Source organism: Bacillus sp. EB600 (assembly GCF_024494385.1).
Taxonomy (GTDB): domain Bacteria; phylum Bacillota; class Bacilli; order Bacillales; family Cytobacillaceae; genus JAEVLT01.
On the sequence record NZ_JAEVLT010000008.1, the window covers coordinates 1 to 57,671 of the forward strand.

Here is a 57,671-nt window from a genome sequence, read left to right on the forward strand (position 1 = left end):
AACGGGCGCTTCCGCTTTTCTATTTAATTAGCTCTCAGTTTATCTAGTTCTACAAGGAACTTATCATTTAATACTTTAATATAAGTACCTTTCATACCGAGCGAACGGGATTCGATTACTCCAGCACTCTCAAGCTTTCTTAAAGCATTAACAATAACGGAGCGTGTAATACCAACGCGGTCGGCAATTTTCGATGCAACTAAAAGCCCTTCTTTACCATTTAACTCCTCGAAAATATGTTCAATCGCTTCTAACTCACTGTAAGAAAGAGAGCTAATTGCCATTTGGACAACTGCTTTGCTTCTAGCTTCTTCTTCAATTTCTTCTGCTTTCTCACGGAGAATTTCCATACCAACAACAGTTGCACCATATTCAGCAAGAATGAGATCATCATCATCAAACTTGCTTTGTAATCTAGCAAGAATTAACGTGCCTAATCGTTCTCCACCACCGATAATCGGTACAATTGTGGTTAAGCCTTCAGCAAATAAATTTTTATTTTCGACTGGGAAAGCAGTATACTCACTTTCAATTGTTAAATTTGGTGAAGTCTCTTGAATATTAAATAATCCCTTGGTGTACTCTTCAGGAAACTGACGATCTTCAAACATATGTTGAAGACGTTCATTTTCAATTTGTTGATGAATCGCCACACCTAAAAGCTTTCCTCGACGGCTGACAACAAAAACGTTTGCTTCGATTGTTTCACTTAATGTCTCAGACATTTCTTTAAAATTAACCGGTTTACCAGCTGCCTTTTGTAGTAATGCATTAATTTTTCTTGATTTTGTTAATAAGTCCATTTACTTCTTCCTCCTACAGTAACTGCAACATTACTTTGTTGTTTTTTCTATCTATTAGTTTGATTATTTCTGCGTATTTAGGTGGTTAGACCACTCATGCCAACCAGGAGTCCCCTTGTTTCTACCTCTAAAGGATAAACTGGCTTAAGTCTTTATTTTTTGAAATTGCACCGAGCTTTTCGTCAACATATTGTGGCGTAATCATTACCTTCTCCATCGAAATATCCGGAGCCTCAAATGAAAGGTCTTCTAATAATTTTTCTAAAATGGTGTGAAGCCGTCTAGCACCAATATTGTCAGTGCTTTGATTCACATCAAATGCTACTTCAGCAATTCTACGTATAGCATCGTCAGAAAATTCAATTTGTATACCTTCTGTTTCCAATAATGCTTGATATTGTTTAATTAGCGCATTATCCGGTTCAACGAGAATTCTAAAGAAATCATCCACGGTAAGTTTGGTCAACTCGACGCGAATTGGAAATCGTCCTTGCAATTCGGGAATTAAATCAGATGGTTTTGCCATATGAAAAGCTCCGGCAGCGATAAACAGTACATGATCGGTTTTGACTGAACCATACTTCGTTACAACCGTTGACCCTTCAACAACCGGTAAAATATCCCTTTGTACACCTTCCCTAGAAACATCAACTGATGAACCACCGGAATTCTTACTGGCGATCTTATCAATTTCATCGATAAAAATGATTCCTGCCTGTTCAGCCCTAAATACAGCCTCTGACGTAACCTCATCCATATCGATTAATTTTTGGGCTTCTTCGTTGGTTAAAACCTTCCGTGCCTCACGGACAGTTAATTTTCGTTTTTTATGCTTTTTCGGAATAAGGCCACCAAGCACATCCTGCATATTCATTCCCATTTGCTCCATTCCCGACCCCTGGAGCATATCAAACATCGATGGTGCTTGCTCTTCTACTTCAACAGTAACAGTTTCGTCTTCCAGCTGGCCTAGCGCAAGCCTCTCTTTGACAATCTTTCTTTTTTCATTGATTGAATAATCCTCGGAACTATTTGCATCTGGTTCTGCTTGTGAATTTCCACCGCCAAACAACATTTCAAGCGGGTTTTTATAATTAGTAGCTTTCTTAGTTGTTGGAACAAGCAGCTCCACTAAGCGGCGATTTGCACTTTCTTCTGCACGTTCCTTAACGCTTGACATTTTATCCTCTTTTACTAATCGAACAGAGGTTTCAACGAGATCCCTAACCATTGATTCGACATCACGACCAACATAGCCAACCTCGGTAAATTTAGTGGCTTCCACTTTAACAAATGGAGCGCCTACTAATTTGGCCATTCTTCTGGCGATTTCAGTTTTCCCAACACCAGTGGGTCCAATCATTAATATGTTTTTGGGAATCACTTCGTCTCTCAGTTTTTCGTTCAGCAAACCACGTCTGTATCGATTCCTAAGGGCAACAGCTACCGCCTTTTTTGCGTCTTTTTGTCCGATGATATATTGGTCAAGTTTCTCGACAATTTGGCGTGGGGTTAAATTCGTTGTATTTGCCATGAATTCCCTGCTCCTTCCCGTTTATAGCTCTTCCACAATAATATTATGATTGGTAAACACACATATGTCCGCTGCTATTTCCAATGAAGCTTTCGCAATTTCTTTTGCAGACAAATTAGCCCCGGAATGCAACTTTAAAGCACGTCCTGCTGCTAAAGCATAATTTCCGCCTGAACCAATCGCTAACATGCCGTCATCAGGTTCAATCACTTCACCTGTTCCGGAAACAAGCAATATATCTTCATGGTTCATAACAATTAACATTGCTTCAAGCTTTCGTAATACTTTATCACTCCGCCACATCTGTGCGAGTTCAACAGAGGCTCGTTGAAGGTTACCATTATATTCTTCTAATTTTCCTTCAAACATTTCAAAAAGTGTAAAAGCATCGGCAACAGAACCTGCAAAACCAGCCAATACCTTTCCATTAAATATCTTTCTGACTTTCCTTGCAGTGTGTTTCATCACTACCGAGTTTCCCATCGTTACCTGGCCATCGCCTGCCATAGAACATTCTCCATTATGATGAATGGCAAATATCGTCGTTGCATGAAATTCCGACATATGAATTTCCTCCTTAACTGTCAGGCACTATTGCCCTGCGAATAGTAGCTTTGTCCACCTTCGTACTAACGGGCGCTTGAGCTTTTCAAAGTTATACCAACTAAAAAACGTTAAATACTTATTTTGTATAAATGATTAATCTAGGGCACAGCTAAAACTTTTTTCATTTATGCCCTTGGATGATGTTCCATATACGTTTTACGTAATCGTTCGTTTGTTACATGGGTATATACCTGGGTAGAAGACAAAAAAGCATGACCCAATAATTCTTGGACTGAGCGTAAGTCCGCACCATTATTTAACAAATGTGTGGCAAAAGAATGCCTCATCATATGGGGATGAATATGTCCTGTTAATGCAGATTTTTCTATCATGCTATTTAAAATTTTCCGGACTCCCCGTACTGTCAACGGACCGCCGCGATGATTGACAAACAAAACATCATGATGATCATTTGCGGAAACAAGCTTTTTTCTTCCACTGTTTATGTAAAGTTCTAAGGATTCTTTCGCGATACTGCCGAATGGGAGATAACGCTGTTTATTACCTTTTCCATGGATTAAAACAGTTGACAAAAAGAAATCCACTTCAGAAATCCGAATTTGGCAGCACTCACTTACCCGGATGCCGGTCGCATAAAGAAGCTCAAGAATGGCTTTATTGCGAATACCTAAAGGAGTCTCAGTTTCGCAGGACTGAAATAACAATTGAAGCTCACTTTCATAAAAAAACTGTGGTAACCTTTTTTCAGTTTTAGGAATGCTAACAAGCGTGAACGGGTTTGAATCAACAAGCTTTTCACGGAGCAAAAATTTATAAAAGCTTCGTAAACAAGAGATTTTTTTAGCCATTGTTTTCTTGGCAAGCTTTCTTTCATACAGCTTTGTTAAATAAAGCCTGGCGTCTAGATATTGAACGTTATTTACTTCCATAATGGCTTGCTCAGACATGAACATAAAAAAATCCTTAATCTCATGTTCATATTGCTCAATTGTATATTTTGAATAATTTCTCTCGATTTGTAAATATTCAATAAATAACTTTAATAAAACGTCCATATTTGCCATTCCTGCCACCTCGCAAAGGCTTCTAAATAGTAACACACTTACATTACCCTTGCAATAAATTTTACAAAATCTTCACAAAGTTCTGAATTGTTTCCAATGCACGATTCGCATACTGCAAATTCCGTTCCTGCTTCCCTTTTATTCTTACAGGCAATTCAGGGAACAGCCCAAAATTCGCATTCATTGGCTGAAAATGATCGGGGTTAGCAGTGGTAATATACTTCGCCATACTTCCAATTGCTGTTTCTGCTGGAAATTCAAGCGGCTGTTCACCAAAAAACAATCTGGCCGCATTCATCCCCGCAACTAACCCACTTGCTGCTGATTCCACATAGCCCTCTACCCCAGTCATTTGTCCTGCAAAAAATAAATCTTCCCGATTTCGGAATTGATAGGTTGCATTCAGCACCTTTGGAGAATTGATAAAGGTATTACGGTGCATGACACCATAGCGAACAATTTCAGCACTCTCAAGTCCGGGAATCAAATGAATAACCTCTTTTTGTGCCGGCCATTTTAAATGGGTTTGAAAACCGACAATATTAAACAGTGTTCCCGCAGCATCATCCTGACGAAGCTGCACAACAGCAAACGGCCTTTTTCCTGTCCTAGGGTCTTCGAGACCAACCGGCTTCATCGGACCAAACAGCATTGTTTTGATTCCGCGCTTTGCCATTACTTCAATCGGCATACAGCCTTCAAAAAAAACTTCCTTTTCAAATTCCTTCACAACTGCGGTTTCAGCTGAAATTAGTGCTTCATAAAAACGATTAAACTCTTCTTCTGTCATTGGGCAGTTTAAATAAGCCGCTTCACCTTTGTCATACCGTGATTTTAAATACACTTTATCCATATTTATGCTTTCTTTTTCTAAAATAGGTGCAGCTGCATCGTAAAAATATAAATAATCTTCACCGGTAAGTTCCTTCAGCTGTTTAGACAAATCAGCGCTTGTCAGCGGGCCTGTCGCAATGACTGTTGGACCGTCTGGAATTTCAGTAACCTCTTCATTTATAACAGTAACATTTTCATGATTTTTCACTGTATTCGTTACTTTGTCAGCGAATTCATGGCGGTCAACAGCGAGCGCTCCTCCTGCTGGCACGGAACAAGCATCTGCAGAAGCAATAATGACTGAGTCGAGTCTCCGCATTTCTTCTTTTAATACCCCTACAGCATTTGTTAAGGTATTCGCTCTTAATGAATTGCTGCAAACCAATTCGGCAAATTTATCTGTGTGGTGTGCAGGTGTCTGTTTCACTGGCCGCATTTCAAACAAGCGAACCTTTACGCCTCTTTTGGCAATCTGCCAAGCAGCTTCGCTTCCAGCCAAGCCTGCACCGATTACATTTATTGAAACATCTTTCATGTTTGGACCTCCTGAATCATCTTGCCGCTTTATTTTACGCTTTTATGTTATTCATGTCCATCCTGCATTATTTTAGTATACGTAATAAGACGGACAAAGTTTCAAAATTATTTTTAAAGCGGAAGCGCCCGATAAGCGACGCATGGACTGGAGCACACTGACTGAGATAAAGGAAACACGAAGCGCGTTAGCGATTCGATGTTGTAGGGAAGTGGGCGAAGTACACTAGTCGCTGGGCGCTGGCCGACGTTGCCGCCGTCCTGGCGGCAACGTCGGCACTAGCACATCCTGTGCGTCGAAGCTGGATAGTTATCAAATTTCAAATAATAAGATTAATTGTTTCTGCAGAATCCCTTTGCCACACCAAAAAGAGTGAGCGCTGCTCACCCTTTCCCCCTAGCTTTGTGATTCTTCCTTGTAGTCACATTCCACACATTGTACTTGAACACCTTTTTTTAATTTCTTCTCGACAAGAAGGCCTTCACACTTAGGACAGCTTCTTGGCAAAGGTTTATCCCAGGATAAGAAATCACACTCTGGAAATCGATTGCATCCGTAAAAGAGTCTTTTTTTCTTACTTCTTCTTTCAATAATTTGTCCCTCATGACATTTCGGACAGGTAACACCAATTTCTTTCACAATTGGTTTTGTATTCCGGCAGTCAGGGAAATTACTGCAAGCCATGAATTTTCCATAGCGCCCCATTTTAAACACCATCGGATTTCCGCATTGCTCGCAATCCTCACCAGCGGGTTCATCTTTAATTTCAACAGATTGCATTTCTTTTTCAGCGATTTCAAGTTGCTTCGCAAATTCTTGATAAAATTCATCGATAATTTTTACCCAACGGACTTTTCCTTCTTCCACATCGTCCAATCCCTGCTCCATTTTCGCAGTAAATTCAACATCGAGAATTTCAGGGAAAAACTCGAGAATTAACTCCAACATAATTTCACCAAGCTCTGTTGGGATAAATCGCTTATTATCAAGCCCAACATAACCTCTTTTTTGAATCGTATCCAATGTTGGTGCATAAGTAGATGGACGGCCAATTCCCAGTTCTTCAAGTGTTTTTACAAGCCTTGCCTCTGTATACCTTGGCGGCGGCTGAGTGAAATGCTGTTTCGGGTCCAAATCCTTTTTTGTAACTTCATCGCCTTCCTTTAAATCAGGAAGCATATTTTCTTTTTCCTTATCTTCGACTGCATCATCGGTTCCTTCCACGTAGAGCTTCATAAATCCAGGAAATTTCACCTTTGATCCTGTAGCCCGGAAAAAAACATTTCCATTCTGCAAATCTACGCCCATTGTATCCATTACGGCAGGAGCCATCTGGCTTGCTAAGAAGCGGTCCCAAATTAATTTATATAGACGGAATTGGTCCCTTGAAAGGAAATCTTTCATGCTATTTGGATTACGGTACGTACTTGAAGGACGAACCGCCTCGTGGGCATCCTGTGCGTTTACTTGCTTCTTTTCCTTACGCTGCTCTTCCTTCAAATACTCTGCACCATATTCTTCCTTAATATAAGCTGATGCTTCCGTTTGCGCTACTTCAGATATCCGTGTCGAATCTGTTCTCATGTAGGTAATTAAACCAACCGTTCCTTCTTTTCCTAGTTCAATTCCTTCATAAAGCTGCTGTGCAAGCATCATTGTTTTCTTAGCTCGAAAATTAAGCTTTCTTGCTGCCTCCTGTTGTAAGGAAGAAGTGGTAAACGGTGGTGCGGGGTTCCGTTTCCGTTCCTTTTTCGAGACAGATACAACCTTGAACTTATTTCCTTGAAGCTGCTTTAATACGTTCTGAACGTCTTCTTCTGAACGAAGCTCTTTTTTCTCCTTATTCAGACCATAGAAATATGCATTAAAACGTGATTTTCCTTTTAGGAAATCGCCTTCAATTGTCCAGTATTCTTCTGGAATAAAATCCTTGATTTCTTTCTCGCGATCAACAATCAGCCGTACAGCAACCGATTGAACCCGTCCAGCGCTTAAGCCCTTTTTTACTTTTTTCCATAAAAGCGGACTAATGTTATAACCGACGAGGCGATCAAGAATTCGCCGTGCCTGCTGTGCATCAACTAAATCCATGTTAATCGGCCGCGGATGCTTAAACGATTCTTTAATCGCATCCTTAGTGATTTCATTAAACACAACGCGGCAGTCTGAATTAACATCTACTGAAAGGCTATGGGCTAAATGCCAAGCGATTGCTTCCCCTTCACGATCCGGGTCAGCAGCCAGATAGATTTTTTTTGCTTTTTTTGCGGCAGTTTTTAATTCTTTTAAAACCGGACCTTTGCCGCGAATCGTAATATATTTAGGATCATAATTATGATCCACATCTACACCCATTTGGCTTCTGGGCAAATCCCGAACATGTCCCATGGATGCTTTTACTTTATATTTTTTCCCAAGATATCGTTCAATCGTTTTTGCTTTTGCTGGAGATTCAACGATTACAAGAAAATCTGCCATCCAATCATCCTCCTTAGAGGGATAGAAGAAATATGCAAGCCACATAAGCGAATATACCCATTCAAAGATGCAAACGCTCCTGAGAAGTTTTCTTTAATACTTATTCTAGTACTGTACCGCAGAAAATACTCTACACAAATGTCTATTCCCCAATTTATTAAAATTTATTTTCAATTCGATAAATAAACCAATTAACAGAATTATACTTTTTTAAAGAATAAAATATCCATTATTATTCAATAATTCATGAGTCTTGTCAATTATAAGCTCTAAAATCGTAATCGTTTTCAAAAATTTCCTATATCCATGACCTTTTTTTCGAACACCTGTTTTCAAAATGTATAACATTACTACGAGAATTTCAACCTTTTTTTATTAAAAATCAATAAAATTCCTCAAATTTCAGTCCAAAAGGGGCAATAGCCCCCTTTTGGACAGGTTTTACTTTCTAATTTCTTCTAGTATATCCTCTGCTTTCGTGATTAGCTTTGCCCCCTGTTGAATGAGTTCATTCGTTCCAATAGAGAAAGGACTAAAAATGCTCCCAGGCAGTGCAAACACATCCCGTCCCTCGTTTACTGCATAATTTGCCGTGATTAATGAACCGCTTTTTCGGTTTGCTTCTATTATTAATGTTCCAAATGATAGTCCACTAATAATTCGGTTGCGCACAGGAAAATGCCATCTTTCCGGTTTTGTGTCGGGTGGGTACTCTGAAAGAACGAGCTGTTTTTTCATCATCTTAAGGGCCAAGTTCATATTTTCCTTTGGATAGATATGATACAGTCCGCCAGCAATCACAGCAATCGTGCTACCATTTAAATGTAGTGCACATTCATGCGCGAGTGTATCAATCCCTTTAGCCAAACCGCTTACAATTATAATCCCTTTTTCGATTAAACGCGGGAATAGAACGCGAATGGCATTTTTCCCATATTGTGTTCCCTGGCGTGAACCAACTACAGCCAGCTTGGGTTCTTTTTCAAGAAGACCGAGATCACCCCTAGCAAACAAGGCCCATGGCGGTTGATAAATTTGCTTTAAGCTTGCTGGGTATTCTTTATCAAAAAAGGAAATAACGTGAATGTCATTTGTTTTGTATTGATGAATTTGTTCATGAATAAATTCGAAAGAAGGGTCGGATGTAGAATTTTGAAAAGAGTTTAAGGGAGGGAATTGAGAGTATTGACGAAAATCATTCGGCTCAAGGCGATTGAGAGAAGAGAGAGCTGGGTCCTTTTTTAATAACTGATAGACTGTCGTCCAGGTGACATTTGGGTAATGAAGTAATTGAATAAGCCTTTCTTTAAGATCGTCCATTCTATAGCCTCCAATTTTTTTGTTAATTTAGAGCAGAAGAAATAGCCCCTCGATTCAGGAGGGACTATCTGCTTTTTCTAAGCTGTTTATTTACTTAGTTTGTCTTACACTTTTCATATAAACCTTTTTCTTTTAATACTTCAATTAATGTTTCACCCATATGAGCTGGAGTAGGGGCTACTTTAATGCCACAATCATTCATGACACGAATTTTTTCATCTGCTGTTCCTTTACCGCCTGAAATAATGGCACCTGCATGTCCCATCCGTTTGCCTGGAGGTGCAGTACGTCCGCCAATGAAGCCAACAACAGGTTTGGTCATATTTGCTTTAACCCACTGTGCTGCCTCCTCTTCAGCTGTTCCGCCTATTTCACCAATCATGATAACAGCCAAGGTTTCAGGATCTTCATTGAACGCTTTTAGAACATCGATGAAGTTTGTTCCGTTAACAGGGTCGCCGCCAATACCTACAGCAGATGTTTGACCAACTCCTGCTTGTGTTAATTGATGAACTGCTTCGTAAGTCAACGTGCCGGAGCGGGAAACCACGCCAACATGCCCTTTTGTATGAATATAGCCTGGCATGATGCCGATCTTACATTCATCTGCTGAAATAACACCAGGGCAGTTTGGTCCGATTAGGCGTGTTTTCTTGCCTTCCATATAACGTTTTACTTTTACCATATCCAAAACCGGAATATGCTCAGTAATACAAATTGTAAGCTCTAACCCCGCATCAACTGCTTCGATGATTGCATCAGCAGCAAATGGTGCTGGTACATAAATAACCGATGCAGTAGCACCTGTAGCATTAACAGCATCTTGTACAGTATTAAAAACAGGTACACCTTCTACTTCTGAGCCAGCCTTACCAGGAGAAGTTCCCCCGACAATTTGTGTACCGTATTCAAGCATTTGCTTTGTATGAAAACGGGCTGTTCCGCCAGTAATCCCTTGAACAATAACCTTTGTATCTTTATTAATAAAAACGCTCACGTTAATTCCCCTTTCTATCCTATTTCACTAATGAAACGATTTTTTGTGCTCCGTCAGCCATGGATCCAGCAGCAATGATGTTTAAACCTGATTCATTTAGGATTTTCTTACCCAGGTCAACATTTGTTCCTTCTAAGCGAACAACAAGCGGAAGGTTAAGTCCAACCTGTTTAGCTGCTTCTACGACACCCTCAGCAATAACGTCACACTTCATGATTCCGCCGAAGATATTGACAAAGATACCTTTTACGTTCGGATCAGAAAGGATAATTTTGAATGCTTCTGTAACCTTTTCAGCAGTAGCACCGCCCCCAACATCAAGGAAGTTAGCAGGGTCACCGCTATAATGTTTAATGATATCCATCGTCGACATTGCTAGTCCTGCACCATTAACCATACATCCAATATTGCCATCAAGAGCAACATAGCTTAAATCATATTTAGATGCTTCAATTTCTTTTGGATCTTCTTCTTCAAGATCACGATATGCGACAATATCCTTTTGACGATAAAGTGCACTTGAATCAAAGTTAAGCTTGGCATCTAATGCCATTACTTTTCCATCACCTGTTACAACTAATGGGTTGATTTCAGCAATAGAGCAATCCTTTTCGATGTATGCATTATAAAGACCCATCATAAAGCTAACAGCTTGATTGATGGATTCCTTAGGAATATTAATTTTGAACGCGATCCTGCGTGCTTGATATGGCATTAATCCCAACACTGGATCAATTTCTTCTTTAAAAATTTTCTCAGGAGTATTTGCTGCTACTTCTTCGATTTCGGTTCCGCCTTCTTCAGAAGCCATTAGAACCACACGGGATGTCGAACGATCTAATACTAATCCTACGTAGTATTCTTTCTTGATATCGCAGCCTTCTTCAATTAACAAACGTTTTACTTCTTTTCCTTCTGGACCCGTTTGATGCGTAACTAATGTTTTACCTAAAATTTCACTAGCGTATGTACGGACCTCATCAAGGTTTTTAGCAACCTTAACGCCGCCAGCCTTTCCACGACCCCCAGCATGAATTTGCGCTTTTACGACACATACTTGTGTACCTAATTCCTTCGCTGCTTCTACTGCTTCTTCAACAGTGAATGCCACTTTACCATTTGGAACCGCAACCCCATATTTTCTGAGGATTTCTTTTCCTTGATACTCATGGATATTCATTACCCATCCTCCTAACAAGCTTTTCTGTAAACTCGACTGCGCTTCCATTTTATATAAAAAAACAGCGCCTTGTCCACCATTATGCAAAATTTTATATGAATCCAAATATTGAGAATACTAGAGTGCTATGTATTTTTCACCAATTTTCACCATAAATTGGCAATTTCGACAGTGGTTTTTGCGTCCACTTCGCCATTATGTTTTCCCTTTTTCTATATTTTTATCTAACTTATAGATGAACGCAAATACTTCTGCTACTGCCTGGTACAATTCTTGTGGTATCCTATCGTTGACATTTAGTTGTCCTAGTAAATTTACGAGTGCAGGATCTTCCTGAACGGGAATTTGATTTTCCTTTGCTTTTTCAATAATCATTTCAGCCGTTTTTCCTTTTCCCTTGGCGGCCACAATGGGGGCATCAGCGGAATCCGGATGATACGTTAGGGCGACAGCTTCTTTCCTGAAATTAGTATCTTCTTTTTTCATATTCGGATGTCCACCCCCTTGTAATTCCCGGCAATCTTGTCCAACGACGTTGGTTTTTTTATAAGATTTTTCAATGATTTCTCACTTGGCGGCAGTTGTATTTTTAGCATAGAAAGCTTGTAATTCAACCTTTGTAAATTTTCCTTTAAGATGGACATTTGCGGTTCAGAGGTGACGCTTAGATCTGTTGTTCCATTGAAGATCACAACCGCGATCCTTCGATTTTGGATTTGCATATCAACCAGTATTTCCCCGATATTTTTTAATTCAATAAAAAAAAGAATCCGGCAATTGTTTGGGTCGATTTTCCCGTTTTCTTTCTTGCGTCCATTCCATTGAATCGCTAATTCAGCCTTCTCTTGTCCCAACTGAATGGGGACCTGGGTATAATTTTGCTCGATTAACCCATCCGATCCATTATTCTGATTGAGTAAATACTCTGGAGCTTCATTAGAAGCCATAGAAGGCACCGCCTTACTATTTCCCTTTACAAGCTTTAGATGAACCTTTCCTTCTCCAGATTGTACCTCAAACCAGTATTGCTGATTTGCTAAGAGGGATGCTTCCAGCTTTGCCATCAACTTTTGTGATCCAATTTGGATGACTGCCATTTGGTTCGGGAGAAAGCGAACGATTTTGCCATTAATGATTTGACCCGGCCGCAGCTTGAGCGAATCAGGTCGTTGGGCAGGCTGTCCGGCCCTAACTATTGACTTAAGAAAGCTTAAAGGATCCATGTAGCGACCTCTCCCTTTCTAAACACTTACGATTAAATCCTTTATAGGCGCAAAGCTTTTACGGTGATATGGAGTAATTCCAAATGTATGAACAGCTTTGATATGCTCTTTTGTCCCATACCCCATATTTTGTTCAAATCCATATTGAGGAAAAGTTTTTGCTAAGCCCTTCATCAAGCTATCTCTAGCTACTTTCGCAACAATGGATGCCGCTGCAATGGAAATACTTTTCGCATCTCCTTTAACAATTGATTCGGAGGCGAACGGTATTTCCAGCTTCATAGCATCTATTAGAATAAAATCCGGCTTTGGGGTTAAACCTGCGATCGCCGCTTTCATTGCCTTCTTGGTTGCTTCGTAAATGTTGATTGCATCAATCTCAGGTGCTTGAATCATCGAAATACTAATTGCAAGCGCTTGACTACGAATAATTTCATTGTATTCCTCACGCTTTTTTTCAGTAAGTTTCTTTGAATCATCAATACCTGCCAGGAAAAAGTCTTCGGGAAGAATGACAGCTGCTGCGACAACTGGTCCCGCAAGCGGTCCTCTGCCAACCTCATCCATGCCTGCAATTAACTGAAACCCTTCGGCCCGGTGTTTTCTTTCATATGTACTCATTTCGTGAAATTTTTCGGTCAATATTCTTGCTTTTTCTGTTTGCTTTCTCCATTTATCGATCAGGACGTGCACCCCTTTTCGCTCATCCTTTTCAAGCGCTGATAAATACGGATCAGCTTCATCCTCAATCAATAATAAACGTTTTTCAATTTGTTCAATTGTCTCTTTTGCCAAAATTATCACCTAATTTACTATATTTATCGGTTTATATAAAAAAAATAAAGCTCCCCAAGCGGAGAGCTGTTTACAGTTGTTTCACATCCTCAGCAGGAGAAAACTGTTCAGGAGTATCAAACGTGACTGGGCCAAATTTTTCAGAGCGAATTTCCCGAACGATTAACTCTGCGGTTTTATCGTAATCAATCAGCCCTCCGCCCATGAGGCAGCCTCTAAGCCTGCCAATATGATCAAAAAGCTCTACGAGATCCTCAGGAACTTTTTCAAGCTGATACCGCTCTTTTAAGCGTTCAGGATAAGCTTTCTCTAGGAATCGCAATGAATAGACAGCAAGATCCTGTAAATTTAACAACGTGTCTTTAATAGCCCCAGTTACGGCCAATTTCATTCCAACTTCCTGATCTTCAAATTTAGGCCATAGAATTCCTGGTGTGTCCAACAACTCTAGCTCCTTACCAACTTTAATCCATTGCTGTGCTTTTGTCACTCCAGGTGTATTTCCAGTTTTGGCAATATTTTTCTTTGCAAGTCGATTGATTAGCGTGGATTTACCCACATTCGGAATCCCAACAATCATCGCCCGAATAGCTCTTGGCTTCACACCTTTCGCTTTTAACCTGTCAAACTTCTCTTGCAGCAATTGATGTGAGGCTTGGACAATGTCACGCAGTCCCTCGCCAGCCTGGGCATTAATTGCCAGTGCTTTTACACCTTTTTCAGCAAAAAAACGGATCCATTCTTTCGTCCGCTCTTTATCAGCCATGTCTGCTTTATTTAATAAAACAAGTCTTTTCTTATGCTGAATAATTTCATCGATCATCGGGTTTCTGGAAGAATAGGGGATTCTCGCATCCACCAATTCAAAAATGACATCTACAAGCTTTAATTTTTCCGTGACTTGTCTGCGAGCCTTGGCCATATGGCCTGGAAACCATTGGATCGTCAAAGCAGTCACCTCCTAAATTCTATTTCACTTTTACGAATTGTGCATCGTTTAACGGCCAGTATATAACACTTGTCTTACCAATGACTTTGCTTAATGGTATTGTTCCAATATGACGGCTGTCTTTGCTAAAGCGGCGATTATCACCCATTACAAACAATTCACCCTTTGGAACTGTTTCCCGGCCGATTTTTTCTTTAAGGGTAAACGGGTCTGTTAGAGGTCCATCTACTAATTGTTTCTTATATTCATTCAAATATGGTTCTTTATACGCTTTCCCGTTTACATATAATGTATCATTTTTATACTCAATTCGATCTCCTGGGAGGCCAATTACTCTTTTAATATAATCTTTTCCCTCTGGAGCGTGGAAAACAATGATATCAAACCGATGCGGCGTACCAATTTCATAGCTTAGTTTATTCACAATCATTCGATCCTGGTCATGCAGCGTAGGCATCATGGACAATCCATCGACTACAATAGGAGCAAATAGAAAGTAACGAATCACCGCAGCAAGTATTACAGCAATTAATAATGCCTTTGTCCATTCCCATAGTTCATTTTTCTTTTTTGCCATTCATGTTCCCACCAATCCCACAAAAAAATGTATTCCTCATTTTATTTTACATAAATATTGCCTATTAAACACGATGGGGTTCATTTTTTAATCAAACTTTAATCAAAAAATACATCAGAAAAGTATTTATGTATGAAAAAAGAGCTTGCAAAGCAAGCTCTTTTCTTTTTATGATTAGCGGATTTCCTTAATACGAGCTTTCTTACCACGTAGTTTACGTAGGTAGTAAAGTTTAGCACGGCGAACTTTACCGCGGCGAATGACTTCAAGCTTCGCAATTTTTGGTGTGTGAACAGGGAAAGTACGCTCTACGCCTACTCCGTAGGAAACTTTACGAACTGTGAAAGTTTCACTAATTCCACCACCACGACGCTTAATCACAACCCCTTCAAACAACTGAATACGCTCACGAGTACCTTCGACAACTTTTACGTGTACACGTACAGTGTCTCCAGGACGGAAAGCGGGAAGATCAGTGCGAAGTTGTTCTTTTGTGATTTCTTCGATAATTTTATGCATCGTTTTCAACTCCTTCCAACAGATGCTCTTGCAGATATTTCATTCCAAGTGCAGCGGAACATCGTTATCAAACATAAGCATTTCGGCTTAAGTCACAAGATGTATCTTACCATAAATAATGTTTTCATGCAATCATTACTCAAACTCTTTTTTTAGTTGTGCAAGCCAATCCTTTTGCTCTTTTGTTAATTCGATTTTTTCAAGCAAATCAGGTCGGCGTAAAAGGGTGCGTCTCAGCGACTCTTTTGTGCGCCATTCTTCGATTAATTTATGATTTCCCGATATAAGTGTATCCGGCACCTTCAACCCGCGGAAATCAGCTGGTCTTGTGTAATGAGGATGCTCTAACAGCCCTGTGCTAAACGAATCCAGCTGGTGTGATTCTTCCCTGCCTAATACATCCGGCAGAAGCCTTACCACACTATCAATGATCACCATTGCACCGAGCTCTCCGCCTGTAAGGACATAATCTCCGATCGAGATTTCATCTGTGACGAGATTCGTTCGTATTCTTTCATCATAGCCTTCGTAATGACCGCAAATAAAGATAAGGTGCTTTTCTTCGGCTAGCTCTTCTGCTTTTTTTTGATCATAGCGTGATCCTTGGGGGCAGAGCAGAATAATTCGTGGCTTTTCATCGCTCGCTTGTTCTGTTAACGCAGCAACCGCATCAAAAATCGGCTGAGGCTTTAATACCATGCCAGCCCCGCCACCGTAGGGATAATCATCGACGGTCTTGTGTTTGTTGTCGGCAAAATCACGAAAATTGATTACATGATAACTGACCGCTTCTTTTTCGGACGCTCGTTGTAAAATGGATTGTCCCAACACTCCCGAAAACATCTCCGGAAATAGCGTAAGAATATCAATTCTCATCATGGAAGCAAGCCTTCGAGCGGATCAATCAAAATAATTTTTTCTTTACTATCAACCTTCTTGACGACATCATCAATATAAGGGATTAATATTTCTTGCCCATCTTGTCCTTTTACTACCCATACATCATTTGCACCCGGTGTTAAGATCTCGGTGATTTTTCCAACCTCTTCGCCATCTTTTGTAAAAACAAGGCAGCCAAGAATTTCATGAAAGTAAAACTCGCCTTCTTCAAGCTTACCTAATTGGGATTCAGGCACCTTAAGGATTCCATCTCTAAACTTTTCAGCGTCATTAATATTTTCATAACCTTCAAACAGCAGTAAATCAAAATTCTTATGCTTGCGATGACTTTTAATCGTTACTTGGATCGGCGTTTCATTTTTTGGCAAGAAAAGAAACAGAACATTCCCTTTCTTATAGCGTTCATTAGGGAAATCAGTGGTCGAAATCACTCGTACCTCCCCTTTTATTCCCTGCGTATTGACGATTTTCCCGACATTGAACCATTTTTCCATAGCGGTTATCACCTCTAACGTATTTCCGTAATAATACCATCTTTAATAATGATAGCTGGCTGTCTTACCCGTTCATCCCAATTATCCCCAATATTTAGTTCAATAAGGGCTTGAACTTCTTTTTCCTTTAACTCGCTTCCTAATGGTAGCATATGTAGTTGTTCAATTTGAAACTCAAGCAGCTTTTGCTTTTCTTCGCGTTTTTGAATTTCTTTCTCAAAATGAGTTTTTAGGCCATGCATTTGAAATTTTTTTGTTTTTTCAAGACGCTTCAATTCAAAATGAAGCTGATCGCTTTCCTTTTGTAGTTGAAGCTTTCGTTCCATGTATTTATATAGCAGTTTTTGCTTGCTTGCGTCCGTTAATATTTGTTTCACCACAACTGTTTGGAGTATTTTCATCATTGCGCCTCCCTGTTAGATTCTTTGAGCTTTATCGCTTTTCTTTTGTCTATAACAAAAAGAGAGGGTTTAATCCCTCCCTTTTGTCCAGTTGTAAAAAGCTATTCACCAATTTCTAAAAAAATCTTTTTATGTTGTGATGATCCTGCTGCATAAACAACCGTTCTGATCGCCTTAGCAACGCGCCCTTGCTTTCCAATTACTTTTCCCATGTCTGTCTTGTTGACAGAAAGCTGATAGGTTACACGTTGATCCTCTTCAACCACACTCACTTGAACGTCTTCTGGAAAATCAACAAGGGGTTTTACAATTGTCTCGATTAATTCTTTCATAATCGTTAATTTACTTGCTTAATTTGGCATTATGGAATTTTTCCATGATACCTTGGCTGGAAAGAAGATTACGTACTGTATCAGATGGTTTTGCACCAGTTTGTAACCATTTAAGAACTGATTCTTCGTTGATATCCAATTTTGCCGGTTGGGATACTGGATTGTAAGTTCCAACGATTTCAATATAACGTCCATCACGAGGAGAACGAGAATCTGCTACTACAATACGATAGAAAGGAGTTTTTTTAGCTCCCATACGTTTTAAACGAATTTTAACTGCCATTTTAAATAAGCACCTCCGAATAGTTTCACACAAGATAGAATGATACCAGAAAAGTAATATGTTTGTAAAGTGTTTTTTCTTTACATATGTTTTTTCACTAAAGTAATGCTTCGAACTTTGAGAATTTGGGCGCTTACGCTTTTAAAATTTAAATGGAAATTTCATTCCACCAAAGCCGCCTTTTTTCTTACCTTTTTGCTGCATGCCTGACATTTGCTTCATCATTTTTTTCATATCATCAAACTGCTTCAGCAAGCGGTTTACCTCAGGAACCGTTCGCCCGCTCCCTTTGGCAATCCGCTTTTTACGATTGGCATTCATGATTTCAGGATGGTTTTTTTCTTCAACTGTCATCGAGCGAATAATCGCCTCAACATGGCCAATTTGTTTTTCATCCACTTGAATGTTGTTCAAGCCTTTGATTTTATTTGCTCCAGGCATCATTTTCAACAACTCATCAAGCGGTCCTAAATTTCGAACCTGTCCAAGCTGTTCCAAAAAGTCATCCAGTGTAAAGCTGGCTGTCCGCAGTTTTTGTTCAAGCTCTTTCGCTTTTTCCTCATCAACATTTGCCTGAGCTTTTTCGATTAATGTCAGCACATCACCCATGCCGAGAATTCTAGAAGCCATTCTCTCTGGATGGAATGCTTCAAGAGCATCCATTTTCTCGCCAAGACCAACAAATTTTATTGGTGTATTTGTAACGGCCCGAATGGAAAGGGCTGCACCGCCGCGAGTATCACCATCAAGCTTAGTTAAAACAACTCCGGTCAGACCTAACAGCTCATTGAAGCTTTGGGCAACGTTGACTGCATCTTGTCCGGTCATTGCATCAACAACTAGAAAAATTTCATCTGGCTTTGTCAGCTCTTTAATATCTTTAAGCTCATTCATTAACGTTTCATCAATATGAAGCCGCCCAGCTGTGTCAATGAGAACATAATCATGATGCTCTTCCTTCGCTTTCACAATTGCTTGTTTCGCAATCTCAACCGGACTTATTTGGTCACCTAGAGAGAATACAGGCAAGCTTAATTGTTTACCGAGCGTCTCCAGCTGTTTGATCGCAGCCGGACGGTATATATCCGCGGCCACAAGCATGGGATTCCGATTATGCTTTTTGCGCAGCAAATTGGCAAGTTTTCCGGTTGTTGTTGTTTTACCGGCACCCTGCAGGCCTACCATCATAATAACGGTCGGAGGCCGATTGGAGACAGCAATCTTACTTTGCTCTCCTCCCATCAATGCAGTCAATTCTTCGTTAACGATTTTGATAACCTGCTGTCCAGGGGTTAAGCTTTTTAACACCTCTTGACCGACAGCACGCTCACTGACCTTTTTAACAAAGTCTTTAACAACCTTGAAGTTAACATCAGCCTCTAAAAGCGCAAGTCGGACTTCCCTCATCATTTCTTTTACATCTGCTTCGTTGACTTTCCCTTTTCCGCGAATCTTTTGAATTGTATTTTGCAGACGGTCGGCTAAACCCTCAAATGCCATCTATGCCGCCTCCTAATCTAATTTCTCAAGCTCGGCCACCGTTTCTATGATTGCCTGCTTTGAAGGGGGATTTTCATTAAGTAATTCTTTTACATGTGTAAAAAGCTTTCCACGTTCTTGAAATTTTTGGAATAAGCCCAATTTTTCCTCATACGCCTCAAGCATTGCTTCGGTTCGCTTAATATTGTCATACACCGCCTGACGGCTTATGTCGTACTCTTCTGCAATTTCACCAAGGGAGTAATCTTCTAAGTAATAGAGAGACATATAGCTTTGCTGCTTTTGTGTTAACAACGAATAGTAAAAGTCATAGAGATAATTCATTCTCGTTGTCTTTTCTAGCATGCATATCCCTCCTTGTTAAGTGAAAAACCTTTACAAGTGTTAGTCTACACAGTCAAAGTTTATCTGTCAAGATAGCGTCTTAACAAGAATAAATTGCTGTAAACCGGGAACAAACTATTGCAAGAATAATAATCTATTAATTTGGTAGACACTGCGTCCAATTTGCTCTTTAGTTCATTACGGTCACTTATAGCCCTTCTTAGTGACCGTAATTCGTTTCTTCAGCTGGTCTCGGTCACTTATAGCCCTTCTTAGTGACCGTAATTCGTTTCTTCAGCTGGTTTCGGTCACTTATAGCCCTTCTTAGTGACCGTAATTCGTTTCTTCAGCTGGTTTCGGTCACTTATAGCCCTTCTTAGTGACCGTAATTCGTTTTTTTAACCGGTTTCGGTCACTTATAGCCCTTCTTACTTACCCACCTTGCTCTTTAAAACTAATTTCGGTAATTAATTCCTTGTGGTTTTGCCTTTAGTATTTTATTACTGCTTTCTTTGAAATACTTATTCTTCAGCTTTTTCAACCTGATCAGCAAATAATCCGTACACATATTGTTCAGCATCAAATTCCTGAAGATCATCCATTTTTTCACCAAGGCCGACAAATTTTACAGGGATGTTTAATTCATTCCGAATGGCCAGGACAATTCCGCCTTTAGCGGTTCCATCTAATTTGGAAAGGACAATTCCGCTTACATTTGTTGCCTCTTTAAAGGTTTTAGCCTGGATTAACGCATTTTGCCCTGTTGTCGCATCAAGAACGAGCAGCACCTCATGCGGTGCACCAGAAACTTCCCTTTCAATTACCCGCTTTACCTTCTCCAGCTCCTTCATCAAATTCACTTTATTCTGAAGGCGTCCCGCTGTATCACAAAGGAGGATATCTACCTGTCGTGATTTTGCCGCTTGAATAGCATCAAACATGACTGCGGCAGGATCAGATCCTTCTGCTTGCTTAATGACGTCTACTCCGACGCGCTCTCCCCAAACCTCAAGTTGTTCAATCGCACCAGCCCGGAATGTATCTCCTGCTGCTAATAGAACAGATTTTCCTTCACGCTTATATTTATGGGCCAGCTTTCCAATCGTTGTTGTTTTCCCCACCCCATTTACACCTACAAATAAGATGACCGTCATCGCATTTTCTTGGATATTTATTTCTGGTGATTGTTCACTTGCGCCATTATAAATAGCGACTAGCTTTTCGGAAATAACACTTTGTACTTCTTTTGGGTCCTGAATGTTACGTCGTTTTACTTCCATCTTTAATTCATCAATCAATTTCATAACGGTTTCAAAGCCAACATCCGCTGAAATTAAGATTTCTTCCAATTCTTCAAAGAATTCTTCGTCTACTTTTCGATATCTCGCAACAAGGTCATTCATCTTCCCAGAAAAACTATCTCGAGTTTTCGTTAACCCCTCTTTAAACTTTTCGGTTACAGCATCTGTTTGTTTTGAAATTTTTTCCTTTAATTTTTTAAAAAAGCTCATACGGTCACATCCATTTCGTTTAGATCAAGTGCCGCCCTCATTTCGATAGGTCAGCTAATTCCTTCGTATCCTCCAACCTGACTGATACAAGTTTAGAGATTCCAGATTCCTGCATTGTTATACCATACAGGACATCAGCCTCTTCCATTGTCCCCTTACGATGGGTAATAACGATAAACTGGGTTTCCTCACTATATCTTTTCAAATATTGACTAAAACGATAGACATTGGCTTCATCAAGTGCCGCTTCGACTTCATCCAGAATGCAAAAAGGTACAGGCCGAACCTTTAAAATCGAAAATAACAGAGCGATTGCGGTTAATGCCCGCTCACCTCCTGATAAAAGGCCAAGGTTTTGCAGTTTTTTACCTGGCGGCTGAGCCACTATTTCAACTCCGGTGTTTAACAGATCTTCCGGATGAGTTAATTTTAAATCCGCTCTGCCTCCTCCAAATAAGGAACGGAAAACCGGTTCAAAGTGGGAACGAATGGCAGAGAAGGTATGCTCAAACCGCTTTTTCATTTCCTCATCCATTTCATCGATTACCTTAAAGAGCGTGTCCTTTGCCTCCTGTAGGTCAGTCTTCTGCTCATTCAGGAACTCATACCTTTCCGAGACACGATCATATTCTTCAATTGCTCCGAGGTTGACGTTTCCAAGCTCTTCAATGGCTAGTTTTATTAGCTTCACCTTTTTGCGTGCTTCCTCAACTGGAATGGTAAGCGGATATTGTTCCTTTGCCCCATCAAACGATAATAAATACTCCTCGCGAAGCTGGGCAAGCCGGTTTTCAAGCTCAACATCCAAACGATTAATCTTTACTTCTTCATCCTTTAAAACCTCGACCATTCCTTTATGGCGCCGCTTTATTTCCTTGGCCTCTAGCTCAATATCTTCAAGTACGGTCTGAAGCTCAAGACGCTCCTGCCTTCTCACAGAGATTAGCTTAAGCGTTTCATCTTTATCCTGCTGTTTTTGTTTTGCTGCTGTTTCCAGCTGTTCTTCACCAGACGAACTGTTTGTCATTTCGGAAGTAAGCAGCTCGAGGTCCTCTGTATAAATAGTCAGCCTTTGGCTGCTATCCTCAAGATCACCCTCAATAATGGAAAGACGCTCTTTCGCATTCATAAACTGCTCATTCTTGGCTGCAAATTCCACTTTCAAATCATTCATTTCGGTTGTTAGCGTTTCTTTTGATGTCATGTCATTTGTTTTTTGCTGTGTCAGCGCAGCAATTAATTGATCAAGCGTAGCAATTTTCTCCTGAAAAGCAACGAGCTCTTTTTCTAAATTAGCTTTTCTTTCTGTCAAGCGGATTCGCTCTTCGGAATACTGCTCTTTTTCCATATCATACATGGCAAGACGTTCATTCACATTTTTTTCCTCAAGCTCAGCTTCGCGAAGGTCACCCTTGATTGCCTGTTCCTTTATTCTCAGCTCTTCTCCATCTTTACGCATGGCTCTAAGTCGTTGTTCCAAATTTTGGATATCCTCTTTTAACCCTTTAACCATTCCCTCTTGGTTTGCGGTTTTTGTTTCCATATCCGCTATTTTACCTTTTAATTCATCGAGTTCGACTTTTCTTGTTAACAGGGAGGATGATTTTTGTTTAGTCGCACCGCCTGTCATCGATCCGCCCGGATTCACGACATCACCATCAAGTGTAACAAAACGGCTGCGGTACTGAAGGATTTTTGCCAAGTCATTTGCGCCTTTTAAGTCCTTGGTAATGACTACATTACCAAGAAGATTATTCATAACCTCTAAATACTTTGGCTCAAACTTCACTAAACTTGCTGCGGTCCCCACATAGGCAGGATGATTTTGAAGCGAGTACAATTGCGCTGAAGACAACGTTCTTCCTTTGATGACTGTTAACGGCAGAAACGTCGCCCTGCCAAAAGAATGTTGCTTTAAATATTGAATTGCCGTGCGGGCATTTTGTTCAGTATCCACAACAATGTGCTGCAGCGAAGCTCCAAGCGCAATTTCGATTGCTGTTTCAAATTCCTTTGGAACCTGGACAAGCTCAGCAACCGCTCCTTCAATCCCCTGCAGTTTGCCGCGCGCCTTTAAGATTTCTTTTACTCCTTGAAAGAATCCCGAGTAATCTTCCTCCATTTCCTCAAGCATTTCTTTCCGCGATTTTGCCTGCTGGAGAAATTGGTAGGCCTGGTACAAGGTTTTTTCTTGCTTTTGGTAATTATTTTTCAAGGCTTCAAGCTTTTGCTCCAGCTCCCGAAACAAAACGACCTGGTCACCTAAGAGCTGTTGAACATGTTCTAAGGATGTTTGGATCGACCTTTTTTTAGCTTCAGCATCTTGCCGGCTGGCGATGAATTTCCCATTTTCTACATCAAGTCTAGAAGTCTTTCGTTCCTGCTGCTCCAGTTGCTGTTCAATGTATTTTCGTTCATTTTTGGCACCAGCCTGTTCATTTAGAAGCTCAATATAGTCACTTTTTAATGCTTCAATCTTTTCTTCGATATTTTCTGTGAATAGTTGCAGTTTTTCTTTTTTTTCCTTTAATTTGGTCTGAAGATCATTCGCTTGTTTACTAAGAGTCTTTACTGACTCAGCCTGGGTGCCCCGCTGTTCGGTCAACAAAGCAACCCTCTCTGTAAACTCTTGAATGTTTTTTTCAAGCTGTCCGATGTTTTGTGCTGCGTTTTTCTTGCGCTCCTTCAGAACTTCCTTTCGTCCTTCGAGCTTTTCCAGCTCTTCACTCGCATGGAGAAGGACATTCTGCAAATCGCTGATAGACTCATCAAGTGCGCTAAGATGATCCCTTGCTTCTTCTATTTTTGCTTCCCTTGTTTGCAGATCGGTTGAAAGCTTTACTTCGTCTGTTTTATGTTCTTCGAGCTGTTCGGAAAGCCTTTCCCACTTTTGATGAAGATCTTCAATTTCAAAAACCGTTAAAGCCACTTCAATTTGTTCCAATTCTTCTTTTTTCTCTAAGTAATCCTTGGCAATCGAAGCTTGGATCTTTAATGGCTCTACTTGACTTTCTAACTCATGCAAAATATCATAAACACGGTTTAAATTTTCCTGTGTCTCCATTAATTTTACTTCTGCTTTTTTCTTCCGGTTTTTATATTTTAAAACACCAGCAGCCTCTTCGAAAATTGTTCTGCGGTCCTCTGCCTTGCTGTTTAAAATTTCTTCTACTTTCCCTTGGCTGATAATTGAAAAAGCTTCTCGACCAAGGCCAGAATCCATAAACAAATCGATAATATCCTTGAGTCTGCATGATTGTTTATTAATAAAAAACTCACTTTCGCCAGAGCGAAAGACTCTTCTAGTGACGCTTACTTCATTATAGTCAATGGCCAGTCCTTGCTCTTCATTGTCCAGAGTAAGTGTCACTTCGGCGAAATTAAGGGGCTTTCTTGAATCACTGCCGGCGAATATGATATCTTCCATTTTCGAACCTCTTAGAGACTTGGCAGACTGCTCACCCAGTACCCAGCGAATCGCATCGGTTATGTTGCTTTTTCCACTTCCATTTGGGCCAACGACTGCTGTTACCCCGCGAACAAAATCGACTCCAATCCGGTCGGCAAAGGATTTAAACCCCATAACATCTAACCGTTTTAAATACATTCTAGTTCCTCCCTAAGCTGGTCACGTTACAGGTCGATTTTTGCCTTTAATTTTGCTAATCCCATTTGGGCTGCATGCTGCTCTGCTTCTTTTTTGGATTTTCCCGTCCCTGTACCTAATTCTTCTCCATTAAGAGAAACGCGGGAAACAAATTCACGGTTATGGGCAGGACCCTTTTCTTGGAGGACGCGATATTCAATCACTCCTGTCCCATCCCTTTGTACTAACTCCTGCAATTGGCTTTTAAAATCCATCACATGAGAAAAAGCACCAGCGTTTATTTTCGGAAAGACAACTTTTTCTAGAAATTCAATGACTATTTCGAGTCCTTTATCTAAATAAAGAGCTCCAATAAACGCTTCAAAGACATCAGCAAGTAACGCTGGACGCTCTCTTCCGCCTGTTAATTCTTCCCCTTTTCCCAATAAAATGAATTTACCAAAGCTTAGTTCATTGGCAAAGTCTACAAGAGAGGGTTCACAAACAATTGCTGCTCTTAATTTCGTCAGCTCGCCTTCGCTCATTAGCGGATATTTTTTAAATAGAAATTTTGAAACAGTCAGTTCTAGTACCGCGTCTCCTAAGAATTCCAGCCTCTCATTATCTTCATGAGGCTTTCTGCGATGCTCATTCACATAGGATGAATGAGTAAAAGCTTGTTTTAATAATTTCTCATCAGTGAAAAAAAAGTCGAGTTGTTTTTGTAGGTCTTTAAATTGATTTTCTTTTGCGCGATTCATATTCATATCGATTTCCTTTCCATTTTGCGCATCAAGTCTTTACCTTTTATCTAATTTACACCATTACTAGTTTAAAAAAAATGCGTTTAAAAGGCAAAGGTAGTTTTTAAAAATCGGAGTGAAATTAGAGGTAATTAGATCATGCTTTCTTATTTTTGGCCAAATATAGAAGAAAGCCCCGTTTGAAAACGGAGCTTTACAATCAAATCCAACGATTACTTTTTGCTATTTATGTAATTAACAGCATCACCCACTGTAGTGATCTTTTCAGCATCATCGTCAGAAATTTCCATATCAAACTCATCTTCCAATTCCATTACTAGTTCAACAACATCAAGGGAATCTGCACCAAGATCATCCTTAAAGGAAGCCTCAAGTGTTATCTTTGATTCTTCCACCCCTAAACGGTCGATAATGATCTTTGTAACACGTTCTTTTACATCTGCCATGCTCGTTCACCTCCCCTCAAGCTATTATAGAGTATATCACAAAAAATTCAAATGGATATTGATGAAATAATAGTGAAACTTCCATCAGTGAGGACTTTTTTTCCAATATTTATCATTGTTTTTCTAAGCAAGCCTTAAACGGGTATCTTACTGCCCTTTAAAGCGAGGTTGCCTGACTACATAAACATGCCGCCGTTGATATGAAGGGTTTGTCCCGTCATATAGGAGCTATCTTCTGAAGCAAGAAAAGCAGCCATTTTGGCAATATCCTTCGGTTCTCCCAGGCGGGCTAATGGAATCTGTTTTAGCATTTCCGATCTTACTTCATCGGTTAATTTATCTGTCATATCGGTTGATATAAATCCTGGTGCAATCGCATTAACAGTAATATTTCGGGAAGCAAGCTCTTTTGCCGTTGTTTTGGTCAAGCCGATAATTCCAGCTTTGGCGGCAACATAGTTAGCCTGTCCTGCGTTTCCGCTCACACCTACAATCGAAGCTATATTGATAATTCGTCCATCACGCTGCTTCATCATCTGTCTTGTAACAGCTTTGGTACAAAGGAAGACACCTTTGAGATTTATATTGATAACGTCATCCCATTCTTCTTCCTTCATCCTCATTAGGAGATTATCCTTCGTAATCCCGGCATTGTTGACGAGTATATCAAGATGGCCAAAGCGGTCAACAGTTTCTTTTATCATTGTTGCTACTTCTTCAGCATTTGAAACATCACATTTAATCGCAAACGCTTCTTTTCCCATTTTTTTTATTTCATCGACTACCTCATTTGCTTTTGCTTCGCTGCCAGCATAATTTACCGCTACATTTGCACCCTGACGTGCAAGTTCAAGCGCTATCTCCCTGCCGATTCCTCTTGATGCTCCTGTGATAAGGGCTGCTTTTCCTTCTAAATTCATTGCTTCTCCTCCTTCAATGCTTCGATCACTGCGAGAGCACTCTCTTCATCGGAAACGGAATAAGTATTTGCACTGCGGCTGACTTTCTTCACTAAGCCGGAAAGAACCTTACCAGGACCAATTTCAATAAACGTATCGACACCAAGGTCAATCATTTTTGAAACAGAATCCTCCCATAAAACAGGGGAATAAAGCTGTTCAATTAATTTTTCTTTGATCACACCAGCTTCATAAATTGGTTCAGCCGTAACATTGGCAATAACAGGTATTTTTGCATTTTTCATGTCAATTTTATCGAGTTCTGCTTTTAATTGACCGGCTGCAGGCTTCATTAACGAAGAATGAAACGGGCCGCTGACAACTAAAGGCAGCACTCTTTTTGCACCTGCTTCTTTTGCTTTTACACCTGCTAACTCAACGCCTCTTGTTGTCCCGGAGATGACAATTTGGCCTGGGCAATTAAGATTGGCAAGTTGCACAGGATAACCGGACTCGGTTACAGACTCGGTTACTTCAGAAAGTCGATCGCGATCAAGTCCGAGCACAGCAGCCATTGTCCCTTCCCCATTTGGTACTGCACTTTCCATGAACTCTCCACGTTTGCGGACAAGGTAGACCCCTTCTTCAAAGGTGAGTGCGCCTGCAGCAACAAGTGCTGTATATTCCCCAAGACTGTGTCCTGCTACAAAATCAGCCTGAACACCGGACTCACGGAAAAATTCTAAGACCGCAATACTTGTGGTCAATAAAGCGGGTTGAGCATTTACGGTTAAGGTTAATTCCTCTTGCGGTCCTTCAAAAATAATTTTGCTTAGCTTAGCATTTAATTTTTCATCTGCTTTTTGAAATATCGCTTTTACATTCGGATGCATCTCAGCCAGACTTAGTCCCATTCCAACAGTTTGGGAACCCTGTCCTGGAAAGATAAATGCGGTTTTTCCCATTTCAACACCTCTTTATAATGATGATTTTGTTGATTCCTCGATTGAATTCTTAATGAGTCCGGTTACTTGTTTGTCTACCATTATTCTTGCTTGGCGAATGGCACTAAACACTGCCTGGGCATCAGAAGAGCCATGGGCTTTAATAACAGGCGCCTTTAAGCCAAACAAACCCGCACCGCCATATTCTGAATAATCCATCTTATTTTTCAGCTTATAAAGCTCCGGTTTTAAAACCGCTGCGGCCAGTTTATTTTTTAAACTGCTAGTTAGCGCGGATTTTACCATTTTAAAGACGGAAAGAGCTGTGCCCTCGATTGATTTTAACACCATATTGCCTGTAAAGCCGTCGGTAACAACCACGTCTGCAACGCCGTCAAGCAAATCCCGTGCTTCGACATTTCCAATAAAATTAAGATTGGCTGTTTTTAATAAACTAAATGCATGCTTGGTTAGATCATTTCCTTTTTTTTCTTCTGTTCCAATGTTTAAAAGCCCGACCCGGGGATTTGCAATCCCACGTACTTTTTCAGTGTAGATGGAACCCATAATTGCATACTGCAGCAAATGCTCCGGTTTTGCATCCGAATTTGCCCCTACATCTAACAGCAGGAAGCCTTCTCCGCCAATCGTTGGCAGGGTTGGCGTTAATGCGGGACGTTCAATTCCCTCAATCCGGCCAACTATAAAAAGTCCTGCAGCCATTAGGGCGCCTGTATTTCCGGCAGAAATACAGGCATCAGCCTTGCCATCTGCTACAGCTTGAGCAGCCAGAACCATTGAAGCATTTTTTTTACGGCGGACAGCACGAACAGGTTCGTCCGTTCCAAGTATAACCTCATCGGTATGGACAATCGTAATCCGATTATGATCTTTTACATGTTCCTTAATTTTTTTTTCATCCCCAAAGAGGGTGATATGTATATCAGAAAATGCTTCAACTGCTTTCATTGCACCAAGGATTATTTCCTTTGGGGCATTATCGCCGCCCATAGCATCGATTGCCAGTTTCATGTTCCTCACCCTTTTACAATGTTTTGGCGGTACATTTCAAATTCTCCTGTGAAAACAAGTTCATTGTTAACATAGCTATTTACTTCAACAAAAGTCCTGTCGTTTTCATTATCTATTTTCATTACCTTTGCTTTTGCCACAACCCGTTCGTTTATTTTAACCGAGCGCTTAAACTGAATATTTGCTTTGGCTGTTAAGGCCAGTTCATCGTTAATAACAGCCACGGCCAGTGAATTTGCCTGAGCAAAAACGTGATGTCCACGTGCAATCATATTCCGCTTAAAAACATGTTCTTGCTTTACATCAAATATTGAAATCGCATTATGATCCAAATTCATATCAATTATTTCACCGATGACTTCCTCAAGCGGCAATGAACGTACTTCATCGTCAAAGCGTTTTTCAGCCACGTTTTTAATCCGTTCACGCAATTCAGGGATGGACAACTCAAGCCGGTCAAGACGTATCGTCTGCACACTTACAGAGAATTTATCTGCCAATTCTTCATCTGTAATAAAGGGGTTTTCTTTAATTGTAGCAGTTAGTAATTTTTGCCGTTCCCGCTTATTCATCCTCATTTTCCAACACCGTCCGAGATCTTATGACTAGGTACTAATAGTAGTATAAAATTCGAGGGGGGAATTTGCAAGAAAAAAAGAAAAGCGGAAGCGCCCTTAGTCCAGCTTTTCTCCTTCCAATACTCCAGATTTTTCTAGTTCGTTTCTTAGCAATAAATACTCGTCGGATGTCCAAAATGTTTGTGAGTCAATCAGAGCGGCAGCATCCTTTCTTGCTGTTTCAAGGGCCCGGTAATCATGGACCATGTCAGCAACTTTAAATTCAGGAACGCCACTTTGTTTCTTTCCAAAAAAGTCCCCTGGCCCACGAAGCTCTAGGTCTTTTTCACTTAACACAAAGCCATCAGTGGTTTCTGTCATGATTTTCATTCTTTCCTTGCCAACCTCTGATTTCGGGTCAGCAAGCAAGATACAATAGGATTGTTCGCTGCCGCGGCCAACGCGTCCCCGCAACTGGTGGAGCTGGGAGAGGCCAAAACGTTCGGCATCATAAATGATCATGATTGTTGCATTTGGAACGTTTACACCTACTTCAATTACTGTCGTTGAAACAAGAACCTGCACGTCGTTGATAGTGAATGACTTCATAACAGCCTCTTTTTCTTCCGCATGTAAGCGTCCATGCATGAGACCTACCGTATAGCGATTTTGAAAGTAATAGGTTAAGGTGCTGTGAACATCGATCGCGTTTTGGACATCTATTTTCTCGGATTCTTCAATAAGCGGACAAATAACATAACCTTGACGCCCTTTCCGCAATTCTTTTTCCATAAATGCCAGCACCCGCTCTAGCATTTCCTGCCTGGCCCAATACGTTTCAATTGCCTTTCTGCCTGCAGGCATCTCATCAATAATCGATACATCCATTTCACCAAATACCGTGATCGCCAATGTCCTTGGGATTGGGGTAGCTGTCATAAACAAAACATCAGGATTTTCTCCTTTTTCGCGAAGAACCCGACGCTGTTCCACCCCAAAGCGGTGCTGTTCATCGGTAATCACTAACCCAAGTCTGCGAAATACTACCTCATCCTGAATCAAGGCATGCGTTCCAATTAAAACATCGATTTCTCCTTCAGCAAGCTTCAAAAGAAGTTCTTTTCGTTGTTTTCCTTTAATCGAGCTAGTCAACAATGCGCAGCGAATTCCAAACGGGGCAAATAACTGCTCCAATGACTCGGCATGCTGCTCTGCTAATATTTCTGTAGGAACCATCAGTGCACCTTGAAACCCTGCTGTTACACTTGCATAAAGCCCAATGGCTGCAACCACAGTTTTTCCCGAGCCAACGTCGCCCTGGAGCAGGCGGTTCATCCGAAACGGTGATTTTAAATCCTTAAGAATTTCATTAACAACTCGTTTTTGTGCATTTGTCAGTGGAAAAGCAAGCGAATCAATAAATTCATTCAGTTTTCTCAGTTCATAGTTTTGTGCCTGACCTTTTGAATGTTCCCGTTCAAATTTTCTTAATGCCTGTATTTTTAGCTGAAAGGAAAGAAACTCCTCATAAACGATTCTTCGTCTTGCCTGCTTAACATCCTCCTGGTTCATCGGAAAATGCATCGCTCGATATGAATCGCGGCGATTTAACAATCTGTATTTTTTTAAAAACAGATCAGGTAGTGTTTCTTCAATTAAATGTCCATACTGATGAAAAGCAAGCGTAATAAACTTGCGAAGCCCTTTCATCGTTATTTTGCCCTTTAACGCATAAACAGGTTCAAAGTCTTTCACTTTTGAATATGGACCAACGTTAAGTTCATTTCCGGTAATCGTTTGCCGGTGCTGATCCCATTTTCCGGTTACAGTAATCGTCTCGTTTATAGCCAGCTTTGATTTTAAATAGGGTTGGTTAAAAAATACTACTTGAATGAGATAACGGCCAACTAAAAGACGAACCGTTAATCTCGACTTCTTTCTTGCATAATAGACAAGAGAAGGCTCACTATGAACCTTCCCTTCAACCGTCACTTTTTCATCATGATTGACTTCTGCTAAATCGCGGAGCCGGTAATCTTCATAACGATAAGGAAAATATTCTACTAGATCTTTGACTGTAAAAATTTTCATTTCTGCAAGGGACTCGGCCGTTTCTTCGCCAATCCCCTTTAAGACCGTAACAGCTTGTGTAAGATTTTGATTCACGATTTTAACCGGGCTACCGAAGGTCTTTTCTTCCTATTACGGCCTGTCGGTGCTGCCGCCAACCCTCCCTGTGCAATATTTTTTTAAACAAGTAAAAAAGAAGGGAACTTGCCCCTTCTTATTTTACCATATTAGAATTTATCTTTTTTCATTCACCTATGAGATTTGTCCAGCTCCAGCACTTACCGGGTGCTTCCACTTTTCGGTTTTATTCGATTGAAAAGATAAATGAGTAAATCGGCTGCTTGCCGTTATGGACTTCCACTTCGATATTTTTATAATGTTCTCCTACGTACTCTGTTAAAGCGTCTACCTCGTTTTCACTTACCCCTTCACCATAAATAATGGTTAAGATCTCGGAATCTGCATCAACCATTTTATCAAGCAGATCCTCGGCAGCTTTTAGTTTATCTTTATCTTTACCAATAATTTTCCCCTCAGCTATGCCCATAAAATCATCTTTTAAAATTTCCAGCCCATCAATTTGGGTATCACGGACAGCAAACGTAATTTGGCCTGTTTTTACATTGTGTAAAGCTTGATTCATAGCTGTTTCATTATCTTTCACATCAGAATCAGGGTTAAAAGCAAGCAGCGCTGAAAGTCCTTGGGGGACTGTTTTTGACGAAATGACATATACTTCTTCTTCGCTCACTTCTTTCGCCTGTTCAGCCGCCATGAAAATATTTTTATTATTTGGTAAAATAAAGACTTTTTTCGCATTTACTTCTTTAATTGCTTTCACGATATCCTCAGTACTAGGATTCATCGTTTGACCGCCTTCAATAACCCTAGTAGCCCCAATGCTACGGAAAAGGTCTGCAACCCCAGAGCCCATTGATACTGCGACAATCCCATATTCATGTATATCATTGGGTTTTTGCGGCTTGTCAGAAACAAGCGGTGTATAGGCATCACCGACAATATTCGTATGCTGTTGGCGCATATTTTCAATTTTTATATTAATCAAGCTTCCAAACCGTTGACCATAGCTTAAAACGGTTCCCGGTTGTTCGGAGTGAATATGTACCTTTACAAGCTCTTCATCTGCTACCACAAGCAAGGAATCCCCAAGCCCTCCAAGTTCATTCCGAAAAGCTTCCTCTTTAAATGGATGCTTAACCAGCTTATCTTTTTCAAACTTCACCATGAATTCGGTACAATAGCCAAAAACTATTTCTTCCGTGTTTATATAGCTTTGAACACTTTTATGATGTTCGGCAGTAACCAAGTCATTCATTGTTGGCAAGCTTTCAGGTGATGAAGGCAATTTTTCGCCTGTTAACTCAGCAAAAAAGCCTTCATATACCAAAACAAGTCCTTGGCCGCCGCTATCAACAACACCAACCTCTTTTAAAACCGGCAATAAATCTGGAGTCCGTTTCAGAGAAGCTTTTGCTTCATTTAAAACTTCTCCCATAATTTTCTCAATATCGTCCGTTTTTTGTGATGCCTGAACAGCCTTGCTGGCCGCATCTTTTGCAACCGTTAGAATGGTTCCTTCGACAGGCTTCATAACCGCCTTATAGGCAGTTTCAACTCCTGACTCAAGTGCAAGGGCAAATTCTTTTCCAGATATCACAGCTTTGTTTTCAATATTCTTAGCGAACCCTCGAAATAATTGGGAAAGAATAACCCCAGAGTTTCCACGTGCTCCCATTAATAGTCCTTTTGAAAGTGCTTTCCCAACATTACCAATGTGTTCTTGAATATTATTTCTAACTTCTTTCGCCCCGGAGGTGATCGATAAATTCATATTCGTTCCTGTATCACCATCTGGAACAGGAAAAACGTTTAAGGCATCGACCATTTTTGCATTCGCTGCTAGTTGATTTGCACCTTGAATCACCATCTCTGCAAAACGTTTTCCGTCTAATGTTGTAATTGACACAAAACTTCCTCCTCACTACGAGTTCGTAACGCGGACTCCTTGAACAAAAATATTTACGGAGTCAACGGAGAGTCCGACAGTCTGATCGAGTGTGTATTTAACTTTTGATTGCACATTATGAGCAACCTCTGAAATTTTCGTTCCATAGCTAACAATAATATACATGTCAATATGTACTTCTTCATTTTGTTGACGGACAATAACACCCTTGGTGAAATTATCTCTTCTCAATATGTCTGTTAGTCCATCTTTAATTTGATTTTTCGAGGCCATTCCGACGATGCCATAGCAATCAATGGCTGCTCCCCCTGCAATGGTGGCGATTACTTCATTTGATATATCAATCTGTCCCAGCTTAGTTTTTAATTCAATGGACATGAATCGTTCCCCCTTTACAATGCTCGTTGGTTACAGTCATTTTACTATAGTCTATTCATTTTTGAAAGACATACTTGTATGTGTACTATTGCTCATAAGCCCAATTCAAAATATATGTCATTCTTTTAACTTTGATAACTGTCTAGCTTCAGCACCCAGCGACTAATGTACTTCGCACATCTCCCTACGATAAGTCAAGCACGAATGCGCTAACGCGCTTCGTGTTCCTTTGCCGCGTATTAACGGGCAGTAGATTCTCAACTGCCCGTAAAAACCCGGTTGGCTCAACTAACAATCAGTGAGAAAAGCACTTTCTGATTGAAGTTTCGCCTTATTTCAGTCGATTTGCTCCAGTCCATACGTCGCTAAACGGGCGCTTCAGCCTTTCATGATGTAAAGGTATTTTTCTTGAAAGCTTTGCGTTCAACTATTGCAATTGAATAAGTTGTATGATAAATTATTAAAGTATCTTTGGGCAGGAAACATGGCGAGCCATATTTCTTTATCTAACCGATGGAAACATCTAAAATTAGTCTTTTTAAAGCATAAAAGCTTTTGGTCGTTAAGGAGGGGAAAAATATGCCACGTAAATGTGTTATAACTGGTAAGAAAACAACTACTGGTAACGCACGTTCTCACGCTATGAACGCTAATAAGCGCACATGGGGTGCAAACCTTCAAAAAGTTCGTATTCTTGTTGATGGAAAGCCTAAACGTGTTTGGGTTTCTACAAGAGCTTTAAGATCTGGTAAAGTAGAACGCGTGTAATATATGATTAGGCATCCTTAATGGGATGTCTTTTTATTTATAAAATTAAAAGGGCACCCGTACCAGGGTGCTCAGTTTTTTGAATTCAATTTTTATTCATTAACCCGCATTTATAATCAATCGTTTTTCTTAAAAGCACCAATCATCGCCCGGACAAGTCCGCCTAAAAATCTTGGCAGTTTAATTGTATAAAATTTCATTATTGTCCCTCCTCACCATCTTACACTGCTCTACATATGCATGCGCATTAACATATTATTCAAAGGAAAGAAATAAGTACTTACTTTTCTAATGCTTTTAGTCACTGCTTCTTACAACTATTAATATGCCTTCTGAAAAAGAAAAAGTACCATAATCCCTAATAAGCTCATTACTAATACATAATGTGGAACCCATTGAAATATGACAATCTTTCAATGGGTACTTGAAGCCTTCAAGTGTAAGTTTATTGATGTTTAACGATACGGGAACAAAAGAAATATATTTTTTGTCAATCATTTTTTCAACTTGGTATCTGCCGGGACCTTTGAGATAAATGACATTGCTGTGATCAATAAGTAAAATCTCAGTCTCGATTCCTGCCAAAACCGGTTTAATCAATAATTGAACATTCGCGAAAAAATGATCAAGCCGACCGCCGCTTGCGCCAAAAAGACGGATTTTGTCAGGCTTTTGCTCTAACGCCCAGTTTAAGGCCAATTCCATATCCGTTTCATCTTTTTCTGGCTTAAATTTCTTAAGCTGGGTTACAATGGTTTCAATTTCCGTTAATTCACCATTTGTTACTGAATCAAAATCACCAAAGGCAATCGCGGGTCGAAACCCGCTTCTAATTAATGTAAACACCCCTCTGTCGACTCCAACCCAGATACTATTTTTTTCATTGTAATTATTTAAATCAGGGAGCAGGTCAACAGGTCCCCCTCCTAAAATGTTGATTATCATCAAATATTACCCCTTTTCACCCTGTAAATATGATCAGAGAACTATCCTTTCCAATAAATAAAGGCGGTGTGAGCAGAGCTAGGCTTCATTATAATCGACTCGCAAAATGAATATTTTTCACTACCATCGGATATACTGATTCTCTCTTATGGTGCTCCGCCCTTTACCATAGAAAAAAGCCAGCAATGACGCCAGCTTTTCTCCCATTAACCCCTTATTAATTCAATTGCTTTTCCCCGGTCCTCTTGATTATAAATAGCGGATCCTGCAACAAGAACTGTTGCCCCTGCCTCAATGCAAAGCTTTGCTGTTTCAGGATTTACCCCGCCATCAATTTCAATTTCAATATTAACTCCTTTTTCTGCCGCTAATTCGGTTACTTTCCTTATTTTAGGCAAAACCTCAGGAATAAATGTTTGTCCGCCAAAACCAGGGTTGACAGACATTAGCAGTACCATATCAATATCCCCCATAATATGCTGAAGGGTTTCGATCGGTGTTGCCGGATTTAACACAACTCCAGCCTTTGCCCCAAATGATTTAATCAAGTGAATGGTCCGGTGCAGATGCCTGCAGGCTTCCACATGAACGGTAATATAATCAGCACCTGCTTTTGCAAATGCTTCAATATACTGGTCGGGATTTTCAATCATCAGGTGAACATCAAGCGGAAGCTTCGTGATCGGCCTTATGGCACCCACAATCAGGGGTCCTATCGTGATATTCGGGACAAAATGTCCATCCATTACATCGACATGGATGAAATCTGCACCACCCTTTTCCACATCTACTATTTCTTCCCCTAATTTTGCGAAATCTGCAGATAAAATAGACGGAGCAATTTTTACCATCTTTTAGTACCTCGGCTTTCTATCTTTTATCTCTTTCAAAAAATCAATATAGTGCTCATATCGATACGAAGGAATTTCTCCCGCCTCGACTGCTGACTTTACAGCGCATTTTGGTTCCTTTAGATGAAGGCAGCCTCTGAACTTGCAATCCTCACTTGCCTTCTGAAGCTCAGGAAAGCAGTATGTCAACTCCTCTGCTTCGATATTTGTAAATTCCAACGAACTAAATCCTGGGGTATCAGCTACTAGACCATGACCAACATGAATTAATTCCACATGTCGGGTTGTATGCTTCCCCCGGCCAAGATGTGAGGAGATATCATTGGTTTTTAAAGCCAGCTCGGGCTTTAATGCATTTAATAAAGATGATTTTCCCACTCCTGATTGGCCAGCAAACACCGAAATTTTATTTTCTAAGTGTGGGTAGAGCAGTTCAATCCCAAAGTCTGTCTCACTGGAGGTTAGAATTACTTCATAACCTGCAAGACGGTATTGTTCCGCATATTGTTCGATTTCTGCATGCTGTTCGTCCGTTGCTAAATCTAATTTTGTAATACAAATAAGCGGTTTAATACGGTTAAATTCAATGAGGACCAGAAAACGATCCAATAAATTCGGGCTAAAATCAGGCTCTACAGCAGAAAAAACGAGAATGGCTTGGTCAACATTCGCGATTGGCGGACGGACTAATTCATTTTTACGTTCTTTCACTTCAAGAATATAGCCTTCTAGATCATTATCTGCTTGAAAAACAACTTCATCGCCAACAAGAGGAGTAATTTTGTTTTTACGAAATATCCCTCTGCCACGACATTGGATAATTCCCTCGTTTTGCAAGACATAATAAAAACCACTTAATGCTTTGACTATTTTACCTTCAGGCATAGCAACCTCCTTGCCCTGATTGCTTCTAGGACACTTCTAGCTTTATCGTAAAGATCCCCCAACCCGTTGCTTAAAAATCGCAGCCTTTTATACCAATCTTTTCTTTACTCAGCAGCATTATAATCAACGAAATCATCACTAATTACCGAACCCTCGCGGACTACTTTGTATTCAGCCTTTTTGCCTTCTTCAATTTTCAGTTCAATTGTTCGTTTAATGTCCTGCGTAATATAAACTGTTTCCGACGGTTCTGTCAAGCTGTGATTCATATCATCGATATAAATTTGTACTTCCTGCGGTTGTCCTGGGACTTTAGGTTGATAGGCGATGGACAATTCCCTAGTAACCGTTTTTGGCGGTTTTTCTTCTTTGCCTTTTGAAATAACGACGGTTACCTTGTCACCCTTGTGCATTTCTGTCCCAGCCGCTGGTGACTGAGAGATAACCATTCCAGCTGGGATGGTGTCATTGTATTGCTGTTGGCTGGTGTCGATAGATAAACCGAAAGATTGAGCATAATCAACGGCCGCTGTTGAATTATATTGGGTCAGATCTTTTAGAATGATTTGTTTTGGTCCCTTACTAACAGTAAAAATCAAACTTGTACTTTCAGGAGTTACCTTTTTCCCTGCTGGCGGGTCTTGTTCGATAATGGTTCCAGGATCACTTTCATCATTAACCTCTTTTTTGCTAATATCTTTAAAGTCTTTATTTCCTAACAAACTGACAACATCGTCATACTGACGGCTTGTGTAATCGCTAAGTTCATATTTCTTTTTACCAGTGGATGTATAGAGATTAATCTTCGAACCCTCTTTTGCTGTTGTTCGAGCTGAAGGATCCGTTTTAATAACTTTACCTTTTTCGATCGTATCATCTGGTATATCATTCGTTTTACCTATTACAAATCCTTTTGAAACAAGTGAGGTTACCGCATCATCAAATTTCATACCGCTGACATCCGGAATAGTCACATCCTTCGGTGACATCAGGCTAGGTAACACAAAAACAGTTAGGATCCCAATAATGACAATGGCCGCGAAAGTTGATAGTAAAATAATGGGCCACTTCTTGCGTTTTTTCTTATCATTCCCTTTTTTTGGTTCATCCATTGCTTTTAAAATATGTTTATCTGTATTATGAACGAGGGTTTCGTCCAAACTTTTAATATTCGGATCACTTGTGATGATCGGAATTGCTTTTGTCGCATCTATATCAATCGGAATAAAGAACTTTGGTTCATGTAAACGTTCAGGATCAAGTGCGGTTCGAAGGTCCTCTTCCATGTCTTCGACACTATTATAGCGATGAAAGGGATCCTTTGCTGTTGCTTTTAAAACAACATTTTCAACACTTTGCGGTATAGTAGGGTTCCATCTTCTTACTGACGGTGTTTCAGACTGTAAATGCATTAGGGCGATCGAAACTGCCGATTCCCCAGAAAAAGGAAGTCTACCTGTTAAAAGTTCAAACAAGACGATTCCTAACGAGTAGATGTCTGACTTCTTATTCGCCATGCCGCCGCGGGCTTGTTCAGGTGATAAATAATGGACGGAGCCTAGGACTGCATTGGTCTGGGTAAACCTTGTGGCACTTAATGCCATTGCAATGCCAAAATCAGTTATTTTTACATTTCCTTCCCGATCCACTAAAATATTATCGGGCTTAATATCCCGATGAATAATATTATTTTGGTGGGCATGTGCAATTGCTGATGTTAACTGCCGCATAATTTCAATTGACTCTTCTACCCTTAATGGGGAAAATTGCTGTATGTATTGTTTTAATGTTTGGCCGTCCACATGCTCCATGACGATATAATAAATGTTATCCTCTTCGCCAACATCATAGATATTCACAATATTAGGATGTATTAGGCTTGTAGCTGATTGCGCCTCTCTATGAAAACGACGAATAAATTCTTCATCATTGGTTAAATCATGTCGCAGCATTTTTACGGCTACGTTGCGGTCGAGGATCATATCATGAGCAAGGTAAACATTTGCCATTCCCCCGCCGCCGAGCATATCCAAAATCTTATAACGGCCGCTTATTCTTTTCCCAATCATCATTTATTCAACACCTTCACTAGGTTCAGAAAACTCAACAATCGCTAGGGAAATGTTATCTTCACCGCCATAATTATTGGCGAGAGAAATAAGCTTTGCGGCCTTTTGGTCATGTAAACAATCGCTTGAGAGAATTTCCTTCATTTCTCGTTCACTAACTTTATTAGACAATCCGTCAGAGCATAATAATAGACAATCGCCTTCTTCAAACATAATCGTTTTAATATCCATTTCGACCGTTTCCTCTGTTCCTAAGGCACGCAGTAACACATTTTTGCGTGGATGGTGCTCAGCATCCTCTTTTGATATTTGCCCAAACCGAACAAGCTCGTTTACAAGGGAATGGTCTACTGTAACCTGATTAAAACCTGATTCATTTAACAAGTAACAACGGCTGTCTCCAATGTTAGCAACTGTTGCAAAATGTTCGGTACTAATGGCCGCAACAATTGTTGTCCCCATTCCATCACATTCAGAATTACTACGGGCATGGTCATACAAAAGTTGATTTACATGTAAAATCTGCTCTTTTAGCCATTCTTCTGCTTGATCAGCCGTTGTAATCCCTTTTGTTCCTTCCCACTGCTTTTTTAACTCCATTAACGTCATTCCACTGGCAACCTCACCAGCAAGGTGACCGCCCATTCCATCGGCAACAATGGCTAGGCGATGACCATCAAGATTTTGGATAATTCCCCCTGAATCTTCATTATGCTGGCGAACTTTACCCCGGTCTGTCATAAACACTGCTTTCATTTTGTCACCTCGTCTCCTCTTTCCGCTCCTTTGCACGAAGTTGTCCACATGCTGCGTCGATATCATGTCCGTGCTCTCGGCGTATGGTTACATTGATACCATTTTTCTTTAATGCTTTCTCAAAAGCAAAAATTTGATTTCTTGGCGTTCTAACGTAATTCCGTTCTGGAACGTAGTTAACTGGAATAAGGTTGACATGACATTTAATTCCCTTTACTAGACGGGATAATTCCTCTGCATGTTCAACTGAATCGTTGACTCCACCAAACAGACCATATTCAAAGCTTATTCGACGCCCGGTCTTATCGATATAATACCGCACTGCATCCATTAAGTCATCAAGTTTATATGCTTTATTAATCGGCATTAATCTTGACCTTAATTCCGTGTTAGGAGCATGAAGGGAAATAGCAAAATTAATCTGCATATCTTCATCAGCAAACGTGTATATTTTTGGAATGATTCCACTTGTAGAAACAGTAATATGACGGGCGCCTATATTAAGACCCTTCTCATGGTTAATAATTTTTAAGAAACCAAGCATGTTATCATAATTATCAAACGGTTCACCAATTCCCATAATGACAACTGAACTGACCCGTTCATCTGTTTCATCCAACGCTTGCTGAACGGTTACTACCTGGGAAACAATTTCCCCGGCTTCAAGGTGGCGCTTTAGGCCTCCTAATGTGGACGCACAAAAGGTACAACCTATCCTGCAGCCAACCTGAGTCGTTACACAAACAGAATTTCCATAATCGTGGCGCATTAACACCGTTTCAATTGAATAGCCGTCATGAAGCTCAAATAAAAACTTAATCGTGCCATCAGAAGAGGTTTGCTTAATAATTGTTTTTAGAGTCGTCAGCTGAAAGCTGTCATCCAGCTTATCCCTTAGACCTTTTGCTAAATTACTCATTTCATCAAAAGAGGATATTCTTTTTTTGTATAACCAGTCATAAATTTGCTCGGCACGAAACGGCTTCTCACCGTTTTCCGTCAGCCAATTCTTCAATTCGGGGAGTTGGATTGAATAGATCGACGGCTTGTTCATTTTGATTGTTTCGTTTACTTCAGTTGTATTTGTTTGTTCCAACTATTAAACCTTCTTTCTTAAGCAAGCAATGTAAAAACCATCTGAACCAAAGTCCTGCGGAAAAACCTGGAGATCGAAACTGGTAATGTGCGGCTGGACTGCTGCCGGCATCCTGTCCTTAAAGGACGGATCACCTTCAAATTGTGGATGGTTCTTCAAAAAGGTCCTAACTGTGTTTTCATTTTCTTCTTGGTCCACCGTACATGTGCTATAAACAAGCACACCGCCTTTTCTTACTAAGGTTGAGACGGATTCCAGCAGGTCTTGCTGAATGTTGCTTAATTGATATATATCTTGCTCTTTTTTTGTATATTTCATATCCGGTTTTCTTCTCATCACACCCAGCCCAGAGCAAGGGGCATCGAGAAGAATCCGATCAAAGGACTCATGCTCAAAACTTTCCGGAGCATGGCGGCTATCCATTGTCTGCGTTTTTATATTGCTTAAAGCTAGCCGTCTGGCATTATCGTTAATCAATTTAACCTTGTGTTCATGAAGATCAAGCGAGATAACCTGACCGCTATTGTTCATTTTTTCGGCAATATGGGTACTCTTCCCACCCGGAGCAGCGCAAGCGTCTAACACGACTTCATCGTTGGTTACTCCAAGTGCGTAAGCAACGAGCATTGAGCTTTCATCCTGGATCGTTAACAATCCATCTTTATAAGCAGTCGAAGAGGCCAGATTTCCCTTTAGTGCTCTGATCGCTTCAGGAATGATCGGACTCAGTTCAACTTGAAATCCTTCCTCCTCAAGACGTTTTGCACAGTCCTCTCTTGTTGTTTTGGTCCTGTTCACTCGTGCCGTTTGCAGTGGTGCCGTTAAGTTCATCTCGCCCATTTCCTTTGTTTTTTCAAAGCCAAATTGCTGAACCCATCTTTTGACAAGCCATTCAGGATGACTTGTCTCAATGGAGAGCCGTTCGATGGGGTCTGTGATGACTTCAAGTGACGGAAGCCCTTGACGCTGAATGCTTCTTAACACACCGTTGACCATACCTGCAATTCCTTTATGACCGCGTTTCTTGGCAATTTCCACTGCCTCGTAAATTGCAGCCCGATCTGGTATTTTATCAAGATAAACCATCTGATAGAGGGTAAGCCGCAGCAAATTTAGGACCCAGCCTTCAATTTTATTCGCTTTTTTTATAAAAGGTTTTAAAAAGAAGTCCAACGTCATTTTTCTTTGCAGTGTACCATAGGTTAATTCAGTTAATAGACCGATGTCTTTGGTGGGCAAATCATTTTTTTCAATCGCGTGATGCAAAAGCAGATTGCTGTACGATTGGTTTTTTTCAATTGCATCAAGCAGATCCAGTACTGTTTCACGGACATTCTTTTTCTTAGAATTCATTGTCATCTCCGAGTCTTACCCCTGTCGTTAGTTTGGACCCGGCACCTCTTAAAAAATCCTCAACAGACATTTTTGTTTTACCAGAAGGCTGAAGTTCTTTAATTTGAATACAGGTATCATTTCCGGTTACAACTGTTATTCCAGCCTGTCCTATTTCCACAATTGTCCCAGGTGCACGATCAAATTGACCGGGAATTTTATCTGCCCGCCAGATTTTTAACACTTTCCCATCCAAAACAGTGAAAGCAACAGGCCACGGATTAAGCCCGCGGATGTGGTTGAATATTTCCTCTCCGGTTTTTGTCCAATCAATTTTTTCTTGTTCTCGTTTAATATTTGGAGCAAACGTTGCCGCACTTTCGTCTTGCGGGATGGCGGTAAGCTTTCCAGCAAGAAGCGGCGGCAATGTTTTAGATAACAATTTTGATCCAGCAGCACTTAGCTTATCGTGCAATGTTCCTAAAATGTCTTCATCTGTAATCGGTACTTCTACCTGTGTTAAAATATCACCTGCATCAAGCTTTTCAGCCATATACATAATCGTGATTCCTGTCTTCTTTTTTCCTTTTAGGAGCGCATAGTGAATTGGGGCACCTCCGCGCAGCTCTGGTAAAAGTGAAGCGTGAACGTTAATGCAGCCATGTTTCGGTGCTTGAAGAAGCTCCTTAGGTAAAATCTGCCCAAAGGCAGCAGTAATAATAAGCTCAGGTTTTAAAGCGAGAATTTTTTCAAGCTCTACCTTGTCTCGAATCTTTTCCGGTTGGTAAACCGGGATTCCTTGTTTTTGTGCTTCCACTTTTACAGGAGGAGGAGTCATTACTCTCTTTCTGCCCACTGGACGATCTGGCTGTGTCACGACTGCGATTACCTCGTAGCCATCATTCATTATTTGCTGTAAAACCGGCACTGCGAAATCGGGAGTGCCCATAAAAATGATTTTCGTCATCCTTCTTCCTGCCCCCCTAGCTCTTCTTCCGTCAAATATCTTGAAACAAGTGAGGTAAATAAAATGCCATGCAAATGGTCAATTTCATGCTGGATCGCCCGCGCCAAGAATCCCTCCGCTTTCAGTGTGTATGCTTTCCCTTTGCGATCAAGTGCCTCAATTTTTACGAAATCAGGTCTTGTTACTTCCCCATATATACCCGGGAAGCTTAAGCAGCCCTCTGGTCCTGTTTGCTCGCCGGAAGTTTCAAGAATTCGTGGATTGATCATTTCGATTGTGCCATGATCATCATCAACATCAACAACAGCAATTTGCTGGTCCAAGCCAATTTGTGGAGCGGCAAGACCGACTCCATCGTATTCGATCATGGTATCATACATATCATCAAGCAGCTTGGCTAGTTTTTTATCAAATTTGGTTACTTCCTTGCACTCCTGCTCTAATATTTCAGCTGGATACATTACTATTTTCTTAACAGACAAAGTGTTTCCTCCAATTAGCATTTAATAAAAATTCGTATAAAGTTTTAGATCTTAGATAACTATCTAGCTCAAACGCCCAGCGACTGGTGTACTTCGCTAAACGGGCGCTTCCGCTTTTTTTTGCTATTATTCATTTTCACCAAAATTTTTTTATTCAAAACCAGATCAACCGCCGATCTACATCAATATAAACGGATTCGTGTCAACTGAAACCTGCAGGCCAGTGTGCGCTTCCTTCTGATACTGGTTAAGGACATTCTTAAGTGTTTCTGCCAAGCTGGACTCTCGTTTGTATTTAATGAGACATTGATAGCGGTACCGATTGTTAATGCGTGAGATAGGAGATGCCACTGGGCCTAGTACCACCGTTTCATTTGAAAGGCGAGAACGGACATAATTTACAATTTTTTCGGTTACCGATACTGCCTTCATTAATTGTTCATGGCTGACATTGATCAGTGCAAGATAATAGAATGGCGGGTATTTATGAATCTTCCGTACCATCATTTCTTGGTGGTAAAAAAGGTCAAAGTCTTGTTTACCTGCAAAGACAATACTATAATGCTCCGGAGTATAGGTTTGAATGACAACCTCACCAGGAAGCTCATGACGACCTGCGCGCCCGCTCACTTGTGTCAACAACTGAAATGTTTTTTCTGACGAGCGAAAATCAGGTAAATGCAGCATCGTATCAGCAGAAAGAACCCCAACAAGGGTAATATTCGGAAAATCAAGCCCTTTGGCAATCATTTGTGTGCCTAATAGGATATCTGCTTTCCCTTCCATAAAATCCGTTAACAGCCGCTCATGTGACCCCTTTCGGCCTGTCGTATCAACATCCATCCGGATGACTCTTGCAGTGGGAAGGATTTTTCCCAGTTCCTCCTCCACCTTCTGTGTTCCAGTTCCAAAATAGCGGATATGCTCGCTCGAACATTCCGGGCACGTTGTTGGAACGCGTCCCTCATAGCCGCAATAGTGGCATTTCATTTGCTGGTTTACACGATGATAAGTTAAGGAAATATCACAATTTGGACAATTGACGACATAGCCGCAATCCCTGCACATCACAAATGATGAATGACCACGTTTATTTAAAAACAGAACCGTTTGTTGTTTTTTTTCAACCCGGTCTGTTAATTTTTCCAATAGCGTCCTTGAAAACATCGATCGATTTCCACCGCGCAACTCCTCACGCATGTCAATGATCTCAACCGAAGGCATGGCGTGATTATTCATTCGGCTTGGAAGAGTTAACAGTTGATAAACCCCTTTTTGGGCCCTCGCAAAGGATTCCAACGAGGGTGTTGCACTGCCTAATACAACAGGGCAATTGTAATTTCTTGCCCGTTCAATTGCTACATCCCTTGCATGATAGCGGGGCATTTCTTCCTGCTTATAGCTTGTTTCATGTTCTTCATCAATGATAAGAATGCCCAAATTTTCAAAAGGCGCAAAAATAGCCGACCTGGCCCCGACAACTACCTTTACTTCCTTGCGCTGAATTTTTCGCCACTCATCATATTTTTCACCTGCAGAAAGTCCGCTGTGCATAACCGCTACAAGATCGCCAAACCTTCCTTTAAAACGGTTCACCATTTGCGGCGTTAAGGCAATTTCCGGTACGAGGACAATCGCCTCTTTCCCTCTGTTAATGACTTCCTGAATCGATTGCAAATAAATTTCGGTTTTACCGCTCCCTGTCACTCCATAGAGTAAAAACACTTTATATAGATTATTTTCGATTGTATCAAGAATTGGCTCAATCGCCGCTGTTTGTGAAACTGTTAATGGAAGCGGACTTGTTCGCTTGAATTCACGATGCTCATATGGATCACGATATACTTCCATATCCTTTTCTTCAAGTAACCCTTTAGACGCAAGTGCCTTCACTGAAGACGAACCAAAGCCTAATTCGTTAAGCTTTCTTAACTCAATTGGACTTGGATTCGCGATGAAGTAGCTTACTAGCTCTCTTTGTTTTTCGGCTCTTGCTGGTAATTGACCCAGTTCACTTGTTAACTCAGGTACGGGAAGCAAGGGGAGCACAAATTTTAATTTTTTCTTATGAAGTCGTTCTTTCACCTCATAGATAACTTCTAAACGTCCCTTTGCCGCTTCTTTATGCAATGTACGCTCAAGGTTAGACTTTAAGGCTATGTCCCAGGTGATAGCTGTATTGCTTATAAAAAACGGCTGAAGTTCCCCTGGTAATTCCGCTGGTTTTACACCTGGGGCAAGGCTTACTTTCTTTTCATATTTTGCTTTTAGGGCAGCCGGCAGCATAGCTTGGTAGGTTACTATTTTAAAGCTTAACGTGCTTTCGGTTAACCAATGCCCCAGCTCTAATAATTCCTTGTTTAAGACAGGCACTAAATCAATTGGTTCGATTATTTCCTTCAATTTAGCAAAGTCCGATTGGGCTTTTGTACCGATGACGAACCCCTGTATCTTTCTTGGTCCGAACGGGACGATGACTCTGATCCCAGGTTGGATAATGTCGAGCCATTTATCCGGGATCAAATAATCAAACGCTTTATCCGTTTGCTTTGCAGGGACATCTACGATGACACTGGCAATATTCATTTTCCCATATCCTTCAATAACAGGGTAATTTCAGCGATAATCTTTTCTGCTACTGCTTGTTTTGCCATGAGCGGCAGGCTTGTGACCGTTCCATCCTTTTTATATAGAGTTACAATATTCGTGTCAGTACCAAAGCCAGCCCCCGCCTCTTTGACATTATTGGCCACGATCATATCAGCATTTTTCTCCCGTAATTTCTTGGCGGCATATTCTTCAACATGATCCGTTTCAGCGGCGAACCCGACAAGAACCTGATTGATTTTCCTTGAGCCAAGCTCTTTTAGGATATCCTTGGTTCGTTCAAGCTCAATAACTGAGTCTCCGGGCTGTTTTTTTATTTTATGGTCATAGGAAGTCTTTGGACGATAATCAGCAACTGCAGCTGTTTTTATTACTATATCTGCTTCGTCAAAATGATTTACGGCAGCCTCGTACATATCTTGGGCGCTTTCCACTTTGAATATTTCGATACCTGCAGGAGCTGAAAGTGAAACAGGACCCGAAATCAAGACGACTTCTGCACCAGCATTTTTAGCGGCTACAGCAAGTGCATAGCCCATCTTTCCAGTTGAATGATTGGAAATAAATCGAACTGGATCTATTTTTTCTCTCGTGGGACCTGCCGTTACAACTACCTTTTTTCCACTTAAGCTTAAGTGATCCTTTTGGAAAAACTGCTCTACCAACGCGACGATTTTTTCGGGCTCCTCAAGACGTCCTTTTCCAATGTATCCGCACGCCAGAAAGCCTTCACTTGGTTCAATAAATTGGCAGCCATATTCGGCTAAAACAGCTAGGTTCTTTTTGACCGCCGGATGGTCATACATATGAACATTCATAGCTGGAGCAATCCATACCGGAGCAAGTGTTGCTAAGAATGTTGTTGTAATCATATTATCCGCTATACCGCAGGCCATTTTTCCAATCGTATTGGCAGTTGCGGGAGCCACAATGACAAGATCAGCCCAATCGGCAAGATCAATATGGGCGATGGCATGTGGATTTTTCTCATCAAAGGTATCGATATATACCTCATTCCGGGATAACGCTTGAAAGGATAATGGTGTGACAAATTTGGCGGCAGATTCACTCATCATCACCTTAACCTGTGCTCCTGCCTGAACAAGCTTACTTGTCAAGGCGACTGCTTTATAAACAGCTATTCCCCCGGTTACACATAACAATATTTTTTTATCCTTCACAATCGTTGCCCCCTACTCTATTCCATCTCTATCTTTCCATTATGATTGAAAACGAACAAATTTTCATCTTTACAATCTAAAAGCGTAAGCGCCCATTTAGCGACGTATGGACTCCTCGAAAAAGCTAACGCTTTTTCTTCGTGCGATGCTTTTGCTGCCGAAGCGTTGGTGCACACCGACTGAGAGCGTTAGCGCATTCGTGCTTGACTTATCATAGGGAGGTGGGCGAAGTACACTAGTCGCTGGGCGCTGGAGCTAGTCATCAAAGTTCAAAGAAGATACTACAAAGAAAACTCGCCTATTGGCGAGTCTGCGTTGATCCCTAAAAAATTATTCAGCTTCTGAATCTGGTCTTTTAGCAATTCGATAGGTTAGCTCACCAGCGTAAATTTCCTCTAACGCTTTTCCTACACATTTATGGGACACATACTTAGGTAATCTTTCATCATGTGCTTGCTGCATGATACGTGCCCGTTTCGCGGCAACAGAAACAAGCGAATATTTTGAATCAATTCTTTCTAGCAATCGGTCGATAGACGGATATAGCATTTTATTCAGTCCTCCAATAATTTTTTATAACGGTATTCTACGCGTTCCCGGCGGCAGTGCTCCGCGATAATAATCGCATTTACCTTTTCGCAGGCATGCTTTACATAGTCATTTTCAACAACATAATCATATAAGCTCATCATCTCGATCTCTTCACGAGCTGAAAGCATCCGATTATGAATTAAATCCTCTGTTTCTGTGCCCCTTGTGACAATTCGATTTTTAAGCTCTGAAAGACTCGGCGGCATTAAAAAGATGAACAAGCCGTCTGGAAATTTTTCGCGTACCTGACGGGCACCCTTCACTTCAATTTCTAAGAAAACATCTTTACCAGAATCAAGTGTCTGTCTTACATAATCGACAGGGGTACCATAATAATTCCCTACAAACTCAGCATATTCCAATAGCTTGTCTTCAGCAATCAGTGCTTCAAACTCCTCTCTAGATTTGAAGAAATAGTCGACGCCATTTACTTCACCTTCGCGAGGGGATCTCGTTGTCATAGATATCGAATATTCAAAAGCAGTATTGGGCTGGGAAAATATTTGTTTTCGAACTGTTCCTTTTCCTACACCAGAAGGTCCGGAAAGAACAATCAACAATCCTTTTTCCTGCATCTTCATTAATCCCTACCCTTCATCAATATTTTCATCACGGCCCGTTAGCCTATTTGCTACTGTTTCTGGTTGTACTGCTGAGAGAATAACATGGTCGCTGTCCATAATGATCACAGCACGTGTCCTTCTCCCATATGTAGCATCAATCAATGATCCCTGATCGCGGGCATCCTGGATGATTCTCTTTATCGGAGCGGATTCAGGGCTGACAATGGAAATAATCCGATTAGCAGAAACGATATTTCCATATCCAATATTTATCAATTTAATCGACATGATGTTTCCCCATTCATCAATAATATATTTTTGCCGTGTCAAACAGGTTCTAATCAATCCTACTCTATATTTTGAATCTGTTCTTTCAATTTCTCAAGTAAACTTTTCATATTCACTACTTTTTTTGCAATATTCGAGTCATTTGCCTTAGAACCGATTGTATTAGCCTCCCGATTCATCTCCTGGACAAGGAAATCAAGCTTGCGGCCAATTGGTTCACTATCTTCAATCGTCTGGAAAAATTGCTGAATATGACTCATCAGCCGAGTTAGTTCTTCATTGATATCTGCCTTATCAGCGAAGACGGCCACCTCTGTCAAAATTCTTGATTCATCAAACTGCCCGTTCAAAAACTCTTGCATTCTTTTTGTCAATCGTTCTTGATAGGCTTTTATCACTAAGGGAGCATCGCCCTGAAGTTCATGAACAACCCTTTCGATTTGATGCAGATTAGTAGTTATATCCTTCTTTAATTCTTCTCCCTCGGCAACACGCATTTTTTTCAGCAACAATCCTGCGTCTTCAATTGCTGTCAAAACTAAATTTTCAAGTTCCTCGTTGCCGACTTCACTCTCTTCTATATGTACAAACTCTTCACGTTTTAGTAAGTCTTCTAAGGTGATTACTCCGTCAATTTTGTACTTTTTTTTCGCTTCAGAAATGAACTGATGATATTCCTCAATAAGCTTCCAGTCAACGTGCACCTTACGAGAAACAGTCCCTTCACCTTCCAGGGTTACATATACTTCCACTCGTCCACGACGTATATGTTGATTTAATTTTTTTTTGATTTTTTCTTCTATTTTTAAGAGCTGACGGGGCATTCGGATATTAAACTCACAAAAGCGATGATTGACCGATTTCATTTCAACAGTTATTGAAAATGCTCCTGATTCTGCTCTGCTCCTTCCAAAGCCTGTCATACTGATAACCATCTTCTGCACATCCAATCTATATGAAGACAAAAGTAAAAAAGGTAATAGAACAATTCTACTACCTTTTGGATTATATCATAGTTTATTTTGTTTTTCTTGCCAAAAATGAACCGGCTAGTAAAAAAGTTGGAATGGAGGATAAACCTACAATTAATAGCCAATCCTTTCCGATAATAGGTAAGGTGTGGAAAATCGGCTGGAGCGGTGGATAATAAATCACGACAAGGACCAATGCAAGGGATGAAATAACCGACCAGACCAAAAACATATTTCCAAATGGATTTCTTGATAAAACTGATCTTTCACTACGGCAATCAAACACGTGAATTAATTGGGCCATAACGAGTGTTGCAAACGCAACGGTCTGAGCATAGGGAAGGCGGGCTGGGTCATTTTTGTAGACAATAATAAACGAGAGCAGCGTCACAAGACCAATTAGAAACCCTCGTGATACCACTTTCCAGCCAAGGCCTCTTGCAAACACTCCTTCCTTCGGGCTTCGCGGTTTTCGTTGCATAACATTTTCTTCTGGAAGATCAATTCCAAGCGCCATTGCTGGAAGTCCATCTGTTACTAAATTAACCCATAGTATTTGGATTGGCACGAGTGGTAACGGCAAACCGATGATCATTGCAAACAACATCACTAATATTTCGCCAACATTGGATGCAAGCAAATAACGAATAAATTTTCGGATATTTTCATAAATATTTCTTCCCTCTTTAATAGCTGCTTTTATGGTGGCAAAATTATCATCTAGTAAAACTAGGGCAGAAGCTTCCTTGGCAACATCTGTACCGGTAATTCCCATCGCCACCCCGATATCGGCGGCTTTAATGGCCGGTGCATCGTTAACCCCGTCACCTGTCATCGCAACAACGTGACCGCGGTTTTGTAAGGCTTTGACAATTTTAAGTTTATGTTCCGGGGACACCCTTGCAAACACGGAAACATAATCTACTTCTTCTTCAAGCTGTTCTACTGACATTTTGTCTAATGCCTTTCCATCTAAGACCTTACTTTTATTTGTAAAAATCCCCAACTGGGAGGCAATTGCTTTCGCCGTTATCACATGGTCACCGGTTATCATTACTGTTTTAATGCCTGCTGCTTTGCATTCCTTAACGGCTTGTTTTACTTCAGGTCTTGGCGGGTCAATCATTCCTTGAACTCCGATAAAGGTTAAATTTTTTTCAGCTTCGTTCTCGTTTAAAATTAACGTATTTGCTGGAATTGATTTAAATGCTATCGCAATCGTTCTTAATGCTTTAGAAGCTAGACTGTTAATGGCCTCCTGTACGTTCCTTTGAAGTTCAATTCCAAAATGCTGTAATCTACCATCCCAAAGGATAGACTCACTAACACCTAGCAAAACATCCGGTGCTCCTTTTGTCACAATAAAATCGCGGCCTTGTTTATCTCTAACGTGTATACTCATCATTTTCCTTGCCGAATCAAATGGAAATTCATTTATAATTGTAAACTCACCCAAAAGGTTCTCACGATTAAAGCCTGCTTTCATGGCACTAACGAGCAAGGCACCTTCAGTAGGATCCCCATCAAGTGATATCTCGTCCTCTTTCCTAATAATAGTAGAATGATTGCAGAGCATTCCAAACAGAAGCATTTGCTTTAATGCATTCTCTTCTTTAATGTGAATCGGTACTTCGTTCAAATAAAATTGACCAGTTGGTTCATAGCCAACACCGTCAACCGTCCATGTTCTCCCACCGCTCCAAAGATGGGTGACTGTCATTTTGTTTTGTGTCAATGTTCCTGTCTTATCTGAACAGATTACCGAAGCACAGCCTAGTGTTTCAACGGCTGGAAGTTTCCTGACGATTGCATTTTTCTTAATCATTTTTTGAACGCCTAGCGACAAGGCAACGGTCACTATCGCTGGCAGTCCCTCTGGTATTGCAGCAACGGCTAGAGATACCCCGGCTAAAAACATTGTATATAAATCATTTCCTTGGATGACACCAATCACAACTACCAGCACTGTTAAAAATAATGCGGCAACAATTAAGATTTTTCCTAGTTGTTCCAGCCGATGCTGCAAAGGGGTTGAAGTGGTATCAGCATTCTGTAATAAATTAGCAATTTGTCCCATTGCTGTTTTCATCCCTGTCGCTATGACCACTCCGGTACCGCTTCCTCTCGTCACCATCGTCCCCATGAAGGCGATATTTTCCATATCACCAATTCCGGGATTATCAGCATGGAGAGGTTCATTGTGCTTAGCAACAGGTACTGATTCCCCCGTTAAGGCGGATTCTTCAATTTCCAGACTTTTTGATTCAATAATTCTAACGTCAGCGCCGATTCGGTCGCCGCTTGAAAACCGTAATATGTCACCAACGGTAATTTCTTTTGAAGGAACTCTAATCCATTTCCCTTCTCTTAAAACATTTACTTGAGGGGCGGATAATTCTTTCAGTGCCTGGAGAGATCTTTCCGCTTTTCTTTCCTGAAAAAAACCAAGGAAACCATTTGTAATTACGATTGCAATAATCGCAATCGCATCAATGTATTCGCCAAGCAAACCTGATATTAATGTCGCTGCAAGCAGAACAAGAACCATAAAATCTTTAAATTGACTAAAAAATAAGAGCAAAGCAGATTGCTTTTCCCCTTCTTCCAGTTCATTATAGCCTTGCTGGCTGATCCGTTTTCTTGCCTGTTCCATCGATAATCCGGACGAAAAGTCAACATCCAATGCTTTTTCCACTTCGTAAATATCCTGTTCATGGAATTTCATTTCCTTAACCACATCCCCTTAAAAAAATCATCCAGAGTGTATCTCTCAAGAAAGCTTATTCAGCCTCGTCCCAAAAAATGCTATTATTGTATAAGTAGTTGAAGTGTTCAATAGAACTTAGAAGAGGATGTTTTTCAATGTCATTTGATGGGTTATTTACAAAGTCAATGGTTACTGAGCTTGAAAGCTTGTTAAAGGGGGGAAGGATTACTAAAGTCCATCAGCCCTATAAAAATGAAGTCATTTTAACGATTCGTTCTGGTGGAGTAAATCATAAGCTGCTTTTATCAGCACACCCAAGCTACGCAAGGGTGCAGTTGACAAATGAAGCCTATGAAAATCCAAGTGAGCCGCCGATGTTTTGCATGCTGTTACGAAAGCATCTGGAAGGCTATATTTTAGAAGATATCTATCAGGTTGAGGCCGACCGTATTATCATCTTAGAAGTTCGCGGACGCAATGAAATTGGCGACATCAGCCAAAAGCAGCTGATTGTTGAAATAATGGGAAGGCACAGCAATATTATTTTAGTTGATAAAAATCGGCAGCTTATTTTAGATAGTGTTAAGCATGTTTCTTTTGCTGTTAACACCGTTAGAGCAATTTTACCAGGTCAGCCTTATGTGGCCCCGCCTGAACAGCATAAACAAAACCCGTTTTCGGCGACCGAGGAGGATGTTTTAAAGGGATTGGACTTTAATAGTGGCAGGCTTGATAAGCAGCTGGTCGATCACTTTGCAGGGGTATCACCGCTATTCGCAAAAGAAGCAGTTTTTAAAAGCGGCCTTGCCAATCGAACAACCGTACCAAAAACATTCACCAGCTTAATCGATAAAATTAACCACCAAGCTATTTCGCCTTCCATTACCGAAACGGAGAATAAAGAAGCGTTTTATTTATTCCCGCTTGAACATTTAAGGGGCGAATCGAAAACGTTTAGCAGCTTAAGTGAAATGCTTGACCGCTATTATTTTGGCAAGGCGGAGCGCGACCGGGTAAAACAGTTTTCTCATGATTTAGCACGGTTCATTGTCAATGAAAAAGAAAAAAATGAAAAGAAAATTATTAAACTGGAAGATACATTAAAGGAAGCAGAGCAGGCTGATCAGCTTCAACGCTATGGGGAACTGTTAACAGCTAATCTATATGCAGCTAAAAAAGGAATGAAAGAAATCGAAGTCATTAATTATTATGATGAAAATGGCGCAACGGTCGTGATTCCACTGGACCCGCGTAAGTCTCCGTCTGAAAATGCGCAAAAATATTTTTCAAAATATCAAAAAGCCAAACATGCTCTTACGGTTGTGATTGAGCAAATTGACAAAGCCCGTGCTGAAGCAGATTACTTTGATACCTTGCTGCAACAGGTTCAGAGCGCTTCACCAAAGGATATCGCCGAAATTCGCGAAGAGCTAGTTGAAGGAGGATATATTCATGAACGACAAAAACGAAACGCGAAAAAAGCGCACAATGCAAAACCAGTGCTTGATCATTATCTAGCAGGCGATGGTACTGAAATCATTGTCGGCAAAAACAATAAACAAAATGATTATTTAACCAATAAGCTGGCGGCTCGAGACGAAATTTGGCTGCATACTAAGGATATACCTGGATCGCACGTCGTTATCCGCAGTAAAGAACCTGCAGACCAGACGATTCGCGAGGCTGCGATTCTTGCTGCCTATTTCAGCAAAGCACGCGATTCGAGCTCTGTTCCCGTTGATTATACAAAGGTACGTTATGTGAAAAAACCTAATGGTGCCAAGCCAGGGTTTGTCATCTATGAAAACCAGCAAACGATTTATGTGACGCCTGATGAAGAAACCGTGCTCAAGCTAAAAAAGAGTTTATGAAATAAAAAAGCTTGGATCAGATATGGAGTGATCCAAGCCTTTTTAAATTTTACCTCAGCAAAAAAACGATTCGATCCACTCTGGTTTGTTTTTCCCCTGAAGTGGAATGAATAGACTCCTTTTGTCTATGACGAAGGCAAAAACTCTTTCTATAACTTTAGAAAGAGTCTTCCCCCAATTTATTATGCCTTTTGGACTTCCCCGTGAGCTTTGCTCCATTCAGACGGATCTTTGCTCCAAGCGAGCAGACTTTCCTGATCATCCCTGCTAATATAGCCCTTATTAATTGCTGCTTCGACAAGCGTTGCAAAATTAGTAAGTGATTCAGTTTTGATTCCGGCCTGCTGAAGCAAGTCTTTTCCTTTCTCGAGTCCGTATGTAAAAATCGATACTGCACCAAGTACCTCGCATCCAGCTTCCCGTAAAGCTTGCACGGCAGTAATTACGCTGCCCCCAGTCGAGATTAAATCTTCAACAACGACTACTCCTTGGCCTTTTTCCGCTTTCCCCTCAATCTGGTTGCCTTTGCCGTGTTCTTTTGCCTTTGAACGTACATAACACATCGGTAAATCCATTAATTCACTTACCCATGCAGCATGAGGTATTCCCGCTGTGGCTGTTCCGGCAATTACTTCTGCTTCAGGAAAATGCTCAAGAATGAGCTTTTTCAAACCCGCAGCAATTTCTCTTCGCACAGCAGGATAGGATAACGTGAGGCGATTATCACAATAAATCGGGGAACGCATTCCTGATGTCCATGTGAAAGGATCATTTGGTTTTAAAGCAACCGCATTAATTTCTAAAAGTTTTTCTGCAATTAAATGTTTCATTGTTTATCCCCTTTCCATGCTTCGATCCATTGTTGATAAGCTTTTAACGGGTCCGCTGCTCTCGTGATGGAACGTCCGACAACAATTGCTGTTACCCCTGCATTCCTGGCAAATTCCGGTGTAGCCACCCGTTTTTGATCTTGAACCTGATCTGTTTCCATCCGAATTCCAGGGGTTACCGTATAGAAGGATCCTCCCAACCGTTTACGAATAGATACTGCCTCAAGTGCTGAACAAACAACTCCATCCAATCCAGAACTCATGGCAAGGGATGCATAATGAAGAACGGATTCTTTTAGAGCAACAGGAATCAGCTGCTCGTTGTTCATTTGTTCCTCAGAAGTGCTGGTTAGCTGCGTAACCGCTATGCACGCCGGACGCTTTCGACCTGCGCTTGTTCCAGCCTCAAGTCCCTCAATTGCGGCCTCCATCATTTCTGAACCGCCTGCAGCGTGAACGTTGACAAGATCGCATTCTAAGCCTGCTAATCCTCTCATTGCACTTTTCACGGTATTGGGAATATCATGAAGCTTTAAATCTAAAAAGATACGATGATTCGCTTCTTTTAATGAATTGACAATCGAGGGCCCTTCCTGATAAAACAATTCCATGCCTACTTTCAAGAACAGCTGTTGATTTCCAAACGGCTTTAAAAAGTCAGCAACTTCACGTCCATTTGCAAAATCAAGCGCAATAATCAACTCTTTATCCATTACTTCCAGCTCCTTCCCCGACACTCTGAAATATGTTCATAACCTAGCTTTTCAAGGAGTTCTGGCAAGTCCTCGATGATCGTTGGACAGACAAACGGATCAACAAAATTGGCCGTTCCCACTGCTACCGCACTTGCTCCGGCATAAAAGAATTCAACGACATCTTCAGCGGATTCAATTCCGCCCATCCCGATGATTGGCACATTGACAGCTTGGCTGACTTCATAAATCATCCGGATAGCTACTGGTTTAATTGCTGGACCTGACAGTCCGCCTGTCTTATTTGCTAAAATAGGCCTGCCGGTTTTCAAATTAAGCCTCATTCCAACAAGCGTGTTAATCATTGTCAGACCATCGGCACCGCCTGCTTCAACTGCTCTTGCCATTTCGACAATATCTGTTACATTGGGTGACAACTTCACATATACAGGAACCTCAGAGACTTGTTTTACTTTATAGGTTAACTGTTTGGCGATCTCAGGAACCGTTCCAAACGTTATTCCGCCTTTTTTTACATTCGGACAGGAAATATTTAACTCAAGCGCATGAACATTTGGTACCTTTGAAATTTCTCTGGCAACCTCGATATAATCATCTTCAGTTGTGCCTGCAACATTGGCAATAATCGGGACGTCATAGTGCGCAAGCCGTGGCAGCTCATCGGACATCACTTTCTCGAGCCCAGGATTCTGCAATCCAATTGCATTAAGCATTCCTGCAGAGGTTTCCGCAACGCGGGGAGTTTGGTTTCCAAATCTTGGCTCTACTGTTGTCGCCTTAATCATAATTGATCCTAAGACGCTTAAATCGTAAAATTGGCTGTATTCTTTGCCAAATCCGAAACAGCCTGATGCTGGCATAATCGGATTTTTTAAGCTTAATCCAGGTAATTCCACATTCAATCGACTCACAGTACTACCTCCCCTGCCCGAAATACCGGACCGTCACTGCACACTTTTCTATAGGAAGCACCCGTTGGGTCCGCCTGGGTCTTGCACACGCATGCAAAGCAGGCTCCGATCCCGCAGCCCATTCGCTCTTCTAATGATAAAAATACTTTCTTATCTGGGAACTTTGCTTCAAGCGCTTTTAGCATTGGCAGCGGTCCACAAGAATACAACACATCAAACTCTAGCCCCTGACCATCAATTACGTCGGTTACAAAGCCCTTAGTGCCATTTGTTCCATCAACGGTGGCAATGTAGGTTTCACCGTTTCCGGAAAACTCCTGTTCGTAAAAGACAACTGAGTCTGTTTGAAAACCAAGAACATGGACAACTTTTACTCCGTTTGCCTTTAACTGATTCGACAGTTCATACAGTGGCGGTACGCCGATGCCACCGCCGACAAGTAAAGCTGTTTCACCAAACTTGGCTTCCCCCACAGGAAATCCATTTCCTAATGGCCCAAGTATG

Annotated in this window: 56 protein-coding genes (1 of these 56 running past the window's edge); 2 read left to right on the forward strand and 54 right to left on the reverse strand. The window is 40.8% G+C overall.

All coding sequences use genetic code 11. The features are described 5' to 3' along the window. Nucleotides 1-23 precede the first annotated feature (23 nt). The 33 genes from codY to JN080_RS10670 all read right to left on the reverse strand — a co-directional run bounded on the left by codY (nt 24) and on the right by JN080_RS10670 (nt 33,783). The gene (codY, locus tag JN080_RS10510; protein ID WP_256235946.1) at nt 24-803 is read right to left on the reverse strand and encodes a GTP-sensing pleiotropic transcriptional regulator CodY; all 780 of its coding nucleotides are present in this window, start codon (nt 801-803) and stop codon (nt 24-26) included. Nucleotides 804-930: 127 nt separating this feature from the next. Next, nucleotides 931-2,337, reverse strand: a complete 1,407-nt coding sequence (hslU, locus tag JN080_RS10515; protein WP_256235947.1) for an ATP-dependent protease ATPase subunit HslU — start codon at nt 2,335-2,337, stop codon at nt 931-933. 21 nt (nt 2,338-2,358) lie between these two features. Beyond that, nucleotides 2,359-2,901 carry an ATP-dependent protease subunit HslV gene (gene hslV / locus JN080_RS10520; protein WP_256235948.1) on the reverse strand — a complete coding sequence of 181 codons (543 nt, stop codon included), beginning with the start codon at nt 2,899-2,901 and terminating at the stop codon, nt 2,359-2,361. A 167-nt stretch (nt 2,902-3,068) separates the two neighbouring features. Then, entirely contained in the window at nt 3,069-3,968 is a 900-nt protein-coding gene (gene xerC, locus JN080_RS10525; protein ID WP_256235949.1) for a tyrosine recombinase XerC, read from the reverse strand. Nucleotides 3,969-4,029: 61 nt separating this feature from the next. Continuing rightward, nucleotides 4,030-5,337: an FADH(2)-oxidizing methylenetetrahydrofolate--tRNA-(uracil(54)-C(5))-methyltransferase TrmFO gene (gene trmFO / locus JN080_RS10530; protein WP_256235950.1), complete on the reverse strand. Its 1,308-nt coding sequence runs from the start codon at nt 5,335-5,337 to the stop codon at nt 4,030-4,032. A gap of 396 nt (nt 5,338-5,733) precedes the next feature. Next, on the reverse strand, nt 5,734-7,815 hold the full coding sequence (gene topA / locus JN080_RS10535) for a type I DNA topoisomerase (RefSeq protein WP_256235951.1): 2,082 nt from the start codon (nt 7,813-7,815) through the stop codon (nt 5,734-5,736). Between the two features lie 441 nt (nt 7,816-8,256). Continuing rightward, nucleotides 8,257-9,135: a DNA-processing protein DprA gene (dprA, locus tag JN080_RS10540; protein ID WP_256235952.1), complete on the reverse strand. Its 879-nt coding sequence runs from the start codon at nt 9,133-9,135 to the stop codon at nt 8,257-8,259. A 94-nt stretch (nt 9,136-9,229) separates the two neighbouring features. Further along, the gene (gene sucD, locus JN080_RS10545; RefSeq protein ID WP_256235953.1) at nt 9,230-10,132 is read right to left on the reverse strand and encodes a succinate--CoA ligase subunit alpha; all 903 of its coding nucleotides are present in this window, start codon (nt 10,130-10,132) and stop codon (nt 9,230-9,232) included. Nucleotides 10,133-10,151: 19 nt separating this feature from the next. Further along, a complete protein-coding gene (sucC, locus tag JN080_RS10550; RefSeq protein WP_256235954.1) occupies nt 10,152-11,312 on the reverse strand; it encodes an ADP-forming succinate--CoA ligase subunit beta in 1,161 nt (386 codons plus the stop codon). A gap of 195 nt (nt 11,313-11,507) precedes the next feature. Next, complete coding sequence (locus JN080_RS10555; RefSeq protein ID WP_256235955.1) at nt 11,508-11,798, reverse strand: EscU/YscU/HrcU family type III secretion system export apparatus switch protein; 291 nt, start codon at nt 11,796-11,798, stop codon at nt 11,508-11,510. Then, nucleotides 11,795-12,535 (reverse strand): hypothetical protein, encoded by a 741-nt coding sequence (locus JN080_RS10560; RefSeq protein WP_256235956.1) that lies wholly within the window; start codon nt 12,533-12,535, stop codon nt 11,795-11,797. The genes JN080_RS10555 and JN080_RS10560 overlap by 4 nt, the downstream gene beginning before the upstream one ends. An 18-nt stretch (nt 12,536-12,553) precedes the next feature. After that, nucleotides 12,554-13,330: a ribonuclease HII gene (locus JN080_RS10565; protein WP_305473910.1), complete on the reverse strand. Its 777-nt coding sequence runs from the start codon at nt 13,328-13,330 to the stop codon at nt 12,554-12,556. Nucleotides 13,331-13,400: 70 nt separating this feature from the next. Continuing rightward, nucleotides 13,401-14,279, reverse strand: a complete 879-nt coding sequence (ylqF, locus tag JN080_RS10570) for a ribosome biogenesis GTPase YlqF (RefSeq protein WP_256235957.1) — start codon at nt 14,277-14,279, stop codon at nt 13,401-13,403. Between the two features lie 19 nt (nt 14,280-14,298). Further along, nucleotides 14,299-14,856: a signal peptidase I gene (gene lepB / locus JN080_RS10575; protein WP_256235958.1), complete on the reverse strand. Its 558-nt coding sequence runs from the start codon at nt 14,854-14,856 to the stop codon at nt 14,299-14,301. A gap of 174 nt (nt 14,857-15,030) precedes the next feature. Further along, on the reverse strand, nt 15,031-15,375 hold the full coding sequence (gene rplS / locus JN080_RS10580) for a 50S ribosomal protein L19 (protein WP_256235960.1): 345 nt from the start codon (nt 15,373-15,375) through the stop codon (nt 15,031-15,033). 135 nt (nt 15,376-15,510) lie between these two features. After that, a complete protein-coding gene (gene trmD, locus JN080_RS10585; protein ID WP_256236148.1) occupies nt 15,511-16,251 on the reverse strand; it encodes a tRNA (guanosine(37)-N1)-methyltransferase TrmD in 741 nt (246 codons plus the stop codon). Then, the gene (rimM, locus tag JN080_RS10590) at nt 16,251-16,769 is read right to left on the reverse strand and encodes a ribosome maturation factor RimM (protein ID WP_256235961.1); all 519 of its coding nucleotides are present in this window, start codon (nt 16,767-16,769) and stop codon (nt 16,251-16,253) included. The genes trmD and rimM overlap by 1 nt, the downstream gene beginning before the upstream one ends. A 14-nt stretch (nt 16,770-16,783) precedes the next feature. Further along, complete coding sequence (locus JN080_RS10595; RefSeq protein ID WP_256235962.1) at nt 16,784-17,170, reverse strand: YlqD family protein; 387 nt, start codon at nt 17,168-17,170, stop codon at nt 16,784-16,786. A gap of 101 nt (nt 17,171-17,271) precedes the next feature. Next, nucleotides 17,272-17,502, reverse strand: coding sequence for a KH domain-containing protein (locus JN080_RS10600; RefSeq protein ID WP_256235963.1), 231 nt, complete (start codon nt 17,500-17,502; stop codon nt 17,272-17,274). Nucleotides 17,503-17,512: 10 nt separating this feature from the next. Next, nucleotides 17,513-17,785 carry a 30S ribosomal protein S16 gene (gene rpsP / locus JN080_RS10605; RefSeq protein WP_256235964.1) on the reverse strand — a complete coding sequence of 91 codons (273 nt, stop codon included), beginning with the start codon at nt 17,783-17,785 and terminating at the stop codon, nt 17,513-17,515. 141 nt (nt 17,786-17,926) lie between these two features. Then, complete coding sequence (gene ffh, locus JN080_RS10610) at nt 17,927-19,285, reverse strand: signal recognition particle protein (protein WP_256235965.1); 1,359 nt, start codon at nt 19,283-19,285, stop codon at nt 17,927-17,929. Between the two features lie 12 nt (nt 19,286-19,297). After that, nucleotides 19,298-19,630, reverse strand: coding sequence for a putative DNA-binding protein (locus tag JN080_RS10615; protein ID WP_256235966.1), 333 nt, complete (start codon nt 19,628-19,630; stop codon nt 19,298-19,300). 500 nt (nt 19,631-20,130) lie between these two features. Continuing rightward, the gene (gene ftsY / locus JN080_RS10620) at nt 20,131-21,120 is read right to left on the reverse strand and encodes a signal recognition particle-docking protein FtsY (RefSeq protein ID WP_256235967.1); all 990 of its coding nucleotides are present in this window, start codon (nt 21,118-21,120) and stop codon (nt 20,131-20,133) included. A 37-nt stretch (nt 21,121-21,157) separates the two neighbouring features. Beyond that, complete coding sequence (gene smc / locus JN080_RS10625; RefSeq protein WP_256235968.1) at nt 21,158-24,727, reverse strand: chromosome segregation protein SMC; 3,570 nt, start codon at nt 24,725-24,727, stop codon at nt 21,158-21,160. Between the two features lie 26 nt (nt 24,728-24,753). Continuing rightward, complete coding sequence (gene rnc / locus JN080_RS10630; RefSeq protein ID WP_305473911.1) at nt 24,754-25,473, reverse strand: ribonuclease III; 720 nt, start codon at nt 25,471-25,473, stop codon at nt 24,754-24,756. Between the two features lie 209 nt (nt 25,474-25,682). Further along, nucleotides 25,683-25,916 carry an acyl carrier protein gene (locus JN080_RS10635; RefSeq protein ID WP_256235969.1) on the reverse strand — a complete coding sequence of 78 codons (234 nt, stop codon included), beginning with the start codon at nt 25,914-25,916 and terminating at the stop codon, nt 25,683-25,685. Nucleotides 25,917-26,092: 176 nt separating this feature from the next. Next, the gene (gene fabG / locus JN080_RS10640; RefSeq protein ID WP_256235970.1) at nt 26,093-26,836 is read right to left on the reverse strand and encodes a 3-oxoacyl-[acyl-carrier-protein] reductase; all 744 of its coding nucleotides are present in this window, start codon (nt 26,834-26,836) and stop codon (nt 26,093-26,095) included. Further along, nucleotides 26,833-27,780, reverse strand: coding sequence for an ACP S-malonyltransferase (gene fabD, locus JN080_RS10645; protein WP_256235971.1), 948 nt, complete (start codon nt 27,778-27,780; stop codon nt 26,833-26,835). Before fabD ends, fabG begins: the two co-directional genes overlap by 4 nt. Before the next feature lie 12 nt (nt 27,781-27,792). Further along, nucleotides 27,793-28,791: a phosphate acyltransferase PlsX gene (plsX, locus tag JN080_RS10650; protein WP_256235972.1), complete on the reverse strand. Its 999-nt coding sequence runs from the start codon at nt 28,789-28,791 to the stop codon at nt 27,793-27,795. A gap of 5 nt (nt 28,792-28,796) precedes the next feature. Further along, the gene (fapR, locus tag JN080_RS10655) at nt 28,797-29,369 is read right to left on the reverse strand and encodes a transcription factor FapR (RefSeq protein ID WP_256235973.1); all 573 of its coding nucleotides are present in this window, start codon (nt 29,367-29,369) and stop codon (nt 28,797-28,799) included. Between the two features lie 96 nt (nt 29,370-29,465). Then, complete coding sequence (recG, locus tag JN080_RS10660) at nt 29,466-31,514, reverse strand: ATP-dependent DNA helicase RecG (RefSeq protein ID WP_256235974.1); 2,049 nt, start codon at nt 31,512-31,514, stop codon at nt 29,466-29,468. Between the two features lie 208 nt (nt 31,515-31,722). Then, a complete protein-coding gene (locus JN080_RS10665; RefSeq protein ID WP_256235975.1) occupies nt 31,723-33,405 on the reverse strand; it encodes a DAK2 domain-containing protein in 1,683 nt (560 codons plus the stop codon). Nucleotides 33,406-33,420: 15 nt separating this feature from the next. After that, nucleotides 33,421-33,783: an Asp23/Gls24 family envelope stress response protein gene (locus JN080_RS10670; protein WP_256235976.1), complete on the reverse strand. Its 363-nt coding sequence runs from the start codon at nt 33,781-33,783 to the stop codon at nt 33,421-33,423. A 579-nt stretch (nt 33,784-34,362) separates the two neighbouring features. Between JN080_RS10670 and rpmB the strand changes: the two genes are divergently transcribed. Then, complete coding sequence (gene rpmB / locus JN080_RS10675) at nt 34,363-34,551, forward strand: 50S ribosomal protein L28 (RefSeq protein WP_256235977.1); 189 nt, start codon at nt 34,363-34,365, stop codon at nt 34,549-34,551. 116 nt (nt 34,552-34,667) lie between these two features. Here the strand turns inward: rpmB and spoVM are convergent, their stop codons facing one another. From spoVM to JN080_RS10760, 17 genes are all read right to left on the reverse strand, one after another. After that, nucleotides 34,668-34,751, reverse strand: coding sequence for a stage V sporulation protein SpoVM (gene spoVM / locus JN080_RS10680; protein WP_256236150.1), 84 nt, complete (start codon nt 34,749-34,751; stop codon nt 34,668-34,670). A gap of 97 nt (nt 34,752-34,848) precedes the next feature. Continuing rightward, the gene (locus JN080_RS10685) at nt 34,849-35,496 is read right to left on the reverse strand and encodes a thiamine diphosphokinase (protein ID WP_256235978.1); all 648 of its coding nucleotides are present in this window, start codon (nt 35,494-35,496) and stop codon (nt 34,849-34,851) included. Between the two features lie 206 nt (nt 35,497-35,702). Beyond that, a complete protein-coding gene (gene rpe / locus JN080_RS10690; protein ID WP_256235979.1) occupies nt 35,703-36,347 on the reverse strand; it encodes a ribulose-phosphate 3-epimerase in 645 nt (214 codons plus the stop codon). Between the two features lie 3 nt (nt 36,348-36,350). Next, complete coding sequence (rsgA, locus tag JN080_RS10695; protein ID WP_256235980.1) at nt 36,351-37,232, reverse strand: ribosome small subunit-dependent GTPase A; 882 nt, start codon at nt 37,230-37,232, stop codon at nt 36,351-36,353. Nucleotides 37,233-37,336: 104 nt separating this feature from the next. After that, nucleotides 37,337-39,304, reverse strand: coding sequence for a Stk1 family PASTA domain-containing Ser/Thr kinase (gene pknB, locus JN080_RS10700; RefSeq protein WP_256235981.1), 1,968 nt, complete (start codon nt 39,302-39,304; stop codon nt 37,337-37,339). Next, nucleotides 39,305-40,057, reverse strand: a complete 753-nt coding sequence (locus tag JN080_RS10705) for a Stp1/IreP family PP2C-type Ser/Thr phosphatase (protein WP_256235982.1) — start codon at nt 40,055-40,057, stop codon at nt 39,305-39,307. Between the two features lie 4 nt (nt 40,058-40,061). Then, nucleotides 40,062-41,111 (reverse strand): dual-specificity RNA methyltransferase RlmN, encoded by a 1,050-nt coding sequence (rlmN, locus tag JN080_RS10710; protein WP_375141643.1) that lies wholly within the window; start codon nt 41,109-41,111, stop codon nt 40,062-40,064. 45 nt (nt 41,112-41,156) lie between these two features. Next, the gene (gene rsmB / locus JN080_RS10715; protein ID WP_256235984.1) at nt 41,157-42,506 is read right to left on the reverse strand and encodes a 16S rRNA (cytosine(967)-C(5))-methyltransferase RsmB; all 1,350 of its coding nucleotides are present in this window, start codon (nt 42,504-42,506) and stop codon (nt 41,157-41,159) included. Beyond that, on the reverse strand, nt 42,496-43,452 hold the full coding sequence (gene fmt, locus JN080_RS10720) for a methionyl-tRNA formyltransferase (RefSeq protein ID WP_256235985.1): 957 nt from the start codon (nt 43,450-43,452) through the stop codon (nt 42,496-42,498). Before fmt ends, rsmB begins: the two co-directional genes overlap by 11 nt. Beyond that, complete coding sequence (gene def / locus JN080_RS10725; protein WP_256235986.1) at nt 43,449-43,934, reverse strand: peptide deformylase; 486 nt, start codon at nt 43,932-43,934, stop codon at nt 43,449-43,451. The genes fmt and def overlap by 4 nt, the downstream gene beginning before the upstream one ends. 177 nt (nt 43,935-44,111) lie before the next feature. Next, nucleotides 44,112-46,520, reverse strand: a complete 2,409-nt coding sequence (gene priA, locus JN080_RS10730; protein ID WP_256235987.1) for a primosomal protein N' — start codon at nt 46,518-46,520, stop codon at nt 44,112-44,114. Next, on the reverse strand, nt 46,517-47,725 hold the full coding sequence (gene coaBC, locus JN080_RS10735; RefSeq protein WP_256236151.1) for a bifunctional phosphopantothenoylcysteine decarboxylase/phosphopantothenate--cysteine ligase CoaBC: 1,209 nt from the start codon (nt 47,723-47,725) through the stop codon (nt 46,517-46,519). The genes priA and coaBC overlap by 4 nt, the downstream gene beginning before the upstream one ends. A gap of 327 nt (nt 47,726-48,052) precedes the next feature. Further along, nucleotides 48,053-48,271 (reverse strand): DNA-directed RNA polymerase subunit omega, encoded by a 219-nt coding sequence (gene rpoZ, locus JN080_RS10740; protein WP_256235988.1) that lies wholly within the window; start codon nt 48,269-48,271, stop codon nt 48,053-48,055. A 5-nt stretch (nt 48,272-48,276) separates the two neighbouring features. After that, complete coding sequence (gmk, locus tag JN080_RS10745) at nt 48,277-48,888, reverse strand: guanylate kinase (protein WP_256236152.1); 612 nt, start codon at nt 48,886-48,888, stop codon at nt 48,277-48,279. A 12-nt stretch (nt 48,889-48,900) separates the two neighbouring features. Beyond that, nucleotides 48,901-49,164 (reverse strand): extracellular matrix/biofilm regulator RemA, encoded by a 264-nt coding sequence (gene remA, locus JN080_RS10750; protein ID WP_256235989.1) that lies wholly within the window; start codon nt 49,162-49,164, stop codon nt 48,901-48,903. A 59-nt stretch (nt 49,165-49,223) separates the two neighbouring features. After that, complete coding sequence (locus tag JN080_RS10755) at nt 49,224-50,099, reverse strand: YicC/YloC family endoribonuclease (RefSeq protein WP_256235990.1); 876 nt, start codon at nt 50,097-50,099, stop codon at nt 49,224-49,226. Between the two features lie 82 nt (nt 50,100-50,181). Beyond that, on the reverse strand, nt 50,182-52,860 hold the full coding sequence (locus JN080_RS10760; protein ID WP_256235991.1) for a cation-translocating P-type ATPase: 2,679 nt from the start codon (nt 52,858-52,860) through the stop codon (nt 50,182-50,184). A 137-nt stretch (nt 52,861-52,997) separates the two neighbouring features. On the opposite strand from JN080_RS10760, the gene JN080_RS10765 reads away from it, so the two are divergent. Then, nucleotides 52,998-54,713 (forward strand): Rqc2 family fibronectin-binding protein, encoded by a 1,716-nt coding sequence (locus JN080_RS10765; protein WP_256235992.1) that lies wholly within the window; start codon nt 52,998-53,000, stop codon nt 54,711-54,713. A 182-nt stretch (nt 54,714-54,895) separates the two neighbouring features. On the opposite strand, the gene pyrE is transcribed toward JN080_RS10765, so the two are convergent. The 4 genes in view from pyrE to JN080_RS10785 are tightly spaced (each overlapping or abutting the next) and all read right to left on the reverse strand, a layout consistent with a single transcriptional unit that may run on beyond the window. Then, nucleotides 54,896-55,543, reverse strand: coding sequence for an orotate phosphoribosyltransferase (pyrE, locus tag JN080_RS10770; protein ID WP_256235993.1), 648 nt, complete (start codon nt 55,541-55,543; stop codon nt 54,896-54,898). Then, the gene (gene pyrF, locus JN080_RS10775) at nt 55,540-56,256 is read right to left on the reverse strand and encodes an orotidine-5'-phosphate decarboxylase (protein ID WP_256235995.1); all 717 of its coding nucleotides are present in this window, start codon (nt 56,254-56,256) and stop codon (nt 55,540-55,542) included. Before pyrF ends, pyrE begins: the two co-directional genes overlap by 4 nt. Beyond that, nucleotides 56,256-57,167, reverse strand: a complete 912-nt coding sequence (locus JN080_RS10780; RefSeq protein ID WP_256235996.1) for a dihydroorotate dehydrogenase — start codon at nt 57,165-57,167, stop codon at nt 56,256-56,258. Before JN080_RS10780 ends, pyrF begins: the two co-directional genes overlap by 1 nt. Next, nucleotides 57,164-57,671, reverse strand: the 3' portion of a protein-coding gene (locus tag JN080_RS10785; protein WP_256235997.1) for a dihydroorotate dehydrogenase electron transfer subunit. Its footprint extends 272 nt past the window's final position; 508 of the gene's 780 nt are visible here — the last part of the coding sequence; its start codon lies off the right edge, out of view; its stop codon occupies nt 57,164-57,166. Before JN080_RS10785 ends, JN080_RS10780 begins: the two co-directional genes overlap by 4 nt.

Excerpts from the sequence above, each read along its gene's own strand:
- ffh (WP_256235965.1), bottom strand. The coding sequence starts at position 19,285 with ATGGCATTTGAGGGTTTAGCCGACCGTCTGCAAAATACAATTCAAAAG.
- plsX (WP_256235972.1), bottom strand. The coding sequence starts at position 28,791 with ATGAAACTGGCAATCGATGCTATGGGCGGCGATAATGCCCCAAAGGAA.
- rpoZ (WP_256235988.1), bottom strand. The coding sequence starts at position 48,271 with ATGCTATATCCGTCTATCGACCGATTGCTAGAAAGAATTGATTCAAAA.
- priA (WP_256235987.1), bottom strand. The coding sequence starts at position 46,520 with ATGAATATTGCCAGTGTCATCGTAGATGTCCCTGCAAAGCAAACGGAT.
- rplS (WP_256235960.1), bottom strand. The coding sequence starts at position 15,375 with ATGCATAAAATTATCGAAGAAATCACAAAAGAACAACTTCGCACTGAT.
- trmD (WP_256236148.1), bottom strand. The coding sequence starts at position 16,251 with ATGAGAATTGATATTCTTACGCTATTTCCGGAGATGTTTTCGGGAGTG.
- remA (WP_256235989.1), bottom strand. The coding sequence starts at position 49,164 with ATGTCGATTAAATTGATAAATATTGGATATGGAAATATCGTTTCTGCT.
- JN080_RS10635 (WP_256235969.1), bottom strand. The coding sequence starts at position 25,916 with ATGGCAGATGTAAAAGAACGTGTTACAAAGATCATTATCGACCGTTTA.
- pyrE (WP_256235993.1), bottom strand. The coding sequence starts at position 55,543 with ATGAAACATTTAATTGCAGAAAAACTTTTAGAAATTAATGCGGTTGCT.
- JN080_RS10595 (WP_256235962.1), bottom strand. The coding sequence starts at position 17,170 with ATGAAAATACTCCAAACAGTTGTGGTGAAACAAATATTAACGGACGCA.
- rpsP (WP_256235964.1), bottom strand. The coding sequence starts at position 17,785 with ATGGCAGTTAAAATTCGTTTAAAACGTATGGGAGCTAAAAAAACTCCT.
- rlmN (WP_375141643.1), bottom strand. The coding sequence starts at position 41,111 with ATGAACAAGCCGTCGATCTATTCAATCCAACTCCCCGAATTGAAGAAT.
- JN080_RS10760 (WP_256235991.1), bottom strand. The coding sequence starts at position 52,860 with ATGAAATTCCATGAACAGGATATTTACGAAGTGGAAAAAGCATTGGAT.
- rpe (WP_256235979.1), bottom strand. The coding sequence starts at position 36,347 with ATGGTAAAAATTGCTCCGTCTATTTTATCTGCAGATTTCGCAAAATTA.
- trmFO (WP_256235950.1), bottom strand. The coding sequence starts at position 5,337 with ATGAAAGATGTTTCAATAAATGTAATCGGTGCAGGCTTGGCTGGAAGC.
- xerC (WP_256235949.1), bottom strand. The coding sequence starts at position 3,968 with ATGGCAAATATGGACGTTTTATTAAAGTTATTTATTGAATATTTACAA.
- JN080_RS10600 (WP_256235963.1), bottom strand. The coding sequence starts at position 17,502 with ATGAAAGAATTAATCGAGACAATTGTAAAACCCCTTGTTGATTTTCCA.
- sucC (WP_256235954.1), bottom strand. The coding sequence starts at position 11,312 with ATGAATATCCATGAGTATCAAGGAAAAGAAATCCTCAGAAAATATGGG.
- dprA (WP_256235952.1), bottom strand. The coding sequence starts at position 9,135 with ATGGACGATCTTAAAGAAAGGCTTATTCAATTACTTCATTACCCAAAT.
- hslU (WP_256235947.1), bottom strand. The coding sequence starts at position 2,337 with ATGGCAAATACAACGAATTTAACCCCACGCCAAATTGTCGAGAAACTT.
- JN080_RS10755 (WP_256235990.1), bottom strand. The coding sequence starts at position 50,099 with ATGGTTATCAGTATGACAGGCTTTGGAAGGAGCAGAGCAGAATCAGGA.
- JN080_RS10670 (WP_256235976.1), bottom strand. The coding sequence starts at position 33,783 with ATGTCCATTGAATTAAAAACTAAGCTGGGACAGATTGATATATCAAAT.
- JN080_RS10555 (WP_256235955.1), bottom strand. The coding sequence starts at position 11,798 with ATGAAAAAAGAAGATACTAATTTCAGGAAAGAAGCTGTCGCCCTAACG.
- JN080_RS10615 (WP_256235966.1), bottom strand. The coding sequence starts at position 19,630 with ATGCTAGAAAAGACAACGAGAATGAATTATCTCTATGACTTTTACTAT.
- JN080_RS10765 (WP_256235992.1), top strand. The coding sequence starts at position 52,998 with ATGTCATTTGATGGGTTATTTACAAAGTCAATGGTTACTGAGCTTGAA.
- fmt (WP_256235985.1), bottom strand. The coding sequence starts at position 43,452 with ATGACGAAAATCATTTTTATGGGCACTCCCGATTTCGCAGTGCCGGTT.
- fapR (WP_256235973.1), bottom strand. The coding sequence starts at position 29,369 with ATGAGGATGAATAAGCGGGAACGGCAAAAATTACTAACTGCTACAATT.
- spoVM (WP_256236150.1), bottom strand. The coding sequence starts at position 34,751 with ATGAAATTTTATACAATTAAACTGCCAAGATTTTTAGGCGGACTTGTC.
- rnc (WP_305473911.1), bottom strand. The coding sequence starts at position 25,473 with ATGAATATGAATCGCGCAAAAGAAAATCAATTTAAAGACCTACAAAAA.
- topA (WP_256235951.1), bottom strand. The coding sequence starts at position 7,815 with ATGGCAGATTTTCTTGTAATCGTTGAATCTCCAGCAAAAGCAAAAACG.
- pknB (WP_256235981.1), bottom strand. The coding sequence starts at position 39,304 with ATGATGATTGGGAAAAGAATAAGCGGCCGTTATAAGATTTTGGATATG.
- rimM (WP_256235961.1), bottom strand. The coding sequence starts at position 16,769 with ATGGAAAAATGGTTCAATGTCGGGAAAATCGTCAATACGCAGGGAATA.
- JN080_RS10685 (WP_256235978.1), bottom strand. The coding sequence starts at position 35,496 with ATGATAATCAACATTTTAGGAGGGGGACCTGTTGACCTGCTCCCTGAT.
- codY (WP_256235946.1), bottom strand. The coding sequence starts at position 803 with ATGGACTTATTAACAAAATCAAGAAAAATTAATGCATTACTACAAAAG.
- pyrF (WP_256235995.1), bottom strand. The coding sequence starts at position 56,256 with ATGGATAAAGAGTTGATTATTGCGCTTGATTTTGCAAATGGACGTGAA.
- JN080_RS10560 (WP_256235956.1), bottom strand. The coding sequence starts at position 12,535 with ATGGATCCTTTAAGCTTTCTTAAGTCAATAGTTAGGGCCGGACAGCCT.
- smc (WP_256235968.1), bottom strand. The coding sequence starts at position 24,727 with ATGTATTTAAAACGGTTAGATGTTATGGGGTTTAAATCCTTTGCCGAC.
- ftsY (WP_256235967.1), bottom strand. The coding sequence starts at position 21,120 with ATGAGCTTTTTTAAAAAATTAAAGGAAAAAATTTCAAAACAAACAGAT.
- gmk (WP_256236152.1), bottom strand. The coding sequence starts at position 48,888 with ATGCAGGAAAAAGGATTGTTGATTGTTCTTTCCGGACCTTCTGGTGTA.
- lepB (WP_256235958.1), bottom strand. The coding sequence starts at position 14,856 with ATGGCAAAAAAGAAAAATGAACTATGGGAATGGACAAAGGCATTATTA.
- rsgA (WP_256235980.1), bottom strand. The coding sequence starts at position 37,232 with ATGCCTGAAGGTAAAATAGTCAAAGCATTAAGTGGTTTTTATTATGTC.
- hslV (WP_256235948.1), bottom strand. The coding sequence starts at position 2,901 with ATGTCGGAATTTCATGCAACGACGATATTTGCCATTCATCATAATGGA.
- JN080_RS10705 (WP_256235982.1), bottom strand. The coding sequence starts at position 40,057 with ATGAAAGCAGTGTTTATGACAGACCGGGGTAAAGTTCGCCAGCATAAT.
- rpmB (WP_256235977.1), top strand. The coding sequence starts at position 34,363 with ATGCCACGTAAATGTGTTATAACTGGTAAGAAAACAACTACTGGTAAC.
- fabD (WP_256235971.1), bottom strand. The coding sequence starts at position 27,780 with ATGGGAAAAACCGCATTTATCTTTCCAGGACAGGGTTCCCAAACTGTT.
- rsmB (WP_256235984.1), bottom strand. The coding sequence starts at position 42,506 with ATGAATTCTAAGAAAAAGAATGTCCGTGAAACAGTACTGGATCTGCTT.
- fabG (WP_256235970.1), bottom strand. The coding sequence starts at position 26,836 with ATGAATTTAGAAGGAAAAGCAGCCCTTATCACAGGAGCATCAAGAGGA.